This is a genomic window from Frateuria sp. (assembly GCF_035943815.1).
Lineage (GTDB): Bacteria > Pseudomonadota > Gammaproteobacteria > Xanthomonadales > Rhodanobacteraceae > Frateuria_A.
Genome location: NZ_DASZBU010000015.1, coordinates 55,653 through 111,789 on the forward strand (window position 1 = coordinate 55,653; position 56,137 = coordinate 111,789).

Here is a 56,137-nt window from a genome sequence, read left to right on the forward strand (position 1 = left end):
GCGACTTCCAGAACCCGATCTCGCCCAGGATCATCTCCGCCAGGCCCACCTGCGTGGTGCCGGGCATGCCGATGCCGATCGCCGAGCCATCCGCGTGGTTCATGTCGCGGTCGTCGAAATACGCACGCGACGGCCAGGTGAAGTGGATCATGTAGTCGGCGTTGTCCACCGGGTAGCTGTAGCGCGCCGTCGTGGCGTGGACGATATCCGTGCCGGTCGCCGTCATCACTTCGCGGGCGGGCATGCTCATGTTGAAGATGCCGAGTGTCGCGTAGTTGCCGAAGCCTTCCGGCCAGCCGCCGCCGGCCAGGTGCTGCGCGTAGAACGGCTGCACGCGCTGGGCGAACTGGTGGGTGTACCAGTCGTTCCACTGGGCCGGCGCGCTGGGGTTGTCCCCGTAGGTGCCCAGTGCGATGGCCGCCTTGGCGTGGAAATAGCCGGCGAAGTAGTTGCTCTGCGGGTGGTCGTATTCGAACGTCTTGGTTTCGAAGGACGTCACCCACGCATTGGCGGTGGTGTAGACCTGGGTGCGCTGCGCCGGGGTCAGCAGGTCGTGCAGCCAGTCGTAGCCGAGGCCGAAGCCCACGCCGTAGAAACGCATGGCGTAGCCGTCGTCGCTGTTGGGGTTCCAGCCCTTGTTGCCGTACGGCGCGGCCATCTTCATCAGGATGTCCACCGCCTTGGCGCCGTAGGTGGCCGCCGCGGTCGGGTTGCTGGTCTTCAGGGTCTGGTAGCACAGCGCCTCGGACAGCAGTGCCGGCAGGTAGGACTCGCCCTGGTAGCCCGAACCGAGATTGGGCAGGTTCGGGTAGGCGGTGCCGGTCGGGTAATTCACCGTGCCGCCGATGTACGAGTTGCAGACCGACTTGAGCATCTGCCACTCGAGCGTATTGGCGGCGGCATTCTTGCGCAGGGCCGAAAGGGTCGGCGCATCGAGGATCAATCGAGGATGCGCCGCGGTCACGGCGGGCGCCGTCGCGGCAAACGCATTCGCGGACAGCGTGGTCATCATGAGAGTGACCAGCGCGGCGCAACCGCCTGCACCCACGCCGCGCAGGAACCTGGAAGGATTGCCCAGGCTACGCGAGTCGGCGGCAACAGCAGGGGTGGATGCAACGGCTGGGGTGGACGCGCGCGCGCGCGCGAACCGCCCCGCCTGGTTCCGGGGAAAATTCATTCAATACTCCAAGCTGAGTGATTTCCCCGGGCGTGCCTTCGACAAGCCTTCGTCTATACCGCGGGGGAGTGGACCAGGGTCCGATCCATCCACCGGAAGTTACACAGGCGGACCTTTATCAAACGTTAGGTTCACCACAGGGCGAAGTTAAGAGAAGTGCGATTCCCATCGCGTTTCTCACAATCAGTCCGAGGCGGGCTCGTCCATTCGCGGCGGTGGAAAAAGTAAAAAAAGGTAAAAAAAGGGACGTGGCAAATTAAGCCCGCGCCGACCCGGACTTGGGCCACCCGCCGACATATCCGCCAAGTGCGTCGACGCAAGCTGGCCCAAGGCAAGCAACCGGCCACGTCCCATGCCCCGACTCCCCCGCCTTGAGCTGCCTGGCGTACCACTGCACATCACCCAGCGAGGCATCAACAAGGGCGCCATCTTCCTTGACGAGGAGGATCGCCACCACTTCAGGCACCTGCTACGCAGGGCCTTTCGCGACCAGGCCATCGCCCTTCACGCGTTCGTCCTGATGGACAACCACTTCCATCTGCTGGTCACACCGGCTGCCATCGGAACGCTTTCGAGTGCCATGGGGCGGGTCGGCCAGGCGTACGTCCAGGCCTTCAACCTCAGGCACCGCCGCTGCGGAGCGCTTTGGCAGGGACGGTTCAAGTCCTGCCTGGTGCAAAGCGAACGCTACCTGCTGACGGTCATGCGCTACATCGAGCTCAACCCGGTACGCGCCGCCATGGTCGATGCGCCGGAGGACCATCGCTGGTCGAGCGTGCACACCCACCTGGGCCGCGCGCGCGATCCGGCCGTTACACCGCATCCGCTCTACCTCGCGCTCGGAAGCGATCCAACCGAACGCGCCGATGCCTATCGACGGTGGCTCGACGCCGGCATCGCACCGGATGACCTGCAACACCTCCGAGCGTATGCCCGCCAGGAGCGGGCACTCGGCGACGAGCGATTCCAGCGCATGGTGGAAACCACCCTTGGACGACCCGCCACCTGCCGCCCGCGTGGTCGGCCCCGCCAAGCCAGCGAGCGGGAGGGGCTTAATTAGCCACGTCCCCTTTTTCCCCCCCTTTTTTCCCCTCCTGCCGTGACCTCCTGCTCTTGAATCTCCCCCGGCAACGTGCGCAGATCGTGCGCTTCAGCCTGCCGCCCACGGAGTCACCCATGCGCCTGCGCCACCGCCTCGCCCTGCTCACCCTCGGGATCACGACGGCGTTGGCCGCACAGGCCTCCGTCGATCCCTCGCTGTACCAGGGGCTGCACTGGCGCCTGATCGGACCCTTCCGCGGCGGGCGCGTGCTGACGGTGGCGGGCGTGCCTGGCGACAGCCGGCACTTCTATTTCGGCGCGGTGGACGGCGGCGTCTGGGCCACCCAGGACGCCGGTCGCACCTGGCAACCCATCTTCGACGACGAGCAGGTCGGTTCGATCGGCGCGCTGGCGGTGGCGCCTTCCGACCCCAAGACGCTCTACGTGGGCACCGGCGAAGCCGACATGCGCTCGGACATCGCGCACGGCAACGGCATGTACAAGAGCACCGACGGCGGCAGGCACTGGTCGCACATCGGACTGGAAGACAGCCGGCAGATCGCCAGCGTGCTGGTCGACCCGCGCGATCCCAACGTGGTCTTCGCCGCCTCGCTCGGCCATGCCTACGGTCCGAATGCCGAGCGCGGCGTGTTCCGCTCGCGCGACGGCGGCAAGAGCTGGCGCAAGGTGCTGTTCAAGAACGACGACACCGGCGCAATCGACCTGGCCTTCAAGCCCGGCGACCCGGACACCATCTACGCCGCGCTGTGGCAGACCCGCCGCCCGCCGTGGAGCGTCTACCCGCCGTCGGCCGGCCCGGGCAGCGGGCTGTACGTCTCCCACGATGGCGGCGAGCACTGGAGTCAGCTGCAAGGCAACGGCTTCGCGGGCCATCCCGGCCGCATCGGCATCGCGGTGGCCCCGAGCGAGCCGGACCGGGTCTACGCACTGGTCGACGCGCCGGCCGGCGAAGGCGGCCTGTACCGCTCCGACGACGGCGGCGCGCACTGGAAGCACCTGACGTCCGATGAGCGCATCTGGCAACGCGGCTGGTATTTCTGCCGGCTCACGGTGGACCCGAAGAACGCCGACCGCGTCTACGTGATGAACACCATCGTGCTGCGCTCCGACGACGGCGGCAAAAAGTTCATCGCACTGAAGGGCGATCCGACCGGCGACGACTTCCACCAGATGTGGATCGACCCGACCGACGCCGACCGGCAGATCCTGGGCGTCGACCAGGGCGCGCTGGTCACGCTCAACGGCGGCAAGACCTGGAGCAGCTGGTTCAACCAGCCCACCGCGCAGATCTACCACGTCAGCACCGACAACCGCTTTCCGTACTGGGTCTACGGGGCGCAGCAGGATTCCGGCGCGGTGGCGCTGCCCAGCCGCACCGGCAACGGCGACGGCATCACCATGGAGCAGTTCCACGAGGTCACCCCCGGCGGCGAGAGCGACATGATCGCGCCGGATCCTGACGATCCGGACATCGTCTACGGCGGCCGGGTGGACAAGCTGGACACCCGCACCGAACAGACCCGCAGCGTCGACCCCACCCTCGCCTACCCCGCCGCGCATTACCGCGCCGCGTGGACGCTGCCGCTGACCTTCTCCAAGCGCGACCACAAGGTGCTGTACTTCGCCAACCAGCGCCTGTTCCGCACCAACGACGGCGGCGACCACTGGGCGCCGATCAGCCCCGACCTGACCCGCGAGGACGCCGGCGTGCCGGCCAACCTCGACGCCCCCACCGCGGCCGACGACAACCACCTCGACAAGCGCCGCGGCGTGATCTACACCATCGCGCCCTCGCCGCTGGACGCCAAGGCGCTGTGGGTAGGCACGGACGACGGCCTGGTCTGGCGCAGCAACGACGAGGGCGCGCACTGGCAGCAGGTCACGCCGCAGGCGCTCACGCCGTGGTCGAAGGTCGCCGGCATCGAGCCCTCGCACTTCGCCCCCGACACCGCCTACCTGGCGATCGACCGCCATCGGCTGGACGACGACACGCCCTACCTCTACCGCACCACCGGCGGCGGCAAGGCCTGGACGCGCATCGACGCCGGCATCCCGCGCGACAGCTTCGTCAACGTGGTGCGCGAGGATCCGCAGCACCGGGGCCTGCTCTACGCCGGCACCGAACGGGGCATGTACGTCTCCTTCGACGACGGCGCGCACTGGCAGGCGCTGCAGCAGAACCTGCCGATGACCTCGGTGCGCGACATCGACGTGCACGGCGACGACCTGGTGATCGCCACCCACGGCCGCGGCTTCTGGATCATGGACAACGTCAGCGCGCTGCGGCAGATGGCCGACCTGCACGCGGACACGGCGACCCTGTTCAGGCCGGCCGTCGCCATCCGCGTGCGCCTCGCCGGCTTCACCGGCACGCCGCTCCCGAAGGACGAACCCATGGCGGCCAATCCGCCGGACGGCGCCATGATCGACTACGCGCTGCCGAAGGCGGTTAAGGGAGCGGTGACGCTGACCGTGTTCGATGCGCAAGGCAAGCCCGTGCGCAGCTTCAGCAGCGCCGAGCCGGTGAGCAAGCCCGATCCGGCCAAGCTCGCCGTCGCACCCGAATGGGTGCCGGAACCAATGCGCCTGTCCACCGCGCCGGGCATGCACCGCTTCGTGTGGGATCTGCACTATCCGTCGCAGCTGCCCGCCGAGCCCGACAGCCCGCAAGAGAACAGCGGCGTCTGGGCGCCGCCCGGCCAGTACACCGTCGAGCTGCAGGCGAACGGTCGCCACTACCGGCAGCCGCTGCAGCTGAAGGCCGACCCGCGCGTGCAGGTGTCCTCGGCCGCGCTGCAACGCGAGTTCGAACTGGCGCGCAAGGTGGAGCAAGCCTCGGCGCGCGCCGCCCGCGCCAGCGCCGAAGCGGGCAAGTTGCTCAAGGCACTGGACGCCCTGCCGAAGACCACGCTGCATGCCCAAGTCGAGGCGCTGATGGCCAAGGCGCAGGACCTGTCCGGCATGGAGGCGCATCCCGATCCGCGCAACGCGCTGAGTACCCCGCCGCGGCGTACCGACAGCCTGCGCGCCCTGTCGACGAACCTGGCCAAGCTCGAACAGGCGGTCGACGGCGCCGACGCCGATCCCAGCCAGGACGCGATGGCGTCGTATGCCACCCTGTCGACGACGCTGGATGGCACGGTGGAAGCGTGGCAGCGGTTGAAGCGGGGCGATCTGGCCGACCTCAATGCGCAACTGAAGGCGGCCGGCGCCAAACCGGTCGCGCTGTAGCCAAGCGCAAAACCGGGATCAGGGTGCACTTTCCGCTGGATGCCTGGGCGGCGGCCTGGCTCAGGAAAGTCCGCCCCTGACCCGTTGAGTAGCCGTCCACGAAAGCCCCGCGCCTGAGGGAAAATGAACCAGCCCCTTTTTGGATACAGGGAACAATGCGTGGCGAAAGGCGAACACTGGTCACGGCTCGAGGTTGAGGCCTGCGTAGCCGACTACCTGACGATGCTGACGCTGGAACTCAACGGCCAGCGCTACAGCAAGACTCAGCACGCCAACGCGCTGCTCGAGAAACTCGACGGCCGCAGCCGCCAGTCGCTTGAGTTCAAGCACTGCAACATCAGTGCGGTGATGCTGGCGCTGGGTTTCCCCTACATCGATGGCTACAAGCCGCGCGGCAACTTCCAAGGCATGCTGCTGGAGGTGGTCGAAGCGCAGGTTCAGACGCGCGTCGCGCTTCAGGAAGCGGCTCAGGCAGCGGTGGTGCGCCCAGCGACGGCGGTGGCGCAAGCCGACAACGAAGCGGTGTGGGTGGATGTGCCCAAGCCGACCCGCATCCGCGAAGCGCCGGCGAGCTATGTCCCGCGCTTCTCGCCCGCCAAGCGGGACTACCTTGCCCAGGAGGCGCGTAACCGCTCCCTCGGCCGTGCCGGCGAATTGTTCGTGCTGGAGCTGGAAGCGCGCCGTCTGCACGCCGCCGGCAAGAAGGCATTGAGCGAGCGGGTCGAACACGTCGCCGCTACACAGGGCGACGGCCTGGGATTCGACGTGCTCTCGTACGAGGAAAGTGGCCGCGAGCGGCTGATCGAGGTAAAAACCACCGCCTTCGGCCAACTGACGCCTTTCTTCGTGAGCCGCAACGAGCTGACGCGGTCTGAAGCGGACGCAGAGCGCTATCACCTCTACCGTGTGTTCGACTTCCGCAACAAAGCGCGGCTGTTTCGATTGCCCGGTGCGATCAGTGCGTCCTGCACGCTCGAGGCCACTACCTACCTGGCTCGCCTTGGCGAGTGACCCCCCGCCCCAAGCCCCAACCAGTGGATGCAAGGGAGATCGACGCGCATGGAACCGCAGCAGCTCACGTTCGGCACCTTGGAGCAGCGCATCGAAGCCATTCCCGAGCATCCCTCGTACCGCATGGCACCGAACCAACGTGCGAGATGGGGCAACGGCATCGGCATGCTGGCGGGCCTGTCAGGGCTGATCCTGAGCAAGATGCTGCCCCCTAGTCCTACCGTGTTGATTGCAGCCATCGTGCTTCTTCTCGTCGAGATTGCAGCCTTCATGGTCGCGTGGGCGGGAGAGCTACCGGTCTTCAACCTGCGCCCGCCGCGCGAGCGCCAGGAGTATGCGGAGACGCTCGACCACGACTTGCCCCACCACCTGCAACTGGTTGAGTGGATGAGAGGCTTCCCGAGGGAGCGCCTGCAGACCATGAGCGCGTTTGCGGCCCATCGCCTCGACCGGTTCCGCAGCAAGCTTCCACTCCTGACAGGCAGCATAGAAAAACTCGGCTTCCTGCCCCTTGCCACGGCGCTATTCCTGCAATTCAAGGACCTGCGCTGCCGGTGCATCTGAGTTGGCCGGAGATCGTCCTGATCGGCGCCCTGATGTTCGTTTACTGGCTGAGCATGTTGCAGGTAGGCGTGCGGTTGCGGCTGGAGCTTTACGACACGCTGCTCAAGAGCGCCTTGGCCGACCGATAGCGTTGGCGTCCTCTGGAACGCAGGACGAGCTCCTCGCCCCAGGGCCTCGTTTCGACAAAGCCGCTCCCACGCACTTCCCTGGACTAAAAGTTTGCGCGCGATAGTTGGGGAACTGCGTGCGCAAGGCCCTTTGCGTTGCGGTTGGAGCTTTTTGCCTTGCACGCAAGGGTGCCGCGAACGCACGACAGCCGCCTTGGCGTGCCTGATCGGTACACTGAGCGCTCTGATTTCCCTGGCGCCGATTCATGTCCGATCCGGTTCGACTGGCGAAACACGTCGCCGACCTGGCCCGGTGCTCGCGCATCGAGGCGGAGCAGTACATCAAGAACGGCTGGGTGACTGTCGACGGGCACGTGGTCGAAGATCCGGCGCATCCGGTGTCGACCGAGGTCGTCGCACTCGACCCCGCCGCGCAACTGGATGCGATCGAACCGGCCACGATCCTGCTGCACAAGCCGGTTGGCTATGACGCGATCAAGGGCCGCAAGGCCGCGGCGGGACTGGTGCAGCCGGGGACACGCTGGCCCGAGGATCCTTCGGGCGTGCGCCTGCTCGATCGCCATTTCCATCGCCTGACGCCGCTGGTGCCGTTGGATACCGATGCCAGCGGTTTGATGGTGCTGACCCAGGACCGTCGCGTGTGGCGTCGTCTGACCGAGGACCGCGACGAAATCGAACAGGAGTACGTGGTCGAGGTCCGCGGCCAGATTGCGCCCTATGGCCTGTACAAGCTCAACCACGGGCTGCAGTTCCGCGGCCGTGCGCTACGCCCTTGCAAGGTCAGCTGGCAGAACGAGTTCCGCCTGCGCTTTGCGATCAAGGGAGTGCAAGGCGGGCAATTGCGCGACATGTGCGCACAGGTCGGGCTGGAGGTGGTGGCGATCCGGCGCATCCGCATCGGCAAGGTGGCGCTGGCCAAGATGCCCGTCGGCGCGTGGCGCTACCTGCCGGTCGGTGGAAGCTTCTGAGGCACGCGCGATTCAGGCGCCGCGCACGCGCAGCGTCAGCCCCTTGAGGAAATTGCGCAGCAGCTGGTCGCCGCACGGGCGGTAGTTCTTGTGCCCGGGTTGGCGGAACAACGCCGATAGCTCCGGCTTGGACACGGGCAATCCCGCGTCCGCGAAAACCTGGTGCATGTCCACGTCCTTGAGCTCGAAGGCCACCCGCAATTTCTTCAACACTACGTTGTTGCTGACGCGCTTCTCCACCGGCCGCAACGGCACGCTCTCGTCCCTGCCGCGACGGTAAAGGATCAGCCCGTCGAGGAAATGCGCGAGCACCTTGTCATTGCACGGCCGATACCCGGGCTCGTCTTCCTTCAGCAGGAAGGCGCGCACGTCGTCCTTCTCGACCGTGAAGGACGCATCGGGCAGGCCGATGATGTCGACCACCTTGTTGTCGCTGAGGTCGAGCATGTAGCGGATGCTGCGCAGGATGTCGTTGTTGATCATCGATCCACTTTGCGATCAGGTCGGGCGCCCAAGTTTACCGGGGGCGAGAAAAGGGCCAGAAAGGGGTCAGGTTCATTTGCGCCCACAGCCGGGGACGAGAAAGCTCGCCGCCCGCGTCCGTCCGCTCCGACAGACGCACGCAGTAGCTGACGGCATCCTCGTGACCTTCGGTCGGGAGTGTGTATATGGCGCGCCAGCCGCGATTGGACCTGCCGGGCGTCCCGCAGCATATCGTGCAGCGCGGAAACGACCGCAGCGCATGCTTTGCCGCGCCGGTCGACTATGGTCAATACCTGCAAGAGTTGCGCGAGGCTGCGACCAAACACAGCTGCGCTGTTCATGCATACGTGCTGATGACCAACCACGTCCATCTGCTCGTCACACCGGCCGAGTCGGGCGCCGTCTCGCGCATGATGCAGGCCATCGGGCGGCGCTATGTCGGCAGCTTCAACGCGCGCTACCGACGTACAGGCACCCTGTGGGAGGGACGCTTCAAAGCCGCTCTCGTTGATACGGCGCGCTATGTGCTGGCGTGCTACCGCTACATCGAACTCAATCCCGTGCGTGCGCTCATGGTCGAAGACCCGTCCGGCTACGCCTGGACCAGCTATCACGCCAACGCGTCCGGCCAGTCCAATCCGATTGTGACGCCGCATAAGACCTACTTGGCCCTCGGCGTAGACAACGACGCTCGTCAGATCGCGTACCGCGCGTGGGTCACCGGTACCATCGACGAAACGGAATGGGCCGAGCTACGCCAACACACCCAGCAACAGCGCGCATGGGGAAGCGACCGCTTCCGCCAGCAGGTCGAGACACTTACCCTGCGAGCGGCAACTGTCCATCCCCGCGGCCGGCCCAGAAAAGACCCTCCCGCCGGGGAAAAATGAACCTGACCCCTTTTTGCTTACTACCGTCGGCCGCTGGATTGGACGGTGCGCGATGCCGAGCTCATCGCTGCGTTGGCTCGCCTGGTTGAGGATCGACCGAGCCGCGGCTTCTGGAAGTGTTGTGCCCAGCTGCGCAAGGTGCGGCCGGACTGGAACCCCAAACGGATCTATCGGGTGTACAAGGCCATGAAGCTCAACCTCCGTCGGGCCGCCCGGCGCCGCCTGCCCAAGCGTGAACGCGTGGCGCTGTACGTGCCACGGCTACCCGATACCGTGTGGTCCATCGACTTCATGAGCGATGCGCTCGCTTGCGGGCGCCGCTTTCGGACGTTCAACGTAGTCGACGACTTCAACCGCGAAGCGCTGCACATCGAAGTCGATACGTCGATCACCTCGGCGCGGCTGGTGCGTATCTTCGACCAGATCAAACGCGACCACGGATTGCCGCAGGTGCTGCGCTCGGACAACGGGCCGGAGTTCCTGGGCGAGGCATTTACCCAGTGGGCCAAGGCCAGTGGCGTGGCCATCCAGTACATCCAGCCCGGAAAGCCCAACCAGAACGCCTACATCGAACGCTTCAACCGCACCTTCCGGGAGGAGGTGCTCGACCAGCACCTGTTCGCCCGTCTGCAGGATGTGCGTGAAGCGGCCTACTGGTGGATGCTCGACTACAACGAGCAACGCCCCCACGAATCACTCGGCGATCTGACGCCCGCCGAGTATCGCCAACAAGCCGCCAGAAGTTCTACTTTTGGAGTGTCTGCTTGACGGGGGAGCTTACGGCAGGACTCGCTCGGCCTCGCCGGCATCGAGCACCGGCGTCGCGCGTGCGGCCATGGACAGGCCAGCGATAGCCATGATGTCCGGCGTGTCATGGTCGATGGTCAGCGACACGCGGTCGTCGCGCGCGAGGTTGCGGGCCTTCTGGCTGTCCAGCCCGCACAGGAAGTACAGCACCAGGCCTTCGTTGACGTAGCCTACGGTGGTGGCCTGCGGCCAGCCGTCGGGCCGCAGCGTGGCGACCGTCATGATGCGGTGCGTGTCGAGCAGGTCGAGGATCCTGCGCCGGATCGCTTCGTCCATGGTCGGCTCTCCTGTCGGGATGACCCATCCTCCCCGCGCGCGGACGCCGCGATATTGATGCCGGTCAATTCCGGGCCGATCGACGCTTCGCGGGCATCGAGCTCACATCCACGGACGCCCGAACGAGCCACCAGCGCGTCATGGCCTGGCGAGCGGAACGTCGGGGCGACGTCCATCACCACCGCGCCGCCTTCCTTGGCCGAACCATCGCCGTGCTTGAGCGGCGTCGTCAGTCGGCGCAGTTCAGACCAAAGCCGCTCGTCGGCTTGCCGATATTGGACGCCCAGGTCCGGCCCGTGTCCGCGCCCCTCAGCACGACCGGCGCGCTCCGAGCGCTTGCTGGACGAGGCTTAATTCCCTCCGTCCCATTTTTACCCTTTTCTGCTGACCCGGGATTTTGAACATCGAGAACGGCAGCGCCCGCTACGTGACCGACGGCTTCGCCTACGACTGGCACGTGCCTGCCATGTGAGGGTGTCAGCCGATGCCGCAGGCGCGCATGGATGCGTGCCTGCGGCAGGGCTAGGCTAAAGGTGCAGGCTAAAGGTGCCGGGGACAATTCATCGGGTGGGTTGCCGACCAAACGTGCCTCAGTCCAGCGAAGCCCGACGAAAGCTCATCCCGGTGATGTTGTTTCCAGCGATGCCTTTATCCAGGATTTCCTTCGAGCCTTCATTTACGAAGATGCGTCCAGGAAGCTCGGGGGCGACGAATACGACGGGCGTCTGGGGAATCAAGCCGCTCGACGTAATACGCCTCGAACCGGGACTTTTCCCGATCCAGACAGAAGCGAAAGGGACGGAGCTCTCGACGCCTAAGCTGACAGAACGAGAAGAGATAAGGGAATTAACAGACCCACCCTCCGGGCGGAACCCTACCGCAGCAGTCTCCGCCGGCTCCCTGCCAGCAAAAGGCCAGTGGCACCATCCATCTCAGGGATGGCGCAGTTCGTCCAGAAGCCTGATCTGCCGCTTGCGGTCCTGGACACGGTGCGTGGCGTCCCTGTCATTCAGTCGACACGAGCGGACGCGTTCGCGATATTGAAGGTCCAGGGCCAGATGCGCCCGCTCCAGCCGGAGGCGGCCGTCGATCCGCACGTCTCTGGCCGATTCCCCGGGAGCTACCGGGAATGCCTCGGGCCCCAGGGTCGCCACCGCGAAGCAAAGTGGACCGAACTGCGTCGGTTGGGATACGGCAGCCGCCGCCGGTGGAACCAGATCATCGCCCGACGCTGCTGGCCTACGATGGCGGCGATGCTCATCCATCGTGAACATCATTCGATGGCGGCGGCTCATGGCGGTGGCCTCGGCCGGGAAGGCAAGAAGACCGAGCTGCCGGCCCAGACGCAACAACCGTTCGACAAACGTGCTGTGCGGCCCGTGAAGCGGGTACTGATAACTCTGGCTGATCATGATCTTGGCCTCCGGCCGGTGCGCAGATGTGCATCCCGCAGCATCCTCCCTGGCAGGTTACCTTTCCGTTCCTGTGGAAAACACGCGACTCGAAAGGGGCCTCGGAGGTCGCCGCATGCGAACGCGTCGGGCCCGCGAGTTGGACTAAAGGTGGACTAAAGGTGCCAGGGACAATTCATCGGGTGGGTTGCCGACCAACGGGCCTCAGTCCAGCGAAGCGGCCCGTGCGCGCCTCCACCCAGGCACGGAAACGATCGGTTCCCAACGCTTTTTGCTGCGCGAGGTAGCTGCGGATCTCGCCGACGAGTTCATCGGGCAGCGATTGCGCGAACAGCTCACGGTAGGCGGATGCACGCGCTGCCGGATCCGCACCAAGAGCCAGATATTCCGGATGCGGCGTCACCAGTGAGTCGGTGCGCTCACCGCTGTTGGCGGCAAAACTGGACCACGGATACTCCACCGGGTGCCCGACCATCCACGCCCGCACCGGGTTGAGTTCGATGTAGCGGCTGCAGGCCAGGAAGTAACGCCCGGAATCGACCAGGCATGCCTTGTAGCGCCCTTCCCATAGCGTCCCGGTGCGCCCGTGCCGCCCGTTGAACAGCCCCACGTAGTTCCGCGAGAAGGTGTGCATCAGCCGCGATACCGCGCCTCTCTCCGTGGGCGTGAGCAACAGATGCACGTGGTTGCTCATCAGCACGTACGCATGCAGCCGGCAGCCGAAGCGCAACAGGGCCTGGCGCAGGCACTGCAGGTAACGCTGCCGGTCACCGTCATCCAGAAAGCATGGCAACCGGTTGTTGCCGCGCTGCACGACGTGCTGCGGAACCCCAGGAAGATCGAAACGCGGAAGTCTGGCCATGCGACCAGCATCCCCATGCTCCGCTCCCGCCGCCATCGGCGAACCCCGCGCCGGCCCTCAGCCCAACACCCCCTCCCCCGTCAGAAATTGTCCCTGGCACCTTTTCTCCGCTCTAGTTCTTCGACACATTCGACGATGCCGAGTGGTCCGAACTACGCCAGCACACCCAGCAGCAGAGCGCTTGGGGAAGCGACCGCTTCCGTCAGCAGGTCGAGGCACTCACGTTGCGAGCGGCGACCGTCCGCTCCCGCGGTCGGCCACGAAAGCCTCCCGCCACTGAGGAAAAATGAACCTGACCCCTTTTTTTGATCACAGGCACGGCCCTGCTCGACATGGTCCGCGACGTGCAGACCACCCCTGCCAGCCCAGCGCCCCAAGCGCGCGCGTCCGACGTGCCAGGGACGGGGCCAACTTGCCCGAAGTGCGGCAAGGAAATGCAGCGACGGGCCAACCGCCGAACCAACGAACAATTCTGGGGCTGTGCGTCCTATCCGAGCTGCCGCGGCACCCGCCAGCTAGCGGAAAGTGCACTCTGACCCGGGTTTTGCCCGGGTTATATAGCTAGATCCGCGGAGCAACGTCCATTTCAATACGCGCCCGCATCTTTGAGACGTCGCTTTGGATTTGCAAAATAAGCTTTTCCATTAGACCTGAAGTATCGCGAAGAGCCCGATCCTCGTGCTCTCGGCGCGCATTGTGCAAACTGTCGATATCTTCGTCCAAACTACTCCGGATTGCTTCCTCTCTATCCGCGCTGGCAAGGTAGGGCGAAATGGCGGACCGTAGCTCTTCAAAAGCGGCCTCGGCCTGGTTCGAGATATACAACTGGTCTTTCGTTAGGTAGTCCCGAAAAGCACGGTAAGATTCAACGTACTGCTCGTGCCATATCTCTAGCTCATCTGTGAGAAAATCTTCACGCATTTTCTTTCGATAGGCGTTTATGAGACGAAGAAGCTCTTCATAGACAGACACGCGCTTTTCGAAGAATTTTTGATAAAAAGCCGCAGAAAATTGAGTAAAAGCCTTCCGCTCTCCGAGATACGCGGCAGCCTCTGCCCGGAACGCCTCAAGTGCTTTTGTATTCGCGGATCTCAAAATTTCTAATTCTTGATCAAACTTTGCGATGGCTGCCCGCTTGATTCTCTCGGCCCAGACTCGACTTAAGAATAGAGAGAGCCCTCCAACAACGACCGTGGCTCCCCCAATAGAGCCCAACGTGGCGAGAAACACCTCCCAAAACATAAGCTCCTCCAAGTTGAACGGCGACCTTCAAAAACCGGGTTAGCTGCAAGATCCAGGCAGCAAAGCGCTCATCGGCGATGGATAGAGCCTTGAGATTTTTCAGTCCCACTTAACTGTTCTGATGCAATCACCCAGGTGCCTGTAGAAGACCGCGATAGTACCTAAGACGTGCTCAAGATATCCTTTTTCGAGATTGATGCGGGTGTCTTCGTACAGTCGATAAATGCTAGCGGTCGATAAGTCTGCCCTCGAATCGATGTAGCTCAATATGGCATCGCCCTTTTTGATCTTTCCGCCAGCGTGCGCAATCTTGTTCCTCAGTTGACATATTCTCATCAGCTCGGACCACGAGTCCGCCTGCTTTATTCCCTGCAACCCGCAAACTTTTGTCAAATAGTCCACGGCGCGATGCAGGCCATTTCCGGTCAGGTCTTGGAAGGAAATCTCATACTTCCTATGCCGCTTCGCGTTATGACACAGCAAATTCACCTCGTCTTCTAAGGAGGCGACAATGATTAGCAGTGTCGAGCTACGGCGCATAGACGGATAGTGCTTGAGGAAGAGCTCGTCTAGATCCCAAGAAGCATCATCGAGGCCGTGGAAAAAACTAACGACCAGAGGCGGTATCTCATCGTCAACCTCGATAACCTCCGTCTCAAACTCGGCTCGTTGGAATTCAACTATCGAGTTCGCAATGTCTGTTTCGATGCCGCCGACGAAGGCCCGCAGAATTTCTAAGGATGGGGCGGCATGCCGCTCATCCCAGTGATAAAAGTAGTGATACAGATAATTTACATTTAAACTCATCGCCCCGGTCGTTCCATTCTTAGGTCAGACGCCAGCCCCAATGCTTTAAGCAATTTGAGCGGCTAGAGCGACATAGACATTCGATATATCCTCCAACCAGGTTCGGGTTGCTCCACCAGCAACAAGAGGGGTGCGGCTCCGCAATAATTTTCCGGGCTTGGAACCTTTGATTGTATGCCCCAGTAACGTAACGCACGCGGCATCGAAGTTCGCCTTGGCATTCTCCTGCGCGTGAGCGATGCGGTGGCGAACCTTAGCGTAAAGGTCTAAATCAGAAATAGCCGACTGAATAACCGTCTCAATTGGGCACCCTGCGAGGAACCCTCGCGTGCGATTAACCACTATCAAAGGATCATGCCAAAGCTTGTATTGCTTGCCACTGAGATATGCCTGCCTAGCGGACACGAGGCCAGCAAATAAGCTTTTCCCTGGCGCAGCGACGGGAGCATATAGAGGGCTAATATAACCAGCGAGGTACCTAATGAAAGCTTGCTCTAGGAATTCTTCCCACGCCAGATAGCACCGAAAAAACGCCATCTCATATACCAACTCAAGCCTTTCTGGATGAAGAAGCGCTCGATCAGAACGACCCGAAAGACGCCCTCTCGCAATCTCAAGCTTCCTCGCCAGTTCGGCAGCTAAACGTACTCGCCTTGCGAACTCGCCTGAAAGGTCAGGCATTGAGCGCGGCATTCCTTGTCACCTCAATGAAAAGTGCGTTGATACACCTCTTTTATTACAGTCATGCGTGGCTTAATGTTGTCAGTTTGCCTCTGAGAAGCAGCAACAAATGCTGCCTCACGTTCGGACAGATCTGAGCCATCAGCGGAAGACTCGATTACCTCGGTTAGGGCAATCAGCGTCACCTCCAAGCGCTCGGCCTCGCCAGAAGACAGAGTGCTGGTAGGCTTCCGTTTAACGCTCATGTTTGAGACTCCATAAAGACGATGTGCGAGAGCCGCAAATAGGGAGTAAAACAAGGGCGGCCTTGAAAACGCGGTATCAGAAAGCGACGGGCAGTTCTCGCCAATCTCTGCAATCACTCTTTCGAACCGCTTAACAATCTTTTCTCGGTCCGGAAAGGTCTCATCGAACCGCTCGTAATAAGAGTCTATTGACTTTTTCTTATCTTGGACGCCATCGATTAAGACTATCAAAAGCTCGCTGGTCAGCTCGACCTCTGCCATGCGAGCTATTTTTTGTTCGGAGAATATTTTGTTGTTGCGCCAGAACGTCAAATACTTTGAGGCGAGCGCATAGGCGGTCTCTTTGAACTCCCCAAACCAGCGCCCATTTCGAAGCTCTTGGTTATTAAGCGCGACAGAATAGGTGTTGACTCTGCGGAAGATTTCCAAGACCTGGTCGTCAGAAATACCCAGGAATACCTCGCAAATGAAACTGTAGTTCCTGATCCTGTCTTGCACATCCCCAGGGAGGTCATCGAACCTTTGACCTGCGTAGTCCGGGACCACACTCTTAGATAGCGCAAAACGTCCCCGGACGTAATCAAGAACGGAAGTAATGCGCTGCTGCCCGTCCACCACCTCTCGGATCGTCTTTTTTTTATCTAAGCTTTGGCCTACCCGTATGTAGATCGGCGGTACCGGATATCCCTTAATTATCGTATCGATTAGGTAAGACTTTGCCGGGGTCTTCCAGACACCTCTTCGCTGGAATTTTGGCGAAATGATAAGAGAGGCAGCATGTGACCAATCAACGAAATCAGACACCGTGTAGCTGCTACGGGTTGGTACGGTCATGTTCATCGCAGATCCTTTTGCAGCAGGTATGTGGAGTTGCCCACGTCTGATGATCCAAGGCTAGTCACATGTTCCGCCGATATTCCCCACCCACGTCATACAACGCGTGACTAATCTGCCCCAACGAGTTGTACTTCACCGCCTCAACCAACTGCTCAAACACATTCTTCCGCTCCCGCGCCGTCTGCTGCAACCGCTTCAGACTCTCCGGCGCCAGCGAATTCCGCGCCTCCCCAAACGCCCGCACATTCGCAATCTGCTGCCCCTTCTCCTCCTCCGTGGAGCGAATGAGCTCGATCTCGGTGGCCACTTCCCCGCCATGCTCCTTGGCCAGGAACGTATTCACGCCGATCAACGGCAGCGACCCATCATGCTTCTTGTGCTCGTAGTACAGCGACTCTTCCTGGATCTTCCCGCGCTGGTACATGGTGTCCATAGCCCCAAGCACGCCACCGCGCTCGCTGATCGCCTCGAACTCCTTGTAGACGGCCTCTTCCACCAGGTCGGTCAGCTCCTCGACCACGTAGCTGCCCTGCCAGGGGTTCTCGTTGAAGTTGAGGCCCAGTTCCTTGTTGATGATCATCTGGATCGCCACGGCGCGGCGCACGCTTTCTTCGGTCGGCGTGGTGATGGCCTCGTCGTAGGCGTTGGTGTGCAGGCTGTTGCAGTTGTCGAACAGGGCGTAGAGCGCCTGCAGCGTGGTGCGGATGTCGTTGAACTGGATCTCCTGCGCGTGCAGTGACCGGCCGCTGGTCTGGATGTGGTACTTCATCATCTGGCTGCGCGGGCTGGCGCCGTAGCGCTCGCGCATGGCGCGGGCCCAGATGCGGCGGGCGACGCGGCCGATAACGGTGTATTCGGGGTCCATGCCGTTGGAGAAGAAGAACGACAGGTTGGGCGCGAAGTCGTCCACCTTCATGCCGCGCGCGAGGTAGTACTCGACGATGGTGAAGCCGTTGCTGAGGGTGAAGGCGAGCTGGCTGATCGGGTTCGCGCCGGCTTCGGCGATGTGGTAGCCGGAGATCGACACCGAGTAGAAGTTGCGCACCTTGTGGTCGACGAAGTACTGCTGGATGTCGCCCATCATGCGCAGGGCGAATTCGGTGCTGAAGATGCAGGTGTTCTGCGCCTGGTCTTCCTTGAGGATGTCGGCCTGCACGGTGCCGCGCACGGCGTGCAGGGTTTCTTCCTTGATGCGGGCGTAGGTGTCGGCGTCGACGAGCTGGTCGCCGGTGACGCCCAGCAGGCCAAGACCTAAGCCATCGTTGCCCTTGGGCAGGTCGCCCGAGTAGCGCGGGCGTTGGCGGCCTTCGTAGAGTTTGGCGATTTTCTCTTCGGCCTCGGCCCAGCGGGCGGCGTCGGCCTTGAGGTACTTCTCCACGTTCTGGTCGATGGCGGTGTTCATGAACATCGCCAGGATCATCGGCGCCGGGCCGTTGATGGTCATGGAGACCGAGGTGGTGGGGGCGGACAGGTCGAAGCCGGAGTAGAGCTTCTTCATGTCGTCCAGGGTGGCGATGTTGACGCCGGAGTTGCCGATCTTGCCGTAGATGTCCGGGCGCGGGGCCGGGTCTTCGCCGTACAGGGTGACCGAGTCGAACGCGGTGGACAGACGCGTGGCGGCGCCGCCCTGGCTCAGGTAGTGGAAGCGGCGGTTGGTGCGCTCGGGCGTGCCCTCGCCGGCGAACATGCGGGTGGGGTCTTCGCCCGTACGACGGTACGGGTAGACGCCGCCGGTGTAGGGGTAGTGGCCGGGGAGGTTTTCCTTGCCAAGGAAGAGGAGCTGGTCGCCCCAGCTGTCGGTCTTGGGCGGGGCGACCTTCAGGATCTTCTGGTGGCTCAGGGATACGCGGTAGTTCTCGACGCGGATGGTCTTGCCGCGGACCTGGTATTCGTTGACGTCCTTGGTGACCGATTCGCGCAGGGCCGGCCAGTCACGCAGCAGGTGCACGGACTCGGCGGAGAGTTCCTTCACTGATTCGTTGTAGCGCTCGCGCAGCAGGGTCAGGGTGCGGTCGCCCTCGGCCTTGAGGCTGTCGACCGGGTAGCGGTCCAGCGGCCTGGGCAACGCCTGGTCGCCCAGCTCCTTGAGCGATTCGTAGTAGTGCTGCGCCTTGCTGGCGGCTTCGGCCTGGCGGGCGATGGAGGCGTTGATGCCCCTGCCCTGCTCGGCGATCTCGGCCAGGTAGCGCACGCGGCTGCCGGGGATGAGCACGGTGGCGCGCGGTTCCTTGAGCGAGGTGTCGAGCTGGGGCTGGAAATTGCAGTTCGGGCTGCCGATGGGGTGGGGGGAAGAAATGGGGTCAGAGTCATTTTTCGACTCATGCCCGTCGTTCTTGCCCGCGCCCCCGTTCGAAAAATGACTCTGACCCCATTTCTTCTCGCGCAGCAGGCGGCACAGGTTGGCGAACATCCAGGTCACGCCCGGGTCATTGAACTGGCTGGCGATGGTCGGGTAGACCGGCACGTCCTCGTCCTTCAGGGCGAAGGCGGTGCGGTTGCGCTTCCACTGCTTGCGCACGTCGCGCAGGGCGTCTTCGGCGCCGCGCTTGTCGAACTTGTTGAGCACGATCAGCTCGGCGAAGTCGATCATGTCGATCTTCTCGAGCTGGCTGGCCGCGCCGTAGTCGCTGGTCATCACGTACATGGGGAAGTCGACCAGGTCGACGATCTCCGAGTCGCTCTGGCCGATGCCGGCGGTTTCCACGATCACCAGGTCGTAGGGCTGGCTCTTGAGGAAGGCGATGCAGTCCTTGAGCACCTCGTTGGTGGCCATGTGCTGGCGGCGAGTGGCCATGGAGCGCATGTACACGCGCTTGGAGCGCAAGCTGTTCATGCGGATGCGGTCGCCCAGCAGCGCGCCGCCGGAGCGGCGGCGGGTCGGGTCGACGGCGAGCACGGCGATGCGCATGTCGGGGAAGGCGTGCAGGAAGCGCAGCAGGAGTTCATCGACCACGCTCGACTTGCCGGCGCCGCCGGTGCCGGTGAGGCCGAGCACCGGGGTCTTGCGGCCGGCGAGGTCCCATTCCTTGCGCAGATGCGCCAGTTCGGTCTCGCCGAGGCGGGACTCCTCGATGTCGGTGAGCATGTGGCCGACGGAGATCTCGTCGTCGATGTCGACCTTCGGCACGCCCGGCTGCTCGGCCTTCAGGCGCTGGGCCTGGGCGGCGCGGGTGCGCTTGATGACGTCCTCGATCATCTCGGTGAGGCCCATCTTCATCCCGTCGTTGGGGTGATAGATGCGCTCGACGCCGTAGCCCTGCAGCTCGCGGATTTCCTCCGGGGTGATGGTGCCGCCGCCACCGCCGAACACGCGGATGTGCGAGGCACCGCGCTCGCGCAGCATGTCCACCATGTACTTGAAGTACTCGACGTGGCCGCCCTGGTAGGAGGACAGCGCGATGGCGTCGGCGTCTTCCTGCAGCGCGGCACGCACCACGTCTTCCACCGAGCGGTTGTGGCCCAGGTGCACCACCTCGGCGCCTTGGGCCTGGATGATGCGGCGCATGATGTTGATCGCCGCGTCGTGCCCGTCGAACAGGCTGGCGGCTGTGACGAAACGCAGCGGGGTGGTTTCGGCCTGCGCGGCGGCGGCGGGAACGAGGCTGGCGGGGGAACTCATGGGGGACTCCGACATCGGTGCTCTGAACCCCTGGATTCTAGTGGATCGGGGTTAAGGGCGCGGGGAGTCGGGGCGGGTGGGGCTGCTTGCGCGCGCGCGCCGGTCGGGTGCCGGCTGGTGTGCAGGAGGGTGGATCGGCCGTGGCGGGTGCAGCTCGCGAGGAGATTCCCCGTGACCAGGCTTCACCACAGGCTTCGGCCGGGTTTGCCCGCAAGCCTTGCCCCTCACCCCCCAGCCCTCTCCTCAGCCCTCTCCTCAGTGGGGAGAGGGCGCGAAGCTGCGCGCCGGGAGGCGGATCGCGCCCCGGTGCGCGCCGTCGGGTCAGCCGCCCCGGCTGTCGGTGGAGGTCCAGGTGGACACCCAGGTCCTGCCTCCGTCGGTCGAGATGGCCCAGTCCTGCCGGCAGGATTTCGCGGTGATGTCCGACCAGACGTTGCGGGTCAGCACGGCCTTTCCGTCGACCTCGTCCATGCCGACGAAGGTGCCCACGCCATCCTTGAATTCGCCCACCACCGGGGCGTCGAGCGTGCCGGAAGTGCTGTTTGCGAGGTAGACCCGCCACTGCCGCGTCTTGCGATCGTACAGGCGCAGCGCGAGGTCCTCGATGCGGTGCCCGCCGGGCCCATCGACTTCGAGCTGGCCGATGTTGGCCCAGTCGTCCCACACGCGATAAGCCTCATGGGTTCCGCCCAGGCTGCTCTTGGCGGCGGGCGAGGACAGCGGATGCGGCACCGCCTGTATCCGGGTCGACCAGCGACCCATGTTGAAGTCGAAGTCGTGCTCCGGCCCGGTGCCGGGCGTGTAGTGCGTGTCGTAGTCGGGGGCCTTCTTCAGCCGGGTGAGCTGCGCGACGAAGTTGGTGACCCAGGTCTTGCCGCCGTCGAACGAGGACGCGATCTCGTAGTGGTAGGAGTCCGGCGTGATGTTCGACCAGATGTCGCGCTCGAGGACCTTCTTGCCGCCGGACTCGGTCCAGCCATGGAACACGCCGCGGCCATCCTTGAACTCGCCGTACGTCGGCTCCTGCATGGTGCCGTCATCGCTGCCCGCGAACTGCTCGCTCCACTGCCCGGACCTGGGGTCGTAGAGAAAAAGCGTCAGGCCCTGGAAGTGGCCGCCGGGGCCGGAGGCTTCGATCTTCTCCAGGTTGGCCTTGCCGTTCCACAGGGGCTGGTCGATCACCGTGCCGTTGAACTTGACCCATTCGCCGACGCTCGACGGCGTGACGTCCCGGCTTTTGATCTCGGTCTTCCACGTGCCGAAGTGGAAATCGAAGGCGTGCTGCTGGTCCTCGCCCTTTGCCGTCCCCGCGACCGATGGCGACTGCCATCCGATCGTCGCCGCGAGCACGAGCAGGCACGCCCGGAAGATCCTCTTTGCATGCATGGTGGTCACCCTCTTGGTTGGAATGCCTGCCGGCGCGGGGACCATCCCCCCGCCGCTGTCGAAACCGTGGCGGGACGTCCTGGCCACCCCTGCCCGTTGCGGGCAACGACGGAGGCAGCCGCCCGAGCCGATGTCAGTGCACGTAGTTGATGGCGATCGCCGGCGTGACCGAGCGGGTGACGTTGTGCCCGCCGGGAATCACGCGCACGCCCAGCAGCACGCCGACGTTGGCGTTGAAGTTGTATTCCACCGCGGGCGCGAAGCCGAAGGCCTCGCTGCGGCCGGAGCTCGCGTGCACCGGTGTCGCCGGCAGGCCGAGCGGGTCGTCGTAACCGGTCACGCGGGTGGCGGAGCTGCGGCTCCAGGTGAGATCGAGCGCGAGCACCCAGCGGCGGGTGAGGCTGTATTCGAACGCCGTGGCGACGTAGAAAGCGTCGCCCGGCGTGGCGCGGCCGTGGAAGGTCGGGCCGGTGCCGTACACGCTCACGCCCTCGACGTCGGCGTGGCGCGCGAAGGTCCAGGTGGCGTTGAAGCGCATGCGCAGGATGCGGCCGTTGGGCATCCAGAAGTAGCTCTGCGCGTTCAGCCCCAGGGTAGTCGCCCAGGCGCCGCCGCCCATGCCGTCGGCCGGGCGCGCCAGGCGCTCGTAGCGGCCGGTGGGCACGGCTTCCTGCAGCATGATGGCGAGCGTGGGGAACCAGCTGCCCTCGTGGAAACGGGTGAGCCGGTACTGCGCCTGCAGGATCTGGTCGCCGGCGCCGATGCCGGAACTGTTCGGTCCGTGGTGCATGGCGTTGTAGCCGATGATCGGGATGGCGCCGACGGTGAGGTCGTCGGTCAGGCCGTAGAGCACGTAGGCGCGCGAGCCGAAGCCGTCGTTGCCGCGGGTCTGCACGTCGTAGACGTAGGGCTCGACGAGCACGTGGCCGCGCGGCAGCGTCTCGGCGGAGTTGGCGAGCATGGGCCCGGTCCACCAGGCGTCGTCGCGCGACTGGCGCACGGCGTCCTGGGCGAACGCCGTGGCGGCGGCGAGCCAGGCGAACGCCCCCAGCCATCGCAGGAAGGATCGCGGCCGCCATAGCCGCATCCACTTCGCTTGCCCACCGCTCTCCACGCCCCGCCTCCGTCATGGCTCCGATGGGCGAAGCTTAGGCCGGCTAGTGGCTCGCACGAATAGCCACATGGCTATGATTCGGCATGACCACTTTGGGAAGCCCCGCATGAAACGCGTATCCGCCAGCCTGCTGCCGCCGATCGCGCTCGATACGGAGGGCGGCGCACCGATCTACCGGCAGCTTTCGGACTGGTTCCGGCGCGCCATCGTCGAGGGCCAGCTGCGGCCCGGCGAGCGCGTGCCGTCCACGCGCGCGCTCGCCGGCGAGCTGAAGGTCTCGCGCCTGCCGGTGCTGAGCGCCTACGAGCAGCTGCACGCGGAGGGCTACCTGGAAACCTTCACCGGCGCCGGCACCTGCGTGGCCGGCGCGATCCCGCGGGAGGACGTGCCGACGCCGCCGCGCCGGCGCCGGGCCAGCGCGCCCGACCACGGCGATGCGCCCGCGCGCCGCGTGGCTGCTCGGGCGGCCGCCATGGCCGGGCCGGAGCAGACCTGGCTCGACAGCCAGGGCGCATTCCGCGTGGGGCTGCCGGCGCTGGATGCGTTCCCGCACGGCGTCTGGTCCCGCCTGGTCAGCCGCCATGCGCGCCAGACGGACGTGGGCGCGCTGGCCTACGGCGACGCGCTGGGCTACCTGCCGCTGCGCGAGGCCATCGCCGACTACCTGCGCACCGTGCGCGCGGTGCGGGCCGATGCCTCGCAGGTCATGATCACCACCGGCGCCCAGCATGGCCTGCAGTTGTGCGCCCACGTGCTGCTCGATCCCGGCGACCGCGTGTGGATGGAGGAGCCGGGCTACCCCGGCGCCCACCAGGCGCTGGCCACGGTAGGCGCGCAGGCGGTGCTGGTGCCGGTGGACGCGGACGGCCTGGACGTGGCCGAGGGCGTGCGCCGCGGGCCGGATGCGCGGATGGTCTACATCACGCCCTCGCACCAGTTCCCGCTGGGCGTGACGATGAGTGCCGCGCGGCGCATGCAGTTGCTGCAGTGGGCCTCGCGCGAGGGACGCTGGATCGTCGAGGACGACTACGACGGCGAGTATCGCTTCGGCGGCAAGCCGGTCACTTCGCTGCAAGGGCTGGATACCGATGCGCGGGTGATCTACGTGGGCACCTTCAGCAAGGTGATGTTCCCTGCCCTGCGGCTGGGCTACCTGGTGGTGCCGCGGGATCTGGCGGACGCCTTCCGCGCCGCGCGCGACGCGCTGGACACCTGCTCGCCGACCTTGCCGCAGCGCGCGATGACCGACTTCATCCGCGAGGGGCACTTTGCGCGGCACATCCGGCGCATGCGCGTGCTGTACGCGGCGCGGCGCGCGGCGCTGCTGGAGGCCATCGGGCGGCACCTGCCGGGCAGGCTGCAGGTGGTGGGGGCGGAGGCGGGCATGCAACTGGCGGGGCTGCTGCCCGAAGGCGTCGACGACGTCGCGCTCTCGCGCCGCGCCGCGCTGGCCGGCGTTTCCGTCAGGCCGCTATCGCAGTGCTATCGCGGGCCGGTGCACGCAAGCGGGTTGATCCTGGGTTACGGAGGCGTCGACGAACGGGCCATCGAGGAAGGCGTCCGCCGCCTCGCGCGTTCCCTGTAATGGCCCGGGCGCCGCACGACCGACGCGGGATCAACCGCCCGGCGGATGGGGCGGCGGCTGCCGCGGCGAATCCCCCTGGGCACCCGCGGCCGGTGCGCCGCCCTTTATCGCCGCCTTGGCGGCGGCGAATTCCTGCGGGTCCAGGTAGCCGTCCTGGTTGAGGTCGTAGCTGGAGAAACGGCTGCGCAGCAGCGTCATGCTCTTGGGAATCTCGGAGCGGGAGAGGTGGCCGTCGTGGTTCGCATCCAGGCTCTGGAAGGATGCGTCCGTCGTGTCGCCGACCGCGGACTGCGCCGCGAGCGGCATTGCCACCGCGCCGAACAACGCCAGCGCGAGCGCGCCACCCGCGGCCTTGGAAATCGTCTGGATAGTCACGGCTTCACTCCTCATGAGCTCGAAGGATGCGCCGCCGCTTGCGGCAGCGCCCGCCGACTCTGCGCGGCCGTGGGTTAAGCCGGGCTCAAGCCGCCGTGTCCGGCCGTGATGACGTTCAGGCCACGCCGAAGGGCAGGTTCGCGGAGGCCACCACCCGTTCGCCCACCGTTTCGTCCTGCGCGAAAGCGAGCACGGCCTCGATCACCTGTGGCGCGTCGAGCACGCGGTGGTGGCCCAGCCCCTGGGTGGTGAGCAGGCGTGCGCCGGGCCAGTGGCGGGCATAGCGCTCGCCTTCGTCCCACGGCACCTCGTCATCGTCCAGGTCGTGCACGATCAGGCCGGGCTGGCCGAGCGCGGCGACGTGCCGGTGCATCTGCAGGTCATGGACGCTGAGGCCGGTACGCCGGACCAGCCACGCATAGAACGGCTGGCGCAGGTGCTCGCCCAGGCGCACGAAGCGGAAGTAGCGGGTGGCGGCGGCGTCCATGTCGGCGGCCGGCGCGATCAGCACCAGCCGCCGCGCTTGCCACTGCTCGCCCTGCGCCAGCGCGAGCGCGGCGCCGCCGAGCGAGTGGGCGATCGCCAGTTCCGCGTTGCCGTAATGGCTTCCCACCGCGCGCAAGGTGTCGGCGAATTCGGGCAGCGAGCAGTAGCGGCCGCTGCTCAGGCCATGGCCGGGCTGGTCGAAGCACACCACCGCGTAGCCCAGCGCACGCAGCCTGGCCACCCAGGGCAGGAAGCGCAGGCCGAAACTGGACCAGCCGTGCACCAGCAGCGCGTACGGCTGCGTGGACGGGTCGCCCCAGACGTAGGTGGCGATGGTCTCGCCGTCGAGCGCCAGGGTTTCGCGGCGCATGGCCGCATCCGGCTGCACCGCGCGTGCACGGGCGCGGCTGCTGGCGAATGGCGTGGCGAACAGGCGCGCGGCACGGTCGGCCGTGCGCCGTGGCGCGAGCCGGCCGCCCAGCGCAAAGCTCGTGCGTACGGTGGCGAGCCTGAAGCGGGCGACGAGGCCGGGGCGGCGCATCACGGTGGACATGATCGACTCCTCTGGGCTTGCCAACGGCTAGGCTTGCCAACTGCGCCACAGGCGCTCGAAGGCGGCGGACAAGCGCTGGCTGGCCTGCGCGAAGCCGAACAGGCCCGCGTCGTGGTGCAGGCCGAGCATCAGCGCATAGATTTCGAAGGCGAGCTGGGGCGCATCGGTATCGGCGCGCAGGTGGCCTTCGGCGGCGGCCTGGCCGACGCTCTTTTCCAGCTCGCCGCGCCAGCCCGCCTGCTGCGCCACCACGGCGTCATGCAGCGGGCCTTCGCGGCCGTCGTACTCGCCGGCGGCGGTGAGCAGCACGCAACCGCTCTGGTGCTCGCGGCCCCACTCGCTCCACTGCGCGACGATCGCGCGCAGGCGCGGCAGGCCGCGCGGAGCTGACAGGGCCGGCACCAGCACGCGCTCCATGAAGCGGCGGGCGGCCGCATCCAGCACGGCCAGCTGCAGGTCTTCGCGCGAGCCGAAGTGCGCGAACACGCCGCTCTTGGACATGCCCACGTCGGCGGCCAGCGTGCCGATCGACAGGCCCTCGAGGCCGCCCACGCGGGCGAGTTCGTAGGCGTGTTCGAGGATGAGTTCGCGGGTGGCCAGGCGCTTGGGTGGCGGGGTGGCGGTGGTCATGCACGAAAAATAGCACGATCGTTCGTTCTTTGCAGGGTTTCATCCGCCCTGCCCGCCCGCGGAGGCTATGCTCGGATGCTGCCCGCCATGGAGGAAACGACCATGAAATCCCGCATGCTGACCGCCGCGGTCGCCGCGGCCCTGCTCGCCGGCTGCGCCACCTCGCCCACCGGCCGCTCGCAACTGATGATGGTGTCCGACTCGCAGATGAGCCAGATGGGCCTGGCCTCGTTCAACCAGATGCGCCAGCAGGGCAAGTTCGCCAATGCGCCGCAGGAGCGCGCCTACGCCACCTGCGTCGCCAACGCGCTGGTCGCGGTGCTGCCGCCGCCCTGGAACACGCAGCAGTGGGAGGTGCAGATCATCGATGACAAGACGGCCAACGCCTTCGCCCTGCCCGGCGGGCGCATCGGCGTGAACCAGGGCATGTTCAAGGTCGCCTCCGACCAGGACCAGCTCGCCGTGGTGCTGGGGCACGAGCTCTCGCATGTGGTCGCGCGGCACGGCGCCGAACGCGTGTCGGACAACATGGCCACGCAGGCGGCGGTGGCGGCCGGCTCGATCTACGCCGGCAGTCGCGGCAGCGATGCCGGCAACGTGGCGGCGCTGCTCGGCGCCGGCGCGGCGGTGGGCATCCTGCTGCCGTTCTCGCGCACGCAGGAGGCCGAGGCCGACACGCTGGGCCAGCGCTACATGGCCAAGGCCGGCTTCGACCCGCGCGCGGCGGTGACACTGTGGGACAAGATGGAAAAACAGGGCAGCGGCGGCACGCCGACCTTCCTCTCCACCCACCCCGCGCCGAACAAGCGCGCGCAGGTGCTGGGGCAGCAGGCGCAGCAATTGCTGCCGGTGTACGAACAGGCGCGGGCGAGCGGCCACGACCCGGCCTGCCGGCTGTGAGCCGCTGAATAGGCAACAACTTGCGACCGGGACGCCAGCTCCGCACGCTCGCCAGGGCCGGCGGACCGCGCTTGCTGCGCCGCAGAAACCTGACCGGCCCCGACGTACTAAACTAGCGGACTTAAATCCACCGCCCCGGCCCATGCCGGGGCTTTGACTTTCAAGCGTTTTCTGCCGGTTCGCAGGGCCGCGCTGGATCGGCCCGCCACCTTTCTGCGGGATGCCATCCCCCGTGGCATCCATCCATCTCGTGGAGTCATCGTTCCAATGATCTTTGAAACCATCGCCAAGACGGGTCACGAAGAAGTCGTCTTCTGCCACAACAAGGACGCCGGCCTGAAGGCCATCATCGCGATCCACAACACGGTGCTGGGCCCGGCGCTCGGTGGCCTGCGCATGTGGCCGTACAAGACCGAGCAGGACGCGGTCAACGACGTGCTGCGCCTGTCGCGCGGCATGACCTACAAGAACGCCGTGGCCGGCCTGAACCTGGGCGGCGGCAAGGCGGTGATCATCGGCGATCCGTCCAAGGACAAGTCCGAGGCGCTGTTCCGTGCATTCGGCCGTTTCGTCAACTCGCTCAACGGCCGCTACATCACGGCCGAAGACGTGGGCATCGACGTCAACGACATGGAATACGTGTTCCGCGAGACCGAGTACGTGACCGGCGTGCACCAGGTGCACGGCGGTTCGGGCGACCCCTCGCCGTTCACCGCCTACGGCACGCTGCAGGGCCTGATGGCCGCGCTGAACTTCAAGCATGGCAACGAGGACGTGGGCAAGTACAGCTACGCCGTCCAGGGCGCCGGCCACGTCGGCTCCGAGTTCATCAAGCTGCTGCGCGAGCAGGGCGCCAAGGTGTTCGTCACCGACATCAACAAGGATGCGGTGCAGCGCTGCGTCGACGAACTGGGCTGCGAGGCCGTGGGCCTGGACGAGATCTACGACGTCGACGCCGACGTGTACTCGCCCTGCGCGCTGGGCGGCACGCTCAACGAGCAGACCATCGACCGCATCAAGGCCAAGATCATCTGCGGCGCGGCCAACAACCAGCTGGCCACCGACGCCATCGGCGACGAGCTGAACCGCCGCGGCGTGCTGTACGCGCCGGACTATGCGGTCAACGCCGGCGGCGTGATGAACGTGTCGCTGGAAATCGACGGCTACAACCGCGAGCGCGCGATGCGCATGATGCGCACGATCTACTACAACCTGGGCCGTATCTTCGAGATCTCCAAGACGCAGAACGTGCCGACCTACAAGGCGGCCGACCGTCTTGCCGAGGAGCGCATCGAGTCCATCGGCCGCATCAAGCTGCCGCACATGGGCAACGGCGGCACGCGCTTCCAGGGGCGTATGCGGGGGCAGTAAGGCTCGCCCTGGTTTGGGGAAAAAGCCGCCTTGGGGCGGCTTTTTCTTTGGACCTTGCTTGAGCCCCTCTCCCCCTCGGCAGAGGGGTGGGGTGAGGGTGCGGTACTGCCGGGCATTCCGCTCCGCCCGCACCCTCACCCGCCTGTCGGCCCCTCTCCCGGAGGGAGAGGAATTCGCCCATGAGGCTTGAGGCAGGCGCTTCGACTTCGCCCTGCGGGCTACGCTCAGCGCGAACGGCGCTTTTTCTCCGTTGACCCTGAGCGTAGGCGCGCAGCACCGGAGTCGAAGGACCGGAGGCCCTCACCAGCTCCAACACGCCGCGCGCTAAAATCCGTTTTCACACCCAAGGAGTTCCCGGATGCGCCCGTTCCCGCTCGGAGAAGACATCGACCTGCTGCGCGAGAGCGTCCACGCCTTCGCGGAAAAGGAGATCGCCCCGCGCGCCGACCGCATCGACCGCGAGAACCACTTTCCCGAAGACCTCTGGCGCAAGTTCGGCGAGATGGGCCTGCTCGGCATGACCATCCCGACCGAATACGGCGGCACCGGCATGGGCTTCCTGGCGCACATGGTGGCGATGGAGGAGATCTCCCGCGCCTCCGGCTCGGTGGGCCTGTCCTACGGCGCGCACTCCAACCTGTGCGTGCAGAACATCTTCCACAACGGCAGCGAGGAACAGCGGCGCAAGTACATCCCCAAGCTGTGCTCGGGCGAGTACGTCGGCGCGCTGGCGATGAGCGAGCCGGGTGCCGGTTCCGACGTGGTCGGCTCGATGAGCTGCAAGGCCGAGCTGCAAGGGGACGTGTGGGTCGCCAACGGCTCGAAGATGTGGATCACCAACGGCCCCGACGCCGACGTGCTGCTGGTCTACATGCGCACCGCGCCGCGCGCCGCCGGCAGCCGCTGCATGACCGCCTTCATCGTCGAGAAGGGCATGAAGGGTTTCTCCACCGCGCAGAAGCTGGACAAGCTCGGCATGCGCGGCTCCAACACCTGCGAACTGGTGTTCGACAACTGCGAGATCCCCGCCGCGAACGTCGTCGGCGAGGTCAACGAAGGCGTGCGCGTGCTGATGAGCGGCCTGGATACCGAGCGCCTGGTGCTTTCCGGCGGCCCGCTCGGCCTGATGCAGGCGGCGCTGGACCTCACCCTGCCCTACGTGCGCGAGCGTAAGCAGTTCAACGCGCCGATCGGCACGTTCGGGATGATGCAGGCCAAGGTCGCCGACATGTACACCGCGCTGCAGTCCTCGCGCGGCTTCGCCTACCTGGTGGCGCAGCAGTTCGACGCCGGCATCAAGTCGCGCATCGATCCGGCCGCGTGCCTGCTCAATGCCTCCACCAATGCGGTGAAGGTGACGCTGGAGGCGATCCAGGCGCTGGGCGGCAACGGCTACATCAACGAGTTCCCGGCCGGCAGGCTGCTGCGGGACGCCAAGCTGTACGAGATCGGCGCGGGCACCAACGAGATCCGGCGCATGCTGATCGGGCGCGAACTGTTCCACGGCAAGGCGTGAGTGACCCACAAGGCGTTGTTCGGCGAAGGCCCGCTTCGGCGGGCCTTTTTGCGTCCGCCATCGGCAAAGCTGATGGAAGCCATCACGACACCGACATGCCGCTCGACCCTGGCGGCAGGCTGAGCGACCAGGACGCATGGGACGTGGCGATGTTCATGGACGCCCACGAGCGCCCGCAGGATCCCCGCTACACCGGCGATCTCGCCGCTACCCGCAAGGGCTTCCACGGCACCTCCATGTCGCTCTACGGCCAGCGCGTCAATGGCCGCCTGCTCGGCTCGCAGCCCTCCAGATAGCACGCGGGCCGCTCCTGCACCCGCGCATGTGCGCCAGGTGCAGGACGGCCCGCGCGGTGGTCAGAACGACAGGCGATAGGCCAGCGTCGCCATGCTCCCGTGCTCGCGCTGGGCGAAGTGCTGGTCCAGGCCGAAGGAAACGCCCGCACGCGGGGACATCGCCCAGTCCAGCGTCATGCCCGCCACGCCGCCATAGCGCGACAGGCCGATGCCGCCCAGCGGTGCCCACTGGTCGACGCCGGTAAAGCTGGCGTCGAACACGTCGCCGCGCATGGCAAACGCACGCTGCCAGGCCAGGTGCGTCTGCAGCTCCAGGCTGCCGCCGCCGGCAAAAGTCCACTGCCGCTGCGCACGCACGCCGACGCCGGCCTGCCAGCGCTCGACCTTGCCGGCGTTGGCCTTCAGGCCGAAGCCGTAGGCGCCCGGCTCGTTGAAACCGCTGCTGTCGATGCGTGCGTACTGCAGGCTGGCATAGGGCGTGACCGTCAAGGCGCCCAGCGAGGTGCGGTAGCCGCTCTCGCCGTAGGCCACGTCGTAGTGGCCGTGGCTGTCGCTGGCCACGCCGGCGAAGGTCGGGCCCAGTTCCAGGTTGCGGTGCATCGTCTGCCGGTAGTTGCCGACGCCGACACGCCCCATCAGGTAGGCGTTGCCGCGCACCACGCCGCCGTAGAGCATGCCCTCGAGCGCATGGCTGCGGCCCTGGTCGGCGCTCTCGGCGAGGCGGCCCAGGCCTTGCGCCTGGCTCAGCGCAAAACCGGCCACGCCGTCGCTGCCGATGCGCATGTCCTGCCCGGCCAGGGTGCCGGAGAGGTCCACGCCGACATTGCCATAACCCGCGCGCTGCATGCCGCCGTGGTAGCCCAGGTCCTGCATCCAGCCGCCGGCCTGCCCATGGTCGAGCAGCCGGTCGAAGCGGTCCGACAACGCGCGCGTGCCCGCGTCGATCGCCTCGAAGGTCATTGCCGCGCTGGCCGCGTGCAGCTGGCCGGAGAGGCTTTCCAGCGAGTGCTGCGCGCTGGAAAGCGTGGCCGCCTGCTGCAGGTCGGCCGCGCCGGCGACGAAGCCGCTGGCGGCCGACGCCGAAGTGGCCCCTTTCGCCGAAAGCTGCTGATCCAGCTGGTTGAACGCGCCCTCCACGCGCTGCGCCGCGTTGTAGGAAGACGCCGTGTAGCTCATGCCCTGGATCGCGGTCACGTCTGCGCGGGTGACGTCCAGCCAGGCGCTCTTGGCGTCATAGCCGGGCGTGGCGGTGAGCATCACGTTGCTGGCCGCACCGATCGCACTGAAGGTGCCGCTCAGCGCGACCGCGCTATCGAGCACCAGCGTGTGCGCGCTGGCCACGTAGCTGGACTGCTTGCCGATCACGTACAGGTCGCCGGCGATCGAAGCCGGGCCGGTGACGTGCAGCGCCGAACCCAGGGTCAGCGCCAGCCGGCCGGTGGACGGCTGCGTGTAGCTGCCGCCCACGTTCACGCTGGTGTTGCCCACGGTCAGCACGCCGGCGTTGACCACGCTGCCTGCGATGGCGGTGGCCGAGCCGAGCACGGCACCCGCGTCGATCTGCACCGACGAGGCCAATGCCTTGGCGTAGAGCGTGCCGCCCGCGACGTGGGTGAGGCCGGTGTAGCTGGCGTCCTGGGTCAGGTTTAGCGCGCCGCTGCCCTGCTTGGTGAGCCCGCCCGCACCGGAGATCGGGTTGTTCCAACTCGAACTGCCGGTGAAGTTAACCGTGACGTCGCCCCAGTCGAACCTGGCCGGGCCGTTCACCGCCTTGCCGACGTCCAGCATGCCGTAGCCGAACACGGGATCCGGGCCGGGCGCGCCCAGGTCGTCGGCGGTGCCCAGCAGGGTCTGGCGCACCAGGTCGTTGTTGAAATACGGGAAGGCCTGCCACACCAGCGCGGCGGCGCCCGATACCTGCGGCGCGGCGAAGGACGTGCCCTCGACGATCCAGTAGTTCTTGGAAGGGTCCGGATTCGGATAGTCCTTGTCCGCGACGATCACGCTGCCCGGCGCGACCAGGCAGTAGCGCATCGCCGAGCCGCAGGCGTTGGAGTAGCTGGCCAGCTGGGTCGGATGGTTGCTGTCGACCGCCGCCGCGACCAGCCAGCCCTGCTCCAGCTCCGGCGCCAGGTTGGGCAGCGCGGCGATGGTGCTCGGATTGGGCTTGCTGTCGTTGCCGGCGGCGAACACCACCAGGCCGTCATGGTTGACTACGAAGTCGTCGTAGGCCTTGCCGAAGGCCTGGTTGACCGAGGCGTCGGTGGTGTCCCAGTAGATGCCGCCCCAGGAATTGTTCTGGATGCGGACGCCGTTGCTGATCAGGTCGGGATTGAGGGACTGGCCGAAGAACGTCGCGTCGTTGGCGGTGACCTTGTTGCCGTTGCCCGAGCCGTCGTCGGTGGGCTCCTTGTCCGCGATGATGCGCGCCGACACCAGCGTGGCGCCGGTCGCGATGCCTCCCGCGAACTTGCCGACCGGCAGTCCGGCGGCGACCTCCGAAACCCAGGTGCCGTGGCCGACCACGTCGTCGATGCTGGTGTTGTTGGCCTGCGGATCGACGTAGATCAGCTCCTTGACCACCCTTCCCGCCAGGCTCGGGTGGTTGCGCATCACGCCGCTGTCGACGATGCCGATGGTCACGCCCTGCCCGGTATAACCGAGGCTGTGCGCCGCATAGGTGTTGGTGAGCGAGAGCTGCGCATCGATCGGCGGCGGCGGCACCGAGGAGCTCGGCGGCGGCGCCGGCGGGGGCGCGGGAGGCTGCGTGACCGGCGTGGGCCGGACATTCCCTCCGCCGCCGCCGCACGCGCTCAAGCCCAGCGCCACGAGAATCCCGAGCGCCACGTCCCGATGGCGCATTGCCTGAATGTTCATATCCCTTCTCTCCCCTCGATCCCGCGAGCGATGACTGGCGAGCGCCGTCCGCACGATCGTGCGAACCCTTGCCCGCAACCGTCGGCTAGTCTCCCATAACGCAAGCCTCGCGCGCGTGATACAGAGGTTTGCCGCACTGCCGCATGGACTGCGATAATGGGCAATCGTCCACGGCGCGCCGGGCGCGCCCAAGCCTCGCGGAGTATCCCCATGTCCGACGTCGTCATTGCCGGCGCCAAGCGCACCGCCATCGGTTCCTTCCTCGGCCAGTTCACCGGCGTGCCGACGCCCACCCTCGGCGCGGCGGCCATCCGCGCGGCGCTGGACCAGTCCGGCGTGGCGCCGGCCGAGGTCAGCGAGGTGATCATGGGCTGCGTGCTGCCAGCCAACCTCGGCCAGGCACCCGCGCGTCAGGCGTCGCTCGGCGCCGGCCTGCCGGTGGCCACCGGCTGCACCACCATCAACAAGGTGTGCGGCTCGGGCATGAAGGCGATCATGCTGGGCCACGACCTGATCAAGGCCGGCTCGGCGGACGTGGTGGTCGCCGGCGGCATGGAGTCGATGACCAATGCGCCGCACATGGTCAATGCCCGCACCGGCATCCGCTACGGCGACGGCCAGCTGGTCGACCACATGGCCTACGACGGCCTGACCAATCCCTACGACGGCAAGGCCATGGGCGTGTTCGGCGAGCAGTGCGCCGACAAGTACCAGTTCAGCCGCGAGGAGCAGGATGCCTTCGCGATCGAGTCGGTCAAGCGCGCGCAGGCGGCGCAGGCCTCCGGTGCGTTCGCCGGCGAGATCGTCCCGGTCACCGTCAAGGGCCGCAAGGGCGACGTGGTGGTGGACGCCGACGAGCAGCCCGGCCGCTCGGACGTCAACAAGGTCCCGACCCTCAAGCCCGCCTTCCGCAAGGACGGCACCATCACCGCCGCCAGCTCCTCGAGCATTTCCGACGGCGCAGCCGCCGTGGTGCTGCTCTCGAGCGACGACGCCAAGGCGCGCGGGATCACCCCTCTGGCACGCATCGTGGCTCACTCCACCCACTCGCAGGAACCGGAATGGTTCACCACCGCCCCGGTGGCCGCGATCCAGAAGGTGCTGGACAAGGCCGGCTGGACGGTGGCCGACGTGGATCTGTTCGAGGTCAATGAAGCGTTCGCCGTGGTGGCCATGGCGCCGATGCGCGAACTCGGCGTGCCGCACGGAAAGCTCAACGTCAACGGCGGCGCCTGCGCGCTCGGCCATCCGATCGGCGCCAGCGGCGCGCGCCTGGTGGTCACCCTGCTCAACGCCTTGAAAACCCGCGGCGGCAAGCGCGGCGTGGCGGCGCTGTGCATCGGCGGCGGCGAGGCGACCGCGATCGCGGTGGAACGGCTGGATTAAGGCGCACCCGTCACCTGCCGTCGACGCAACGAATGAAAGCCGGTTAACCGGGTTTTTAATACGTACTGAAGGGCCGCCGTATAAACATATGGCGCGTCTACGGCGAAAGCGCTATTAATACGCGGCCAAAACGGCATTCCACGGCAAAGGAGATCCACCATGAAGTTGACGCGTACCCTACTCGCCTCCGCGCTCGTCGCGCTGCTGGCGGCTTGCAGCAACGGCGCGCAGGATTCCGCGCAGGACGCCCAGAAGTCCGCCGACCAGGCTCAGCAGTCCGCTGACCAGGCCCAGCAGGCTGCGGCGCAGACCCAGAGCCCGGCTGCTAACCAGGCTGCCCAGCAGGCCACCACCCAGGCCGCCGCTGCCGGCCAGGCTGCCAACCAGGCGCAGCAGGCTGCCACCGCCGCCTCGGCTGCTGCTCCGGCTGGCAGCTCGTCGGCCAACAAGGACGCCATGTCGATGGCCAAGGACGCCGCTTCCAACGCTGCTGGCCAGGCCGACAAGGCTGCCAGCGCCGCGAAGGACGCTGCCGGCAATGCCAAGGATGCCGCCAAGGACGCGAACAAGGGCCATTGATCCCTTCGTTTGCTCCGCAAAAGAAACCGGCCGCTCGCGGCCGGTTTTTTTTTGCCCGCGTGCGTTACGGCCGCGACCGGCCACGCGGGCGTTATCATCCGGTGTTTGGCTGGCGCGATGGCTCTGCCTGCAGGGCACAGCGCCCAGGATATCTGCCGCCGCGCGCGGCCCCGAACGAGACCACGAGTCCAGCCCGATGAGCACCATCGCCTCGCAGATCGATCCCCGTTCGCCCGACTTCCAGGCCTCCAGCACCGCCCTGCGCGGACTGGTCGATGACCTGCACCGGCAGCTGGCGCGCAACGCCGAAGGCGGCGGCGCCAAGGCGCGCGAGAAGCACACCGCGCGGGGCAAACTGCTGCCGCGCGAGCGCATTCGCGCACTGCTCGATCCCGGTTCGCCGTTCCTGGAGCTCTCGCCGCTCGCCGCGCACGGTATGTACGACGACGCCGCGCCGGCGGCCGGCATCATCACCGGCATCGGCCGCGTCAACGGCAACGAGGTGGTGGTGGTCGCCAACGACGCCACGGTCAAGGGCGGCACCTATTTTCCGATGACGGTGAAGAAGCACCTGCGTGCGCAGGAAGTGGCGCTGGAGAACCGGCTGCCCTGCATCTACCTGGTCGACTCCGGCGGTGCCTTCCTGCCACTGCAGGACGAGGTGTTTCCGGACAAGGAGCATTTCGGCCGCATCTTCTACAACCAGGCGCGCATGAGCGCGCTCAACATCCCGCAGATCGCGGTGGTGATGGGCAGCTGCACCGCCGGCGGCGCCTACGTGCCGGCGATGAGCGACGAGACCATCATCGTGCGCGAACAGGGCACCATCTTCCTGGGCGGCCCTCCGCTGGTGAAGGCAGCCACCGGCGAGGTGGTGGACGCCGAGACGCTGGGCGGCGCGGACGTCCATACGTCCGTCTCGGGCGTGGCTGACCACTTCGCGGAGAACGACGCGCACGCGCTGGCGATCGCCCGCGACGTGGTGGCCAGCCTCAACCGCAGGAAGACGGTGCCGCTGGCGCTGCAGCCGCCGAGCGAGCCCAGATATCCGGCCGAGGAACTCTATGGCTTGATCCCGCTGGACACCCGCCGGCCGTTCGACATCCGCGAAGTGATCGCGCGCATCGTGGACGGTTCGGAGTTCCACGAGTTCAAGGCGCGCTACGGCAAGACGCTGGTGACCGGCTTCGCGCACATCCACGGCTATCCGGTGGGCATCGTCGCCAACAACGGCATTTTGTTCGCCGAGAGCGCGCTCAAGGGCGCGCACTTCATCGAGCTGTGCAACCAGCGCAACGTGCCGCTGGTGTTCCTGCAGAACATCACCGGTTTCATGGTCGGCAAGAAATACGAGCAGGCAGGCATCGCCAAGGACGGCGCCAAGATGGTCACGGCCGTGGCCTGCTCGCACGTGCCCAAGTTCACCGTGGTGATCGGCGGCAGCTTCGGCGCCGGCAACTACGCCATGTGCGGCCGCGCCTACGGCGCGCGCTTCCTGTGGATGTGGCCCAACGCGCGGATCAGCGTGATGGGCGGCGAGCAGGCCGCCAGCGTGCTGGCCACCGTGAAGCGCGACGGCCTGGAAGCGGCCGGCAAGAGCTGGAGCGCAGAGGAAGAGGATGCCTTCAAGGCACCGATCCGCGAGCAGTACGAGCGCCAGGGCCATCCCTACTACGCCAGCGCGCGGCTATGGGACGACGGCATCATCGATCCGGCCGACACCCGCCGCGTGCTGGGCCTGGCCATCTCCGCCTCGATGAACGCGCCGATCGAACCGCAACGCTACGGCGTGTTCCGCATGTAACGCGGGTGCCATACCGCGTGCAGGAGCCGCTGTGCCGGCACCATCAAGGGGCATTCCCCCCGACCGAACGTACGGGGGCCTGGCTTGTGAAGTGGCGACCGAAGACTCGGACAGCGGAGTAGCTTCCTCTCCCGGCGCTCTGCGTCCGTTGAGAGGGAACCCTCGACCCTCCGACCTCGGCCCCACGGATTGCCGCCGCCTGCGTGCAACGCAGATGGAGCATCAATGGTCCAGCGCCGCTTGCGGCAACCCCCGGCCGCACCCGCTTCAGCCGCCGCGCGGGCGGAACTTGAGCGGCACCGCTTCGACGTCCCCCGGCTTCGCGCCGGCGGGTTTCCTGGGTCCGCAGGCACCGCAGGTGCTGCAACCGTCCGCGCAGTTCCCGGTGGCCTGCTTCGGCTGCAGGCGGCGGGCGAGCGCATGCGCCAGGCGCGAGCGGCCAGGCCGGGCCAGGCGGATCGAGGCGGCGGCGAACCAGCGGTTGGTCAGCTGCGGCGCCAGCTTGCGGAACGCCAGCAGCGCGCTGGCCAGCACGATCAGGCCGACCACCACGTACTGCGCGAGCAGCCCGCCGCTCACGCCAGCGCGCTCGCGATGCGGTAGACCAGGAACGAGGCCGCGTAGGCCATCACGAACATGTAGCCGAACGAGATCGCCACGTTGCGCCAGGAGTCGGTCTCGCGCTTGATCACCGCCAGCGTGGACATGCATTGCGGTGCATAGGCGAACCACACCAGCAGCGACAGCGCGCTGGCCAACGGGATGTGCGAGGACAGCGCCGGACCCAACGCGGATTCGCCGCCCACCGCATAAACCGTGGCCAACGCCGCGACCGCTGTCTCGCGCGCGGCGAAGGCGGGGATCAGCGCCAGGCTCATTTCCCAGTTGAAACCGATCGGCGCGAACAGGTGGGCGAGGACGCGACCGAGATGGCCTGCGATGCTGTAGTCGATCGCCGGATCGGTGGCGCCCGCCGGCGGCGCCGGGAAGCTGGACAGCGCCCACATCAGCACGGTGAGCGCCAGGATCACGCCGGTCAGGCGCCTGAGGAAAATCATGCCGCGCTCGTACAGGCCGATCCCCACGTCGCGCGCCTTGGGCAGGCGGTAGGACGGCAGTTCCATCAGCAGCGCGTGCTCGCTGCGATCGCGGCGCACGCGCTTGATCACCCAGCCGACCAGCATGGCGCCGGCGATGCCCGCCGCGTAGAGCGCGAACAGCACCAGGCCCTGCAGGTTGAACACGCCCAGCACGCGGCGCGCGGGAATGAACGCGCCGATCAGTAGCGCGTACACCGGCAGCCGCGCCGAGCAGGTCATCAGGGGCGCGACCAATATGGTGGCCAGGCGGTCGCGCGGATCGGTGATCGAGCGCGTGCCCATGATGCCGGGGATGGCGCAGGCGAAGCTGGACAAGAGCGGGATGAACGAACGCCCGGTCAGGCCGACCGAGACCATCAGGCGGTCGAGCAGGAACGCCGCGCGCGGCAGGTAGCCCGACTCCTCCAGCGTGAGGATGAAGAAGAACAGCACCAGGATCTCGGGCAGGAATCCGAGCACGGTGCCCAGGCCGCCGCACAGGCCGTCGGTGACCAGGCCCTGCAGCGGGCCGGCCGGAAGCCATACGGCCAGGTGCCCGCCGAGCCAGCCGAAGCCGTCGCCGATCGCATCGGTCATCGGCTTGCCCACCGAATACACGGCCTGGAACACCAGGAACATCACCGCGGCGAGGATCGCCAGGCCGAACACCGGGTGCAGCGCCCAGCGGTCCAGCGCGTCGTCCAGCCGGTCGGTGGCGCGCGGCATCACCACGGTGGCGGCGAGCAGCTCGCGCACCTGCGCGTGCAGGTCGGCGCGGCTGGCAGGATCATCGGGTTGCACGGGCGATGCCGGCGGCACCTCGCCGTCCACCCGCTCCACCAGCGCCTTCGCGCCGCCGCGTCTGACGGCGACGGTTTCCACCACCGGCAGGCCGAGCCGGCGCGACAGCTCCGGCACGTCGATCGCGATGCCGCGGCGGCGCGCGGCGTCCATCATGTTGAGCGCCAGCACCACCGGCCGCCCCAGCCGCTTCACTTCGAGCACGAAGCGCAGGTGCAGGCGCAGGTTGGTGGCGTCGGCCACGCAGACGATCAGGTCCGGCGGCGCCTCGCCCGGATAGTTGCCTTCCAGCACGTCGCGGGTGATCCGCTCGTCGGGGCTCACCGCGTCGAAGCTGTAGGCGCCGGGCAGGTCCAGGACCTGCAGCATGCGGCCGGACGGCGCGGTGAAGCGCCCTTCCTTGCGCTCGACGGTGACGCCCGCGTAGTTGGCCACCTTCTGCCTGCCGCCGGTGAGCTGGTTGAACAGCGCCGTCTTGCCGCAGTTGGGGCTGCCGACCAGGGCGATGCGCAGGCTGTCCGCGCTCATGCGGCCTCCGCCTTCACCATCACCCGCGCCGCTTCGCTGCGGCGCAGGGCGAAGCGGGTCGAGCCGATCTGGATCAGCAACGGATCGGCGCCCAGCGGTCCCCGAGCAACCACCCGCACCGGCTCGCCATCGACGAAGCCCAGGTCGCGCAGGCGCTGCGCGATGGAATCGTCGGCGTGCGCGTCGTCCACGCGATCGACCACGGCGGGCGAACCTTTGGGCAAATCGGAAAGGTGCACGATGGGGAGGCAAGGAATAAGAATGGTTCCCATTATAGGGCAAAGCGGCGTAGCGCACAGGGCAGGTTTGTCGCAGGGGCAACCTGTCCTCGGGCCCCGCCCCGCTACACTTCCCGCTTTCCGCAAGGAGCCTGCGCATGCCCGCCATCCTCGTCACCGACCACGGCGGCGTCCGCCGGATCGCACTCGACCGTCCGGACGTGCACAACGCCTTCGACGACGCGCTGATCGCCGAACTGACCACCGCCCTGGTCGACGCCGGCCAGGACAGCGCCGTGCGCGCGGTGGTGCTCACCGGCACCGGAGCCAGTTTCTCCGCCGGCGCCGACCTGAACTGGATGCGCGGCATGGCGGCCGCCAGCGAGCAGGAGAACCGCGAGGACTCGCTGCGCCTGGCAGCACTGGTGCGCACGCTGCAGTTCGTGCCGAAACCGACCATCGCCCGCGTCAACGGCGCCGCCTATGGTGGCGGCGTGGGCCTGGTCGCCGCCTGCGACATCGTCATCGGAGCCGAGCATGCCAAGTTCGGCCTGACCGAGGTGAAGCTCGGCCTGGTGCCCGCGGTGATCTCGCCCTACGTGGTCGCGGCCATCGGCGTGCGCCAGGCACGGCGGCTGTTCCTGACCGGCGAAACCTTCGATGCCGCCGAGGCCTGCCGCATCGGCCTGCTGCACCGCGTGGTGCCCGCCGAGGCGCTGGACGAGGCGGTCGACTTCACCCTTGCGCTGCTGGCCAAGGCCGGCCCGCAGGCGCAGCGCGAAGCCAAGCGCCTGGCGCTGCGCATGGCCGGCATCGACGAGGAACGGGCCGGCCGGCTCGACGCCGAGAACGCCGAGCTGATCGCGCGGCTGCGCGTTTCGGACGAAGGCCAGGAAGGGCTGGGCGCGTTTCTGGACAAGCGCGCGCCTGGCTGGGCCGCGTAGCCCCGCCGCTTTGCGCTACAGCCAGCCTTTCTGCCGCGCCAGGCGGAATGCCTCGATGCGGTTGCCCGCGCCGAGCTTGCCGATGGCCTCGGACAGGTAGTTGCGCACGGTGCCGTGCGAGAGGTTCAGGCGCGTGGCGATGTCGCTGGCCGGGAGACCCTCGCCGGCCAGCCGCAGCACCTGGCGTTCGCGGTCGTTGAGCGGGTCGGCCTCGGTCCAGGCCTCCAGCGCGAGCTGCGGGTCGATCGCCCGTCCGCCGCGGTGCACCGTGCGCAGCGCCTCGGCGAGGTTCTCTGCCGGCGCGTCCTTGAGCAGGTAGCCGGAGACGCCCGCGTCCAGCGCGCGGCGCAGGAAGCCGGGACGGGCGAAAGTGGTCACGATGATCACCTTCATCGGCAGCTCGTGACGCTGGATGCGCTGGGCCAGCTCCAGCCCGGTCAGCCCGGGCATCTCGATGTCGGTCACCAGCACGTCGGGCTTGAACTTCTGCAGGTCGCGCCAGGCCGCCTCGCCGTCGGCGGCCGAACCGAGCACCTCGATGTCGCTCTCCAGATTGAGCAACGCCGAGAGCGCCCCGCGCACCATCGCCTGGTCTTCGGCCAGCAGCACGCGGATCATGCGGCGCTCCCGGCAACGGGCAGGTCGGAGACGGCTGCGGATACCGGCGCACGCGGCAGCGGCACGTGCAGGGAAAGCACCGCGCCGCGCCGCAGCGGCGAATCGATCGAGAGCGTGCCGCCCAGGGCGCGCACGCGCTCGCGCATGCCGCTCACGCCGTTGCCATGTGCGGCCAGCCCGCCGCGTCCGTTGTCGCCGATCTGCATGTCGATCCCGTGGTCCCCGATGGCGATGGCCACGCGGGCGCGGCTGGCGCGCGCGTGGCGGTGGATGTTGGTGACGGCTTCGCGCAGCACCAGCGCGAGCGGAGCCTCGATGTGCTCGGGCAAATCCGCGCGTTCGGGAAGCTCCCCCTCGAGCGCGACGCCACTGGCTTCCAGCATCAGCCGCGCCGAAACCAGCTCGGCCGCCAGGTCGCTGCGGCGCATGCCGGTCACCGCGGCGCGCACCTCGGTCAACGCATGGCGCGCGACGCGCTCGACTTCCTCCATCTCGCGCTGCGCGCGCGCCGGCTCGGCCAGCGCAAGGCGCCTGGCAAGCTCGGACTTCAACGCCACCAGCGAAAGCGTGTGTCCCAGCAGGTCGTGCAGGTCGCGGCCGATGCGCTCGCGCTCGGCCAGCGTGGCCAGGCGGCGCACCTCCGACTGCGACAGGCGCAGTTCCGCATCCTGGCGCAGGGTGCGCATGTACAGCAGATTGCTGAAGCCGCCGAACAGGCCTGCCAGCCCCACGCCCGCGGCGAGCGGCAGCTTGTCGCCGAACAAGGCCGCCTTGGCCAGCGCCAGTACCGTGATGCCGGCGACACCGAGCAGCCAGCGCCGCCACGAGGGCACGTAGGCCAGCAAGATGCCGGCCATCATCATCGGCACGTAGCCGACCGGGTTGTAGCACCACAGCGCCAGGCCCACCCCCGCGATGCCTGTGGCGTGCCACTCCAGGCGCCCCAGCGGACCCAGGTAGACGCGCGAATAGAAATAGACGTAGACGGGCACCGCCAGCAGGGTCGGCGCCATCCAGTGCCAGCTGAACGGGCCGGTGGCCAAGGGGCCCTGGAACAGGGCCACCAGCACGAACAGCGACATGCCAGCCTGCCAGCGCATGTACAGCGGCGAGCGCAGTTGGCCCAGCAGGGAATCCGGCCGCGGCGTGAAAAAGCGCATCAGGAATGTGCGTTCGCGGCCCATGGCGCGGCCTCCGCGGGCTGGGCCGGTTTTGCGGCCGGCGTTGCCGGTGGCGTCGCCGCTACGGCAGGCAGCGGCACCACCACGCGCAGGCGCGTGCCGTGCCCGCGCCTGGAGTGGATCTGCAGGTGGCCCCCCAGCGCACGCGCTCGCTCGCGCATCCCGGTCAGGCCGTTGCCCTCTTCCTCCACGCCGCCGCAGCCGTTGTCGGCGATGGTCAGGCAAAGGCCGCCGTCGATGACCTCGAAGGACACCTGGGCCTGCGTCGCCGCGGCGTGCCGCGCGATGTTGGTGGCCGCCTCGCGCAGCACCAGCGCCAGGCCGCGCTCGATTTCCACCGGCATGCATGGCGGCTGCCCGTAGTCCAGCTGCACCGCGGAGGATTCCAGCAGCAGCCGTGCCGAGGCGAGCTCCGCCGCCAGGTCGGTGGCACGGATGCCGGTGACCGCGCAGCGCACCTCGGCCAGCGCGTGGCGGGCCACCTTCTCGGCCTCGGCCACTTCGCGCCGGGCCGCCTCGGTGTCGCGGTCGAACAGCTTGCGCGAGAGCTCCAGCTTCAGCGTGATCAGCGACAGCGTGTGGCCGAGCAGGTCGTGCAGGTCGCGGCCGATGCGCTCGCGCTCGGCGGTCGCGGCGAGCCGGCGCACCTCGTCGTGCGACAGCTTCAGGGCGGCGTCCTTCTCGTGCGCGATCCGTTCCACGTGCGTGACCAGGCCGATCGTCACCGTCATGAACGGGAACGCCACCAGCGCCTGCCACGGGTATCCGGCCTGCCAGGCGATCAGCACGAACAGCGCGTTCAGGCACAGCAGGCGCAGCAGGAACGGCACCAGCCGGCGGCTGCTCAGGCTGCAGGACACGCAGCCATAGATGAAGTAGCTCACGCTGCCGGAGTAGAACGGCGTCAGCGCGATGCCGAACATCGCCAGGCCCATGCCGTAGCGCGGCGAGGCGCTGCGCGAGACCAGCATGGACTTGGCGAACAGCAGCACGAACACCGGATAGGTCAGCAGCGTCAGCAGCGCCCAGTGCCAGCTGTAGCCGTGGTCGAACAAGGGCGTGATGAACACCCAGGCCGACCACAGCAGGTGCACGGACTCGGCCCAGGGCGACTTGCCCTGCTGCTGTATCTCGCTGACGCGCGACCCGGGCTGCGGCGAAAGCCAGGCAATGAAGCGGTTCATCGGACCTGAGCCCATGTTGCGGATCGCGCCCATGCTACTTCAACCGAAGCGGCGCAACCGGCGCGCCGCAAGCAGCAGGAAGGCAACGGTGAAGCCCAGCAGCACCAGCACGTGCGGCAGCAACGCATCCTGGCGCATGCCGACCGCCGCCAGCGCGAGGCGATCGAGGTGGAAGCTCGGCCACATCGGCGCGGCCTGCTGCAGCGCCTTGGGCAGCATCGGCAGCGGGAACCACAGGCCGGAGAGGAAGGACATCGGCAGATAGATGAGGTTGAGCAGGCCCGGCGCGCCCTGCCCCTTGATCAGCGTGCCGACGAACATGCCCAGCGCGCAGAACGGCAGCACGCCGAGCACGCCGGTGGCCAGCAACGCGGCCGCCTGGCCCGGTGAGAGCGCCACGTGGGCCAGTCGCGAGAGCGCCAGCAGCAACAGCACGACGAATCCCGCCGCGGCCATCGCCATCAGCATCTTGCCCAGCAGGTAGGCACCTGGCGGCATCGGCAGCGCCCGCTTGAGCGTGAGCAGGCCGCCGTCGCGTTCCATCGCCAGCGACACGCCGAAGCCGAACAGGCCCGGGCTCATCACCCCGAAGCTGGCGTAGCTGGCCAGCAGGTAGCGCGGGGCGTCGGCGCTGCCGCTCCTGGCCATCAGCACGCCGAAGACCAGGTAGAACATGCCGGGAAACAAGGTGATCGGCAGCATGAAGCCCGGCGCGCGCAGGTAGCGCAGGCATTCGCTGCGCGCCTCGGCGAGGTAGGCGCCCAGCACGCGGCCGGGCGACATGGTGCCGTTGCCGGCAGCGGCTTCCGGGGAAAGCAGGGTGATGTCCATGTCAGGCAGCCTCGCGCTGGTCGTCCGATGCCGCGGCGGCATCGCGGGTGAGTTCGGTAAACGCTTCGGCCAGCCCGGCGCGCTGCACTTCCAGCTCGCGCAGGTAGGCATCGTTCTGCAGCAGGCGCAGCACCACGACCTCGGCTGCGGCAGTGGTCACGTGCAGGCGGCCGTTCTCGCTGCGGACCTCGGCCACCTCCGGCCAGCCGCCCACCACCTGCGGATCAAGCGTGCTGATGCAGCGGATGCGGCGCATCGCCACGCGGGCGCGCAGGTCGTCCACCGTGCCTTCGTTGATCGCACGTCCGCGCGCCATCACGCAGACCCGGGTCGCCAGCGCCTCGGCTTCTTCCAGGTAATGCGTGGTCAGCAGCACCGCGCAGCCTTCGCCCACCAGCCGCCGGATCGCCGCCCACAGCGCCTGCCGCGCTTCGATGTCCATGCCCACGGTCGGCTCGTCCAGGAACAGCAGTTGCGGCCGCCCGCACAGCGCGAGCGCGAACTGCACGCGCCGCTGCTGGCCGCCGGAAAGCTTGCCGTAGGGGCGCTCGAGCAGATCGCCGATGCCCGCCAGCTCGGCGCTTTCCTGCAGCACGCGCGGGTTCGGGTAATAGCTGGCGGTCAGCCGCAGCAGTTCGCGCACGCGCAGCGTGAGCGGCAGCATGGCGTTCTGCAGCATCACGCCGATGTGGCGGCGTGCGGCGAGCTCCTGCGGATCGCGGCCGAACAGTTCGACCTGCCCCGCGTCCGCACGATGCAGGCCCAGCAGAAGGCCGATGGCCGTGGTCTTGCCGGCGCCGTTGGGTCCGAGCAGCGCGAGCAGTTCGCCGCGGTGCAGCGAAAGATCCAGCCCGTCGAGCGCGGTCAGCGTCCCGTAGCGTTTCGCCGCGCCACGCAGCCGCGCGACCGGTGTAGCAGACATGTCCATGCGAGCCTCCCTTGTGTGTCGCAAACGGTAGGCCCGGCGGGCCTCAACGCCCATTGGGCGGCGTCAGCCGGCGCAAGTGACAGCCGTCATGCGGGGTTACGGGCGACAGGGCGGCACGGTATCCTTGGGCTATCGTCCTGCCCGCAAAGCGCTTTTCCGGAGCCTGGCGGCTTCTAGCGCAGGCTCCCGAGCCATGCCGGGCACCGCTGAACCGCACGGGCCACCCCCGGCACGTGCCCGCATCACATGTCGGCCACGCCACCCTGGGCGCCGGCCGGATTCGAGGAGGACTGCCATGGGTGTGATCGATCAGCTGCGCGAACTGCGCGAATTCGGCGGCAAGCCGCGTACCGTCGGGCTGGATGACGCCCGCATCGAGCGCATGGCCGCCAGCTCGCCCGAGCTGGTGCAGGCGGTCGGCGAGGCGGTGGTGCGCCATCGCGAGTTGCGCGCGGACCTTGGCGACTTTCTCAAGCTGGACGAATCGGAGCAGTTGGCGAAGGCGCAGGCCGGCTACGTCAACTTCTACCCCGATGACGCGATCAACCCGTACCTGCCGGCCGCCGCGCGTGGCCCGTGGATCGTGACGCTCAAGGGTGCGGTGCTGCACGACAACGGCGGCTACGGCATGCTCGGCTTCGGCCACAACCACCCGGCGATCCTCAAAGCTCTCGCGACGCCGCAGGTGATGGCCAACGTGATGTCGCCCAGCGTCTCCCAGCTGCGCTTCACCCGGGCGATGGAAAAGGAGCTCGGCCGCAGTCGCGGCGGCAACCCCTACCACCACTACCTGTGCCTCAATTCCGGTTCCGAAGCGGTGGGCCTGGCCTGCCGCATCGCGGACGTCAACGCCAAGCTGATGACCGACGCGGGCGGGCGCTATGCCAACCGCACGATCAAGCGCCTGTCGGTGCGCGGCGCCTTCCACGGCCGCACCGACAAGCCGGCGCTGTATTCGGACTCCAGCCGCAAGACCTACGTCCAGCACCTGGCCAGCTACCGCCACGAGGACACGCTGATCACCGTCGCGCCCTACGACGTGGCGCAGCTGGAAGCCGCCTTCGTCGAGGCCGACAAGCACGGCTGGTTCATCGAGGCGATGTTCCTGGAGCCGGTGATGGGCGAAGGCGACCCGGGCCGCGCGGTGACGCCGGAGTTCTACAAGGCCGCGCGCGAGCTGACCCAGGCGCATGGCACGCTGCTGCTGGTCGACTCCATCCAGGCCGGCCTGCGCGCGCACGGCGTGCTCTCGATCATCGACTACCCGGGTTTCGAGAACCTGCCCCCGCCGGACATGGAGACCTTCTCCAAGGCGCTCAACGCCGGCCAGTACCCGCTGTCGGTGCTGGCGGTAAGCGACCGCGCCGCCGGCCTGTACCGCAAGGGGATCTACGGCAACACCATGACCACCAACCCGCGCGCGCTGGACGTGGCGCTTGCCACGCTGGAACTGCTCACCGACGAGGTGCGCGCCAACATCCGTGCGCGCGGCGAGGAGTTCGTGGCCAAGCTCAACAAGCTCAAGGACGAACTGGGCGGACTGATCACCAAGGTACAGGGCACCGGCCTGCTGTTCTCCTGCGAACTGGCGCCGCAGTTCAAGTGCTACGGCTCCGGTTCGACCGAGGAATACATGCGCGAGCACGGCGTGGGCGTGATCCATGGCGGCGCCAACTCGCTGCGCTTCACCCCGCACTTCGAAGTGACCAGCGCCGAGATCGACCTGGTGATCGACCATGTGCGCCAGGCGCTGCTGAAGGGGCCGCGCAAGCAGACCGCCGAAGCGGCCTGAACCGGACGTCACGTGAAACCCAGGGCGCGCCGACAACGGCGCGCCCTTTTTTTGTTGCGGCGGCTCGCTGGCTCGCTGCTTCCGCCTCCACGCACCCGGGCATAGACTCGCGCGGCCGGCAGCCGCCGGTCCCTCCGTGAGGTGATGCCATGTCCAACCGTTCGAGCCTCGCCATCGCTGCCGCCATCCTGTTCGCCCTCGCCCCGGCGTTCGCCGCCACGCCGGCGGCCAAGCCGCTCACCCCGCAGCAACAGCGCATGTCCGCCTGCAGCAAGCAGACTGCCGGCAAGAAGGGAGACGAGCGCAAGGCCGCGATGAGTGCCTGCCTCAAGGGAACGCCCGCGCCTGCCGCGCCCACCTCCCAACAGGAGCGCATGAAGAGCTGCAACGCCGACGCGAAGGCCAAGGCGCTTTCCGGCGACGCCCGCAAGTCCTTCATGAGCGCCTGCCTGAAGAAGCCCGCAGGCTGACCTGCCACCGCGGGGTGCCGGCCACGGCACCCCGCTCGCGCGCAAGGCCTGCGCTAAGCTTGCCGGCCTCGAGCATGACGGCCGCGCCCATGAAGATCGTCGAAGTCCGCCACCCGCTGATCCGCCACAAGCTCGGCCTGATGCGTCGCGCCGGCATCAGCACCAAGGAGTTCCGCGAACTGGCCTCCGAAGTGGCCGCCCTGCTCACCTACGAAGCGACCAAGGACCTGGAGATTTCGGAGGACAGCATCGAGGGCTGGGCCGGCCCGGTGAAGGTGGAGCGCATCAAGGGCAAGAAGATCACCATCGTGCCGATCCTGCGCGCGGGCCTAGGCATGCTGCCGGGCGTGCTCGATCTGATTCCCTCGGCCAAGGTCGGCGTGGTCGGCGTGCAGCGCGACGAGGCCACGCTGGCGCCGGTCGCCTACTACGAAAAGCTCAGCGGCAGCATGCATGCCCGCACTGCGCTGATCGTCGACCCGATGCTCGCCACCGCCGGCACGCTGGTGGCGACAGTGGACATGCTGAAGGCGGCCGGCTGCCGGCGCATCAAGGGACTGTTCCTGGTCGCGGCCCCCGAGGGGCTGGCGCGGATCGAGGCCGCGCATCCGGACGTGGAGATCTACACCGCCTCGATCGATGAGCGGCTCAACGACAAGGGCTACATCCTGCCCGGCCTGGGCGACGCGGGGGACAAGATCTTCGGCACGAAGCAACTGCCGGGCTGAATGACGCGGGCATCGGGGGCCAGGCCTCCGGGCGCGCGCAAGCCAGCCCTTCTCTCGGGGAGCAGCCGCGAGCCGGCGCCTAGGCGGCCGGCTTCCCGAAGCGGTCGGTCGCCTCGACGAGCTCGTGCGTGATACCGGGCTCGAAGGCCGAATGCCCGGCGTCCTGCACGATGCGCAGGTCCGCCTCCGGCCAGGCACGATGCAGGTCCCAGGCGCTGCGGATCGGACACACCACGTCGTAGCGCCCCTGCACGATCACCGTGGGGATGCCCCGGATGCGCCCGACGTTGCGCAACAGCTGGTCGTCGTGCTCGAAGAAGCCGCCGTGCACGAAGTAGTGGCATTCGATCCGCGCGAAAGCCAGCGCGAACTCGTCCTCGCCGCTGCTGGCGACGTAGCCTGGGTCCTGGTGAAGGAAGCTGGTGCCCGCTTCCCAGGTCGACCAGGCGCGCGCCGCATCCAGCCGGGTCTTGGCGTCGGCGCTGGTGAGGCGACGGTGGTAAGCGCTCATCAGGTCGCCGCGCTCGACTTCGGGAATGGCCGCCAGATAGGACTCCCAGGCATCCGGGTAGAGCGCGTCGCAGCCCTTCTGGTAGAACCACTCCAGCTCCCAGCGGCGCAGCATGAAAATGCCGCGCAGCACCAGCTCGGTCACCTTGTCCGGGTGCCTCTGCGCGTAGGCCAGCGCCAGGGTGGAGCCCCAGGAGCCGCCGAACACCTGCCAGCGCGCGATGCCCAGGTGCCCGCGCAGCCGCTCGATGTCGGCGACCAGGTCCCAGGTGGTGTTGTCGGTGAGTTCGGCGTGAGGCGTAGAGCGGCCGCATCCGCGCTGGTCGAACAGCACGATGCGATAGACGGCCGGGTCGAAGAAACGCCGGCAACGCGGGCTCGCGCCCGCACCCGGTCCCCCGTGCAGAAACACCACCGGCTTGCCGTCGGGATTGCCGCTCTGCTCGTAGTAGATCGTGTGCAGGCCCGACACCGGCAGCATGCCGCTGTCGTAAGGCTCGATCTCCGGATACAGCGAGCGGCGTTCCTGCGTCATGCCTGGGGTCTCCGTTGGGGGCTGTGAGCTCCCAAGGCTAGCATGCGTCTCCTGGCGCGCCGCGTTGCCCTAATCGAACAGTTTGCCGGGATTGAGAATGCCGTTCGGATCGAAGGCGTTGCGCACGCCGCGCATCAGCGCGATCTCCGCGGCGCTGCGGGTGCTGCCCAGGTAGGCGCGCTTGACCAGGCCGATGCCGTGCTCGGCGGAAATGCTGCCGCCGTGCCGCTGCAGCGCATCGGCCAGCAATTGCGTCACCCGTTCGCAGCGGGCGAGGAACTCGGCCTGCGCCATGTCCTGCGGCGGCAGCACGTTGATGTGCAGGTTGCCGTCGCCGATGTGGCCGAACCACACCACTTCCATCTGCGGATACTCGCGCGCGAGCAGCGCCTGCATCTCGTGCAGGAACGCGGGCATGGTGCCGATACGCAGGGCGATGTCGTTCTTGTACGGTTTGCTCGGCGCCAGGCTTTCGGTGATGCCCTCGCGCAGGCGCCAGAGCGTTGCCGCTTGCGCCTCGTTCTGCGCGATCACGCCGTCGCTGATCCACCCCTCGCGCACCCCGCTCTCGAATGCCTGCAGCGCGGCATGCTCGTCTCGCTCGTCCACCGCGTCGTACTCGGTGACCACGTAGTAGGGCTGGTCGCTGTCGATCGCGCGCTGCGCGCCGTGCGCCAGCACGTGGCGCAGCGCCATGTCGGTGAAGAACTCGAACGCCTGCAGCTTCAGCTGCGAACGGAACAGCGAGAACACCCGCATCAGCGCATCCATGTGCGGCAGGGCCAGCAGCATGGTCCGCGCCGGCGGCGGCGACTCGGTGAGCTTCAGCTGCGCGCCGACCACCACGCCCAGCGTGCCTTCCGAGCCGATCATCAGCTGGCGCAGGTCGTAGCCGCTGGAGTTCTTGACCAGGCCGCGGTTGAGTTCCAGCAGCTCGCCGTTGCCGGCCACCACCGTCAATCCGCCGATCCATTCGCGGGTGGTGCCGTAGCGGACCACCCGGATGCCGCCGGCGTTGGTGGCCACGTTGCCGCCGATGGTGCAGGAGCCGCGCGCGGCGAAATCGACCGGATAGAGCAGGCCGTGCGCACGCGCGGCCTCATGCACGGCGTGCAGCGTGATGCCGGCCTCGACCTCGAGCAGCCGGTCGGTGGCATCGAAGCCGAGCACGCGGTTCATCCGCTCCAGGCTCAGCACCAGTTCGCCGCGCGCCGCCACTGCGCCGCCGGAAAGCCCGGTGCGCCCGCCGGAGGGTACCAATGCGATCTGCCGGTCGTTCGCCCAGCGGACGATCGCCCGCACCTGATCCACCGAGACCGGCAACGCCACCGCCAGCGGCGCGGGGCCCCAGCGGCGGGTCCAGTCGCGCCCGTAGTGGATGAGGTCGGCCAGCTCGGTGAGCAGGCGCAATCCCGGCGCGCGGTCGGCCAGGTCCGTGAGGCGGGGGTCGGTCATGATGGCTCCGTGAGGAGTACGCAGCCTGCCAGAGGGCCCCGGGCACGGTCCAGTGTTGCGGTGCCGCAAAACGCGGCATAGTTAGGCCTTCACCCCGGCCTGGACTTGCTTACCATGAAGACTTCCTTCCCCCGGCAGGACATCCGCGTGCTGCTGCTCGAAGGCGTCAGCCGCAGCGCCGAGGAAACCTTCCGCCAGGCGGGCTACACCCAGATCGAAGCGCATCCGAAGGCGCTTCCCGAGGCCGAGCTCAAGGCGCGCCTGGCCGAGGCGCACATCGTCGGCATCCGCTCGCGCACCCAGCTCACGCCGGAGCTGCTGGAGCACGCACGGCGCCTGATCGCGGTGGGCTGCTTCTGCATCGGCACCAACCAGGTGGACCTGGGCGCCGCGCGGCGGCTGGGCCTGCCGGTGTTCAACGCGCCCTACTCCAACACGCGCAGCGTGGCCGAGCTGGTGGTGGCCGAGGCGATCATGCTGCTGCGCGGCATCCCGCAGAAGAACATGCAATGCCATCGCGGCGGCTGGTCCAAGTCTGCCGCGGGCAGCTACGAAGCGCGCGGCAAGGTCCTGGGCATCGTCGGCTACGGCCACATCGGCACCCAGGTGGGCGTCCTTGCCGAGAGCCTGGGCATGCGGGTGATCTTCCACGACATCGAAGCGAAGCTCGCGCTGGGCAATGCTCACACCGCGGCGAGCCTGGACGACCTGCTGCAACGCGCCGACGTGGTCACGCTGCATGTGCCCGATACACCGGCCACGCGCATGATGATCGGCGCCACGCAGCTTGCCCGCATGCGCGCAGGGTCGCTGCTGGTCAACGCCTCGCGCGGCAGCGTCGTCGACATCGATGCGCTGGCGGCGGCCTTGTTCAAGGGCCACCTGGCCGGCGCCGCCGTGGACGTCTTCCCGTCCGAGCCCAAGGGCAACGACGATGGCTTCGTCTCGCCGCTGGTCGGCATGGACAACGTGATCCTTACCCCGCACATCGGAGGGAGCACGCTGGAAGCGCAGGACAACATCGGCATCGAGGTCGCCAGCAAGCTGGTGCGCTACAGCGACAACGGGTCGACATTGTCGGCGGTGAACTTCCCGGAGGTGTCGCTGCCCGAACATCCGCGCAGCCGTCGCCTGCTGCACATCCACCGCAACGTGCCGGGCATGCTCTCGCGCATCAACGAGCTGTTCTCCGCCGGCAACATCAACATCGACGCGCAGTTCCTGCAGACCGATGCGGAGGTGGGCTACGTGGTGATCGACGTGGCCGCCGACGAAGCGCAGGCGCAGGAGCTGAAGGACCGCATGGCGGCGATTCCGGGAACCCTGCGCAGCCGCGTGCTGTACTGAGGCGGTGCGTACCGAGGCGCCGGAATCCCTCGGCAGAGGCGTTGGGGAGAGGGTTCGGGTCGCCGTAGGCGCCTCGGCCGCCGCAACATTCCGAGCACGGCGTCTACCAACGCGAACCCAGTTCGGAAGAAACAAAAACGGCGCCGAAGGCGCCGTTTCGTTCTTCCGAATTGGTCGGGGCGGCCGGATTCGAACCGACGACCCTCTGCCCCCCAGGCAGATGCGCTACCAGGCTGCGCTACGCCCCGACGTAAACGTTGCTTTGCGATCGTCCTGATCGCGAAGATCGAAAAGCGGCCATCCACGGGCCGCACTTTCGACAGAACGCGAATGATAGCAGACGCGTGGCGGTTTCAGCGACGCAGCAGGGTCAGGATTTCTTCCAGTTCCATGCGCACCTGGCGCACGATCTGGTGGGAAATGCTCGATTCCATGCGTGCCTGCGGGCCTTCCAGCCGCGCGCGGGCGCCGGTGATGGTGAAGCCCTCGTCGTACAGCAGACCGCGGATCTGACGGATCATCAGCACGTCGTGGCGCTGGTAGTAGCGCCGGTTGCCGCGGCGCTTGACCGGATTGAGCGCGGGGAATTCCTGCTCCCAGTAGCGCAGCACGTGCGGCTTGACGCCACACAGCTCGCTCACCTCACCGATGGTGAAGTAGCGCTTCGCCGGGATGGCGGGCAGTTCGGTGTTATTCCCTTGGTCCAGCATAGCTCTCGACTCGCACCTTGAGTTTCTGCCCCGGACGGAACGTCACCACGCGACGGGCGGAAATCGGAATCTCCTCGCCCGTCTTGGGGTTGCGACCCGGTCGCTGGTTCTTCTGACGCAGGTCGAAGTTGCCGAAACCCGACAGCTTCACCTGCTCGCCCCTTTCCAACGCTTCGCGGACGACCTCGAAATAGGCATCCACGAATTCCTTCGCCTCACGCTTGTTGAGGCCCACCTCGAGGAAAAGGCGCTCGGCCATCTCCGCCTTGGTCAGCGCCATCTCAACCTCGCAATTTTGCCTTGCATGTGGACTCCAACGCGGCTACCGCATCGCGTACGCAGCGGTCCGCGTCGTCGTCGGTAAGCGTGCGTGAAGCGTCCTGCAAAATCAAGCCCATAGCGAGACTCTTTCGGCCTGCATCGACGCCCTTGCCGCTGTAGCGGTCGAACAGCCGCAGCTCCTTGAGCACGCTGCCGAGGGTGCCGCGGACGGTCTGCTCGATTTGTGACCAGCGCACCTCTTCAGGCAGATCGACGGCGATGTCGCGGCGCACCGAAGGGAAACGCGGCACGGGCCGGGCCTTGGGCAGGCGGCGATCCAGCAGCGGTGCCAGCGCCACTTCCAGGACGTGCACGTCCGGACCCAGATCCAGCGACCTGGCCAGTTGCGGGTGCAGCGCACCGAGGTACCCCACCGTCTCATCATCTCGCGCGACACGCGCGCCGCGGCCCGGATGCAGCCAGGTCGGCAGGCCGTCGGCATGCAGCGACCAGCGTTCCGGTTCGCCGCCCCAGGCCAGCAGCGCATCCAGTTCGCCCTTGAGGTCGAAGAAGTCGAGCGGACGGGTCGGCTCGGCCCACTGTTCGGCATGCGCATCGCCGCAGGCGACGATCGCCAGGCTCGGGGTTTCCACCGGTGCAGTGCCGGCTTGTCGGACCGTCTGGCCCTGCATGGCCGCTTCTTCGCCGACGGCGCCGCTCTCGAAGACCCGGGCGACCTCGAACAACCGCACGCGCTCCTGCTGACGCGCGCGGTTGTGGCGCAGCGCCTCGATGAGGCCCGGCAGCAGCGAGGGGCGCATCACGGCCAGATCGGCCGACAGCGGGTTGGCCAACGGCACCAGCTTGTCGGTCCAGCCCCAGCGCGCGAGCAATCCGGCACTGACGAAGGACAGGTTCACCGCCTCGTAGTAGTCGCGCGCGGCGAGCTGCTCGCGCAGCGCCAGTTCGCCGATGCGCGCTTCCGGCTCGGGCGCGAGCGAGAGCGCGCCGGCGGGCGTGTGGGTGGGGATGCGGTCGTAGCCGTACACGCGGGCGACCTCCTCGATCAGGTCCTCCTCACGCTCGATGTCGAAGCGGCTGGTCGGCGCGGTGACCTGCCAGCCCTCGGCGCCGGGCTGCACGGCCATGCCCAGCGCGGTGAAGATGCGCGTGACTTCCTCGTCCGGCACGCCGAGCCCCAGCACGCGGGCCAGGCGCGCGCGGCGCAGGGCGATCGTGGTTGGCTTCGGCAGGTCGGCCGGGTTCTCGGCGACCAGCACGGGGCCGGCCTTGCCGCCGGCGATCGAGAGCAGCAGTTCGGTGGCGCGCTCCAGCGCGCGGCGCGGCAGCTCCGGGTCGACGCCGCGCTCGAATCGGTGCGAGGCGTCGGTATGCAGGCCGAGCTTGCGCGCGCGCCCCATGATCGCGGCCGGCGCGAAGTGCGCGGATTCGAGGAAAATGTTGCCGGTGGACTCGGTCACGCGCGAATCGAAGCCGCCCATCACGCCGGCCACGGCCAGGGCCTTGCGCTCGTCGGCGATCAGCAGGAAACCGGCGTCGAGCCTGGCCTCACTGCCGTCGAGCAGCTTCAGCGTCTCGCCCTCGCGCGCATGACGCACCACGATGTCGCCTTCGAGCCTGTCGTTGTCGAAGGCGTGCAGCGGCTGGCCCAGCTCCAGCATCACGTAGTTGGTGACGTCGACCACCGCGCTGATCGGACGCAGGCCGGCGCGGCGCAGGCGTTCGGACAGCCACAGCGGCGACCGGGCGGAAGCATCGATACCTTCGATGAGGCGGCCGAGGTAGCGCGGCGAATCCTTGCCGGCTTCCAGGCGGATGCCGCGGCGCGCATCGGTGGTCACCGGCGCGGGAGCCTGTACCGGCACCAGCACGCGGCTGCCGAACAGCGCGGCCACGTCGTGCGCGAGGCCGACCAGCCCCAGGCAGTCGGGGCGGTTCGGGGTGAGCTTGAGCTCGATGCTGGCATCGGGCAGACCCAGAAACTGGACCAACGGCTGGCCGACCGGGGCATCGGCCGGGAGCTCCATCAAGCCGGAGGCATCCGCGTCGATGCCCAGCTCCTTCGCCGAGCACAGCATGCCGGCCGACTCCACACCGCGCAGCCTGGCGGCCTTGATCTGCACGTTGCCCGGCAGCACGGCGCCGACCATCGCCAGCGGCGCCTTCAGACCCACCCGCGCGTTGGGTGCGCCGCAGACGATCTGCAGCGGCTCGCCCTGCCCGGCCGCCACCTTGCACACCTGTAGGCGATCGGCTTCCGGGTGCTTCTCGGCGGCGACGATCTCGCCCACCACCACGCCAGCCAGGCCCTCGCCCAGCACGGTCAGCTCTTCCACTTCCAGCCCGGCCATGGTCAGCGCATGGGCCAGCTGGGCGCGGTCGGCCTGGATCTCGACCAGCTCGCGCAGCCAGTTTTCGGAGAATTTCATGGGTATCGATTCCTTGCCGGCTTACGCGAACTGCTTGAGGAAGCGCAGGTCGTTCTCGAAGAACGCGCGCAGGTCCGAGACGCCGTAGCGCAGCATGGCGAAGCGCTCCACGCCCAGGCCGAAGGCGAAGCCGGTGTAGCGCTCCGGGTCGATGCCGCAGTTGGCCAGCACGTTCGGGTGGACCATGCCGCAGCCGAGCACCTCCAGCCAGCGGCTCTGGCCGTCGTCCGTCTCCCAGCGGATGTCCACCTCGGCCGAAGGTTCGGTGAAGGGGAAGTAGCTGGGACGGAAACGCATCTCGAAATCGCGCTCGAAGAACGCGCGCACGAACTCGGCCAGCGTGCCCTTGAGGTCGGCGAAGCTGGAGGTCTCGTCGACCAGCAGGCCCTCGATCTGGTGGAACATCG

The 56,137-nt window shown here is 67.2% G+C and carries 52 protein-coding genes and 1 tRNA gene (2 of these 53 only partly in view); 22 read left to right on the plus strand and 31 right to left on the minus strand.

Annotated elements, in window-relative coordinates; all coding sequences use genetic code 11:
* On the minus strand, positions 1-1,177 hold the 5' end (the start) of the coding sequence (locus VGU65_RS10875; RefSeq protein ID WP_327475595.1) for a PPC domain-containing protein. It extends 1,703 nt beyond the left edge of the window; 1,177 of the gene's 2,880 nt are visible here — the first part of the coding sequence; the start codon lies at positions 1,175-1,177; the stop codon falls past the left edge of the window.
* A 352-nt stretch (positions 1,178-1,529) separates the two neighbouring features.
* On the opposite strand from VGU65_RS10875, the gene VGU65_RS10880 reads away from it, so the two are divergent.
* The 6 genes from VGU65_RS10880 (at position 1,530) to VGU65_RS10905 (ending at position 8,141) form a co-directional block, all read left to right on the plus strand.
* Positions 1,530-2,237, plus strand: coding sequence for a transposase (locus tag VGU65_RS10880; protein ID WP_327475596.1), 708 nt, complete (start codon positions 1,530-1,532; stop codon positions 2,235-2,237).
* A gap of 116 nt (positions 2,238-2,353) precedes the next feature.
* On the plus strand, positions 2,354-5,470 hold the full coding sequence (locus tag VGU65_RS10885) for a WD40/YVTN/BNR-like repeat-containing protein (protein ID WP_327475598.1): 3,117 nt from the start codon (positions 2,354-2,356) through the stop codon (positions 5,468-5,470).
* A gap of 159 nt (positions 5,471-5,629) precedes the next feature.
* Positions 5,630-6,481 carry a protein NO VEIN domain-containing protein gene (locus VGU65_RS10890; RefSeq protein WP_327475600.1) on the plus strand — a complete coding sequence of 284 codons (852 nt, stop codon included), beginning with the start codon at positions 5,630-5,632 and terminating at the stop codon, positions 6,479-6,481.
* A gap of 48 nt (positions 6,482-6,529) precedes the next feature.
* On the plus strand, positions 6,530-7,045 hold the full coding sequence (locus VGU65_RS10895) for a hypothetical protein (protein ID WP_327475602.1): 516 nt from the start codon (positions 6,530-6,532) through the stop codon (positions 7,043-7,045).
* Positions 7,036-7,173, plus strand: a complete 138-nt coding sequence (locus VGU65_RS10900) for a hypothetical protein (RefSeq protein WP_327475603.1) — start codon at positions 7,036-7,038, stop codon at positions 7,171-7,173. Before VGU65_RS10895 ends, VGU65_RS10900 begins: the two co-directional genes overlap by 10 nt.
* Positions 7,174-7,418: 245 nt before the next feature.
* Entirely contained in the window at positions 7,419-8,141 is a 723-nt protein-coding gene (locus VGU65_RS10905) for an rRNA pseudouridine synthase (protein WP_327475605.1), read from the plus strand.
* Positions 8,142-8,153: 12 nt separating this feature from the next.
* Here VGU65_RS10905 and VGU65_RS10910 read toward each other — a convergent pair whose 3' ends face one another.
* Positions 8,154-8,624, minus strand: coding sequence for a YehS family protein (locus VGU65_RS10910; protein WP_327475607.1), 471 nt, complete (start codon positions 8,622-8,624; stop codon positions 8,154-8,156).
* A 185-nt stretch (positions 8,625-8,809) separates the two neighbouring features.
* Between VGU65_RS10910 and VGU65_RS10915 the strand changes: the two genes are divergently transcribed.
* Positions 8,810-9,514: a transposase gene (locus tag VGU65_RS10915; RefSeq protein WP_327475609.1), complete on the plus strand. Its 705-nt coding sequence runs from the start codon at positions 8,810-8,812 to the stop codon at positions 9,512-9,514.
* 33 nt (positions 9,515-9,547) lie between these two features.
* The gene (locus VGU65_RS10920) at positions 9,548-10,282 is read left to right on the plus strand and encodes an IS3 family transposase (protein ID WP_327476327.1); all 735 of its coding nucleotides are present in this window, start codon (positions 9,548-9,550) and stop codon (positions 10,280-10,282) included.
* A 9-nt stretch (positions 10,283-10,291) separates the two neighbouring features.
* Here the strand turns inward: VGU65_RS10920 and VGU65_RS10925 are convergent, their stop codons facing one another.
* The 3 genes from VGU65_RS10925 to VGU65_RS10935 all read right to left on the minus strand — a co-directional run bounded on the left by VGU65_RS10925 (position 10,292) and on the right by VGU65_RS10935 (position 12,871).
* Positions 10,292-10,597, minus strand: a complete 306-nt coding sequence (locus tag VGU65_RS10925; RefSeq protein WP_327475611.1) for a pyridoxamine 5'-phosphate oxidase family protein — start codon at positions 10,595-10,597, stop codon at positions 10,292-10,294.
* Between the two features lie 932 nt (positions 10,598-11,529).
* Positions 11,530-12,009 (minus strand): hypothetical protein, encoded by a 480-nt coding sequence (locus VGU65_RS10930; RefSeq protein WP_327475613.1) that lies wholly within the window; start codon positions 12,007-12,009, stop codon positions 11,530-11,532.
* Positions 12,010-12,184: 175 nt separating this feature from the next.
* The gene (locus VGU65_RS10935; RefSeq protein ID WP_327475615.1) at positions 12,185-12,871 is read right to left on the minus strand and encodes a transposase; all 687 of its coding nucleotides are present in this window, start codon (positions 12,869-12,871) and stop codon (positions 12,185-12,187) included.
* A gap of 332 nt (positions 12,872-13,203) precedes the next feature.
* Between VGU65_RS10935 and VGU65_RS15665 the strand changes: the two genes are divergently transcribed.
* Positions 13,204-13,407, plus strand: coding sequence for a topoisomerase DNA-binding C4 zinc finger domain-containing protein (locus VGU65_RS15665; RefSeq protein WP_414655820.1), 204 nt, complete (start codon positions 13,204-13,206; stop codon positions 13,405-13,407).
* A gap of 25 nt (positions 13,408-13,432) precedes the next feature.
* On the opposite strand, the gene VGU65_RS10940 is transcribed toward VGU65_RS15665, so the two are convergent.
* The 7 genes from VGU65_RS10940 to VGU65_RS10970 all read right to left on the minus strand — a co-directional run bounded on the left by VGU65_RS10940 (position 13,433) and on the right by VGU65_RS10970 (position 22,802).
* Positions 13,433-14,113, minus strand: a complete 681-nt coding sequence (locus VGU65_RS10940; RefSeq protein ID WP_327475617.1) for a hypothetical protein — start codon at positions 14,111-14,113, stop codon at positions 13,433-13,435.
* 99 nt (positions 14,114-14,212) lie between these two features.
* On the minus strand, positions 14,213-14,920 hold the full coding sequence (locus VGU65_RS10945; RefSeq protein ID WP_327475618.1) for a hypothetical protein: 708 nt from the start codon (positions 14,918-14,920) through the stop codon (positions 14,213-14,215).
* Between the two features lie 45 nt (positions 14,921-14,965).
* Positions 14,966-15,601 (minus strand): hypothetical protein, encoded by a 636-nt coding sequence (locus VGU65_RS10950; RefSeq protein ID WP_327475619.1) that lies wholly within the window; start codon positions 15,599-15,601, stop codon positions 14,966-14,968.
* A 23-nt stretch (positions 15,602-15,624) separates the two neighbouring features.
* Complete coding sequence (locus VGU65_RS10955) at positions 15,625-16,686, minus strand: GmrSD restriction endonuclease domain-containing protein (protein ID WP_327475620.1); 1,062 nt, start codon at positions 16,684-16,686, stop codon at positions 15,625-15,627.
* A gap of 58 nt (positions 16,687-16,744) precedes the next feature.
* A complete protein-coding gene (locus tag VGU65_RS10960) occupies positions 16,745-20,302 on the minus strand; it encodes a methylmalonyl-CoA mutase family protein (protein ID WP_327475622.1) in 3,558 nt (1,185 codons plus the stop codon).
* A gap of 321 nt (positions 20,303-20,623) precedes the next feature.
* Entirely contained in the window at positions 20,624-21,688 is a 1,065-nt protein-coding gene (locus VGU65_RS10965; RefSeq protein ID WP_327475624.1) for a hypothetical protein, read from the minus strand.
* Positions 21,689-21,821: 133 nt separating this feature from the next.
* Entirely contained in the window at positions 21,822-22,802 is a 981-nt protein-coding gene (locus VGU65_RS10970) for a transporter (RefSeq protein WP_327475626.1), read from the minus strand.
* Between the two features lie 106 nt (positions 22,803-22,908).
* Here VGU65_RS10970 and pdxR point away from each other — a divergent pair, with 106 nt between their 5' ends.
* Positions 22,909-24,387, plus strand: coding sequence for a MocR-like pyridoxine biosynthesis transcription factor PdxR (pdxR, locus tag VGU65_RS10975; protein ID WP_327475628.1), 1,479 nt, complete (start codon positions 22,909-22,911; stop codon positions 24,385-24,387).
* Between the two features lie 30 nt (positions 24,388-24,417).
* On the opposite strand, the gene VGU65_RS10980 is transcribed toward pdxR, so the two are convergent.
* The 3 genes from VGU65_RS10980 to VGU65_RS10990 form a co-directional block, all read right to left on the minus strand.
* Positions 24,418-24,762, minus strand: a complete 345-nt coding sequence (locus tag VGU65_RS10980; RefSeq protein ID WP_327475630.1) for an EF-hand domain-containing protein — start codon at positions 24,760-24,762, stop codon at positions 24,418-24,420.
* A gap of 115 nt (positions 24,763-24,877) precedes the next feature.
* Positions 24,878-25,801: an alpha/beta hydrolase gene (locus VGU65_RS10985; protein WP_327475631.1), complete on the minus strand. Its 924-nt coding sequence runs from the start codon at positions 25,799-25,801 to the stop codon at positions 24,878-24,880.
* A 27-nt stretch (positions 25,802-25,828) separates the two neighbouring features.
* A complete protein-coding gene (locus VGU65_RS10990) occupies positions 25,829-26,431 on the minus strand; it encodes a TetR/AcrR family transcriptional regulator (RefSeq protein WP_327475632.1) in 603 nt (200 codons plus the stop codon).
* A 102-nt stretch (positions 26,432-26,533) separates the two neighbouring features.
* Here VGU65_RS10990 and VGU65_RS10995 point away from each other — a divergent pair, with 102 nt between their 5' ends.
* From VGU65_RS10995 to VGU65_RS11010, 4 genes are all read left to right on the plus strand, one after another.
* Entirely contained in the window at positions 26,534-27,331 is a 798-nt protein-coding gene (locus VGU65_RS10995; RefSeq protein WP_327475633.1) for a M48 family metallopeptidase, read from the plus strand.
* A gap of 267 nt (positions 27,332-27,598) precedes the next feature.
* The gene (locus VGU65_RS11000; protein ID WP_327475635.1) at positions 27,599-28,702 is read left to right on the plus strand and encodes a Glu/Leu/Phe/Val dehydrogenase dimerization domain-containing protein; all 1,104 of its coding nucleotides are present in this window, start codon (positions 27,599-27,601) and stop codon (positions 28,700-28,702) included.
* 358 nt (positions 28,703-29,060) lie between these two features.
* The gene (locus VGU65_RS11005; protein WP_327475637.1) at positions 29,061-30,218 is read left to right on the plus strand and encodes an isovaleryl-CoA dehydrogenase; all 1,158 of its coding nucleotides are present in this window, start codon (positions 29,061-29,063) and stop codon (positions 30,216-30,218) included.
* 95 nt (positions 30,219-30,313) lie between these two features.
* Positions 30,314-30,514: a hypothetical protein gene (locus tag VGU65_RS11010; protein WP_327475639.1), complete on the plus strand. Its 201-nt coding sequence runs from the start codon at positions 30,314-30,316 to the stop codon at positions 30,512-30,514.
* A 60-nt stretch (positions 30,515-30,574) separates the two neighbouring features.
* Here VGU65_RS11010 and VGU65_RS11015 read toward each other — a convergent pair whose 3' ends face one another.
* Positions 30,575-33,391, minus strand: a complete 2,817-nt coding sequence (locus tag VGU65_RS11015) for a S8 family serine peptidase (protein ID WP_327475641.1) — start codon at positions 33,389-33,391, stop codon at positions 30,575-30,577.
* A 210-nt stretch (positions 33,392-33,601) separates the two neighbouring features.
* On the opposite strand from VGU65_RS11015, the gene VGU65_RS11020 reads away from it, so the two are divergent.
* The 3 genes from VGU65_RS11020 (at position 33,602) to VGU65_RS11030 (ending at position 37,160) form a co-directional block, all read left to right on the plus strand.
* Entirely contained in the window at positions 33,602-34,777 is a 1,176-nt protein-coding gene (locus tag VGU65_RS11020; protein ID WP_327475643.1) for a thiolase family protein, read from the plus strand.
* Positions 34,778-34,936: 159 nt separating this feature from the next.
* Positions 34,937-35,356 (plus strand): hypothetical protein, encoded by a 420-nt coding sequence (locus VGU65_RS11025; protein WP_327475645.1) that lies wholly within the window; start codon positions 34,937-34,939, stop codon positions 35,354-35,356.
* 196 nt (positions 35,357-35,552) lie between these two features.
* Entirely contained in the window at positions 35,553-37,160 is a 1,608-nt protein-coding gene (locus VGU65_RS11030; protein ID WP_327475647.1) for a carboxyl transferase domain-containing protein, read from the plus strand.
* Positions 37,161-37,427: 267 nt separating this feature from the next.
* Here VGU65_RS11030 and VGU65_RS11035 read toward each other — a convergent pair whose 3' ends face one another.
* The 3 genes from VGU65_RS11035 to VGU65_RS11045 are packed head-to-tail and all read right to left on the minus strand — an operon-like array spanning position 37,428 to position 39,807.
* Positions 37,428-37,739 carry a DUF6587 family protein gene (locus VGU65_RS11035; RefSeq protein ID WP_327475649.1) on the minus strand — a complete coding sequence of 104 codons (312 nt, stop codon included), beginning with the start codon at positions 37,737-37,739 and terminating at the stop codon, positions 37,428-37,430.
* On the minus strand, positions 37,736-39,568 hold the full coding sequence (feoB, locus tag VGU65_RS11040) for a ferrous iron transporter B (protein ID WP_327475651.1): 1,833 nt from the start codon (positions 39,566-39,568) through the stop codon (positions 37,736-37,738). The genes VGU65_RS11035 and feoB overlap by 4 nt, the downstream gene beginning before the upstream one ends.
* A complete protein-coding gene (locus tag VGU65_RS11045; protein WP_327475653.1) occupies positions 39,565-39,807 on the minus strand; it encodes a FeoA family protein in 243 nt (80 codons plus the stop codon). The genes feoB and VGU65_RS11045 overlap by 4 nt, the downstream gene beginning before the upstream one ends.
* Before the next feature lie 137 nt (positions 39,808-39,944).
* Between VGU65_RS11045 and VGU65_RS11050 the strand changes: the two genes are divergently transcribed.
* Positions 39,945-40,730, plus strand: a complete 786-nt coding sequence (locus VGU65_RS11050; protein WP_327475655.1) for an enoyl-CoA hydratase/isomerase family protein — start codon at positions 39,945-39,947, stop codon at positions 40,728-40,730.
* A 15-nt stretch (positions 40,731-40,745) separates the two neighbouring features.
* Here VGU65_RS11050 and VGU65_RS11055 read toward each other — a convergent pair whose 3' ends face one another.
* Genes VGU65_RS11055 through VGU65_RS11075 form a run of 5 tightly spaced genes read right to left on the minus strand, consistent with a single transcriptional unit; the run spans position 40,746 to position 45,472 of the window.
* Positions 40,746-41,348, minus strand: coding sequence for a response regulator transcription factor (locus VGU65_RS11055; RefSeq protein WP_327475657.1), 603 nt, complete (start codon positions 41,346-41,348; stop codon positions 40,746-40,748).
* Positions 41,345-42,532 carry a sensor histidine kinase gene (locus tag VGU65_RS11060; protein WP_327475659.1) on the minus strand — a complete coding sequence of 396 codons (1,188 nt, stop codon included), beginning with the start codon at positions 42,530-42,532 and terminating at the stop codon, positions 41,345-41,347. Before VGU65_RS11060 ends, VGU65_RS11055 begins: the two co-directional genes overlap by 4 nt.
* Positions 42,508-43,746, minus strand: coding sequence for a sensor histidine kinase (locus VGU65_RS11065; RefSeq protein ID WP_327475661.1), 1,239 nt, complete (start codon positions 43,744-43,746; stop codon positions 42,508-42,510). The genes VGU65_RS11060 and VGU65_RS11065 overlap by 25 nt, the downstream gene beginning before the upstream one ends.
* A gap of 6 nt (positions 43,747-43,752) precedes the next feature.
* Positions 43,753-44,544, minus strand: coding sequence for an ABC transporter permease (locus VGU65_RS11070; protein WP_327475663.1), 792 nt, complete (start codon positions 44,542-44,544; stop codon positions 43,753-43,755).
* Position 44,545: 1 nt separating this feature from the next.
* Positions 44,546-45,472 (minus strand): ABC transporter ATP-binding protein, encoded by a 927-nt coding sequence (locus VGU65_RS11075; RefSeq protein WP_327475665.1) that lies wholly within the window; start codon positions 45,470-45,472, stop codon positions 44,546-44,548.
* Positions 45,473-45,767: 295 nt separating this feature from the next.
* Between VGU65_RS11075 and VGU65_RS11080 the strand changes: the two genes are divergently transcribed.
* The 3 genes from VGU65_RS11080 (at position 45,768) to upp (ending at position 48,462) form a co-directional block, all read left to right on the plus strand.
* A complete protein-coding gene (locus VGU65_RS11080; protein WP_327475667.1) occupies positions 45,768-47,264 on the plus strand; it encodes an aminotransferase class III-fold pyridoxal phosphate-dependent enzyme in 1,497 nt (498 codons plus the stop codon).
* A gap of 149 nt (positions 47,265-47,413) precedes the next feature.
* Complete coding sequence (locus tag VGU65_RS11085) at positions 47,414-47,734, plus strand: PsiF family protein (protein ID WP_327475669.1); 321 nt, start codon at positions 47,414-47,416, stop codon at positions 47,732-47,734.
* 89 nt (positions 47,735-47,823) lie between these two features.
* Positions 47,824-48,462 (plus strand): uracil phosphoribosyltransferase, encoded by a 639-nt coding sequence (gene upp, locus VGU65_RS11090; RefSeq protein ID WP_327475670.1) that lies wholly within the window; start codon positions 47,824-47,826, stop codon positions 48,460-48,462.
* A gap of 79 nt (positions 48,463-48,541) precedes the next feature.
* Here upp and pip read toward each other — a convergent pair whose 3' ends face one another.
* Both pip and VGU65_RS11100 read right to left on the minus strand, forming a co-directional pair.
* Entirely contained in the window at positions 48,542-49,507 is a 966-nt protein-coding gene (pip, locus tag VGU65_RS11095; RefSeq protein WP_327475672.1) for a prolyl aminopeptidase, read from the minus strand.
* A 69-nt stretch (positions 49,508-49,576) separates the two neighbouring features.
* Positions 49,577-50,962 carry a D-2-hydroxyglutarate dehydrogenase gene (locus VGU65_RS11100; protein ID WP_327475674.1) on the minus strand — a complete coding sequence of 462 codons (1,386 nt, stop codon included), beginning with the start codon at positions 50,960-50,962 and terminating at the stop codon, positions 49,577-49,579.
* A 114-nt stretch (positions 50,963-51,076) separates the two neighbouring features.
* On the opposite strand from VGU65_RS11100, the gene serA reads away from it, so the two are divergent.
* On the plus strand, positions 51,077-52,309 hold the full coding sequence (serA, locus tag VGU65_RS11105) for a phosphoglycerate dehydrogenase (protein ID WP_327475676.1): 1,233 nt from the start codon (positions 51,077-51,079) through the stop codon (positions 52,307-52,309).
* A 171-nt stretch (positions 52,310-52,480) separates the two neighbouring features.
* Here the strand turns inward: serA and VGU65_RS11110 are convergent.
* The 5 genes from VGU65_RS11110 to pheS form a co-directional block, all read right to left on the minus strand.
* Positions 52,481-52,557: transfer RNA gene (locus VGU65_RS11110), tRNA-Pro, on the minus strand.
* Positions 52,558-52,662: 105 nt separating this feature from the next.
* Entirely contained in the window at positions 52,663-53,019 is a 357-nt protein-coding gene (locus VGU65_RS11115; RefSeq protein WP_231349364.1) for a MerR family transcriptional regulator, read from the minus strand.
* Positions 53,000-53,299, minus strand: a complete 300-nt coding sequence (gene ihfA, locus VGU65_RS11120; protein ID WP_091333672.1) for an integration host factor subunit alpha — start codon at positions 53,297-53,299, stop codon at positions 53,000-53,002. The genes VGU65_RS11115 and ihfA overlap by 20 nt, the downstream gene beginning before the upstream one ends.
* 1 nt (position 53,300) lies before the next feature.
* Positions 53,301-55,730, minus strand: a complete 2,430-nt coding sequence (gene pheT / locus VGU65_RS11125) for a phenylalanine--tRNA ligase subunit beta (protein ID WP_327475688.1) — start codon at positions 55,728-55,730, stop codon at positions 53,301-53,303.
* A gap of 21 nt (positions 55,731-55,751) precedes the next feature.
* On the minus strand, positions 55,752-56,137 hold the 3' portion of the coding sequence (gene pheS / locus VGU65_RS11130) for a phenylalanine--tRNA ligase subunit alpha (protein WP_327475690.1). The gene runs 610 nt beyond the window's last position; 386 of the gene's 996 nt are visible here — the last part of the coding sequence; the start codon falls outside the window, past its right edge; it ends in the stop codon at positions 55,752-55,754.

Excerpts from the sequence above, each read along its gene's own strand:
- pheT (WP_327475688.1), bottom strand. The coding sequence starts at position 55,730 with ATGAAATTCTCCGAAAACTGGCTGCGCGAGCTGGTCGAGATCCAGGCC.
- VGU65_RS10915 (WP_327475609.1), top strand. The coding sequence starts at position 8,810 with ATGGCGCGCCAGCCGCGATTGGACCTGCCGGGCGTCCCGCAGCATATC.
- VGU65_RS11005 (WP_327475637.1), top strand. The coding sequence starts at position 29,061 with ATGCGCCCGTTCCCGCTCGGAGAAGACATCGACCTGCTGCGCGAGAGC.
- VGU65_RS10940 (WP_327475617.1), bottom strand. The coding sequence starts at position 14,113 with ATGTTTTGGGAGGTGTTTCTCGCCACGTTGGGCTCTATTGGGGGAGCC.
- VGU65_RS10985 (WP_327475631.1), bottom strand. The coding sequence starts at position 25,801 with ATGTCCACCGTGATGCGCCGCCCCGGCCTCGTCGCCCGCTTCAGGCTC.
- VGU65_RS11015 (WP_327475641.1), bottom strand. The coding sequence starts at position 33,391 with ATGAACATTCAGGCAATGCGCCATCGGGACGTGGCGCTCGGGATTCTC.
- pdxR (WP_327475628.1), top strand. The coding sequence starts at position 22,909 with ATGAAACGCGTATCCGCCAGCCTGCTGCCGCCGATCGCGCTCGATACG.
- VGU65_RS10935 (WP_327475615.1), bottom strand. The coding sequence starts at position 12,871 with ATGGCCAGACTTCCGCGTTTCGATCTTCCTGGGGTTCCGCAGCACGTC.
- VGU65_RS10910 (WP_327475607.1), bottom strand. The coding sequence starts at position 8,624 with ATGATCAACAACGACATCCTGCGCAGCATCCGCTACATGCTCGACCTC.
- VGU65_RS11080 (WP_327475667.1), top strand. The coding sequence starts at position 45,768 with ATGGGTGTGATCGATCAGCTGCGCGAACTGCGCGAATTCGGCGGCAAG.
- VGU65_RS10925 (WP_327475611.1), bottom strand. The coding sequence starts at position 10,597 with ATGGACGAAGCGATCCGGCGCAGGATCCTCGACCTGCTCGACACGCAC.
- feoB (WP_327475651.1), bottom strand. The coding sequence starts at position 39,568 with ATGAGCGCGGACAGCCTGCGCATCGCCCTGGTCGGCAGCCCCAACTGC.
- VGU65_RS11050 (WP_327475655.1), top strand. The coding sequence starts at position 39,945 with ATGCCCGCCATCCTCGTCACCGACCACGGCGGCGTCCGCCGGATCGCA.
- VGU65_RS10880 (WP_327475596.1), top strand. The coding sequence starts at position 1,530 with ATGCCCCGACTCCCCCGCCTTGAGCTGCCTGGCGTACCACTGCACATC.
- VGU65_RS10960 (WP_327475622.1), bottom strand. The coding sequence starts at position 20,302 with ATGAGTTCCCCCGCCAGCCTCGTTCCCGCCGCCGCCGCGCAGGCCGAA.
- VGU65_RS11070 (WP_327475663.1), bottom strand. The coding sequence starts at position 44,544 with ATGGACATCACCCTGCTTTCCCCGGAAGCCGCTGCCGGCAACGGCACC.
- VGU65_RS11030 (WP_327475647.1), top strand. The coding sequence starts at position 35,553 with ATGAGCACCATCGCCTCGCAGATCGATCCCCGTTCGCCCGACTTCCAG.
- VGU65_RS10885 (WP_327475598.1), top strand. The coding sequence starts at position 2,354 with ATGCGCCTGCGCCACCGCCTCGCCCTGCTCACCCTCGGGATCACGACG.
- VGU65_RS11055 (WP_327475657.1), bottom strand. The coding sequence starts at position 41,348 with ATGATCCGCGTGCTGCTGGCCGAAGACCAGGCGATGGTGCGCGGGGCG.
- VGU65_RS10905 (WP_327475605.1), top strand. The coding sequence starts at position 7,419 with ATGTCCGATCCGGTTCGACTGGCGAAACACGTCGCCGACCTGGCCCGG.
- VGU65_RS11060 (WP_327475659.1), bottom strand. The coding sequence starts at position 42,532 with ATGGGCCGCGAACGCACATTCCTGATGCGCTTTTTCACGCCGCGGCCG.
- serA (WP_327475676.1), top strand. The coding sequence starts at position 51,077 with ATGAAGACTTCCTTCCCCCGGCAGGACATCCGCGTGCTGCTGCTCGAA.
- upp (WP_327475670.1), top strand. The coding sequence starts at position 47,824 with ATGAAGATCGTCGAAGTCCGCCACCCGCTGATCCGCCACAAGCTCGGC.
- VGU65_RS11065 (WP_327475661.1), bottom strand. The coding sequence starts at position 43,746 with ATGGGCGCGATCCGCAACATGGGCTCAGGTCCGATGAACCGCTTCATT.
- VGU65_RS10990 (WP_327475632.1), bottom strand. The coding sequence starts at position 26,431 with ATGACCACCGCCACCCCGCCACCCAAGCGCCTGGCCACCCGCGAACTC.
- VGU65_RS10895 (WP_327475602.1), top strand. The coding sequence starts at position 6,530 with ATGGAACCGCAGCAGCTCACGTTCGGCACCTTGGAGCAGCGCATCGAA.
- pip (WP_327475672.1), bottom strand. The coding sequence starts at position 49,507 with ATGACGCAGGAACGCCGCTCGCTGTATCCGGAGATCGAGCCTTACGAC.
- VGU65_RS11020 (WP_327475643.1), top strand. The coding sequence starts at position 33,602 with ATGTCCGACGTCGTCATTGCCGGCGCCAAGCGCACCGCCATCGGTTCC.
- VGU65_RS10955 (WP_327475620.1), bottom strand. The coding sequence starts at position 16,686 with ATGAACATGACCGTACCAACCCGTAGCAGCTACACGGTGTCTGATTTC.
- VGU65_RS10945 (WP_327475618.1), bottom strand. The coding sequence starts at position 14,920 with ATGAGTTTAAATGTAAATTATCTGTATCACTACTTTTATCACTGGGAT.
- VGU65_RS10965 (WP_327475624.1), bottom strand. The coding sequence starts at position 21,688 with ATGCATGCAAAGAGGATCTTCCGGGCGTGCCTGCTCGTGCTCGCGGCG.
- VGU65_RS11025 (WP_327475645.1), top strand. The coding sequence starts at position 34,937 with ATGAAGTTGACGCGTACCCTACTCGCCTCCGCGCTCGTCGCGCTGCTG.
- VGU65_RS11100 (WP_327475674.1), bottom strand. The coding sequence starts at position 50,962 with ATGACCGACCCCCGCCTCACGGACCTGGCCGACCGCGCGCCGGGATTG.
- VGU65_RS15665 (WP_414655820.1), top strand. The coding sequence starts at position 13,204 with ATGGTCCGCGACGTGCAGACCACCCCTGCCAGCCCAGCGCCCCAAGCG.
- VGU65_RS11010 (WP_327475639.1), top strand. The coding sequence starts at position 30,314 with ATGCCGCTCGACCCTGGCGGCAGGCTGAGCGACCAGGACGCATGGGAC.
- VGU65_RS10930 (WP_327475613.1), bottom strand. The coding sequence starts at position 12,009 with ATGATCAGCCAGAGTTATCAGTACCCGCTTCACGGGCCGCACAGCACG.
- VGU65_RS11085 (WP_327475669.1), top strand. The coding sequence starts at position 47,414 with ATGTCCAACCGTTCGAGCCTCGCCATCGCTGCCGCCATCCTGTTCGCC.
- VGU65_RS11075 (WP_327475665.1), bottom strand. The coding sequence starts at position 45,472 with ATGGACATGTCTGCTACACCGGTCGCGCGGCTGCGTGGCGCGGCGAAA.
- VGU65_RS11000 (WP_327475635.1), top strand. The coding sequence starts at position 27,599 with ATGATCTTTGAAACCATCGCCAAGACGGGTCACGAAGAAGTCGTCTTC.
- VGU65_RS11115 (WP_231349364.1), bottom strand. The coding sequence starts at position 53,019 with ATGCTGGACCAAGGGAATAACACCGAACTGCCCGCCATCCCGGCGAAG.
- ihfA (WP_091333672.1), bottom strand. The coding sequence starts at position 53,299 with ATGGCGCTGACCAAGGCGGAGATGGCCGAGCGCCTTTTCCTCGAGGTG.
- VGU65_RS10950 (WP_327475619.1), bottom strand. The coding sequence starts at position 15,601 with ATGCCTGACCTTTCAGGCGAGTTCGCAAGGCGAGTACGTTTAGCTGCC.
- VGU65_RS10995 (WP_327475633.1), top strand. The coding sequence starts at position 26,534 with ATGAAATCCCGCATGCTGACCGCCGCGGTCGCCGCGGCCCTGCTCGCC.